This is a genomic window from Paraburkholderia sp. GAS334, from assembly GCF_050436625.1.
Taxonomy (GTDB): Bacteria; Pseudomonadota; Gammaproteobacteria; order Burkholderiales; family Burkholderiaceae; genus Paraburkholderia.
In genome coordinates this window covers 1-48,348 of sequence record NZ_JBNDMO010000033.1, presented here as the reverse complement: position 1 = coordinate 48,348, position 48,348 = coordinate 1, and the positions used below count along the sequence as shown (strand labels likewise).

Sequence of the window (48,348 nt, the reverse complement as noted above, 5' to 3'; positions counted from 1 at the left end):
GGAAAGCGACTCACCCCTATGCGAAGAATAGAACCGTCGCCAGAAAGCTTGCTTTAAGGTCTGCTTTCCAAGGTAGCGATGGTTGAAAGCATCTACTCGAATTATTGAACGCGGCATTGGGCTGTGAGGATGCTTCATTTAATACCCTTTTCGCCACCACACCGTTCGACGGGCCATGCAGCGCCTCAATCGCCTGACGGAACAATATATAGCTACCGATCACAACCAGAATGGAGGTCCGGTTCGCGGCGACGCAGCCAAATCTCTGTTGTAGAGACATATTTGCGCGCTTTGTCGAAACTGACTGTAATGCTTTGCGGCTTGCTCGTCCACGAGGCAACAGACATGCGCAGCAAATGTTTGTGGCGCACCTGATTGAGACTATGATCAGTTAATAACCTTCTAGAATCAAGGTAGCATGAAATCAAAATCGGACGGCGCAACCGCGCAAGGACCCATCAGCGACAGCGGCAGTTTAGCCTCGACAATCGCAATGCTAGTTGCGCAGGTCCAGTTGATGGTGGAGCAATCTGGCAATCCGGAAGGTTTCGACGCGCAGTCATGGGTGAACGACTGGCTCCACTCGCCGGTCCCCGCGCTCGGGTCACGACCGCCCATAGAATTGCTCGGCACACCGGACGGTGTCGCACTTGTTTCCTCAACAATTGCACGAATGCAAAGCGGCGCATTTATGTAAGGGATACGTCCGGCGAAGCAGAACAGCAGCATACACCGCAAGTCCAGCAGTTGCGGGCGAGCGGCTGAGATCGGTCCATATTAACTGACTATGCCATCCCGCTCTTGCCAGTCGCATCGACATTGGCGAAAGGCAGTAAGTTACGGCTGTCGATCGCGGGCGCCGATGCCGGGCATTTCGCTCCGATGCCGTAAGGCCATCGCCCGTCTTCACCATTAAGGCAGGCATAGAAGGTAGCTCCATAGATATCCCATTTCGAATCAGTGGAGACAAAGACTGACGGATATCGAAATCTGCAACGGTCCATTGGATCACGCCGTCCGTCTGCCGCGCACTGCCCGATGCGACAGCCTCGGCGTGGTCGCCTCCATGTTCCCCCGCGCAGTCCGGATGGCTTTGTCGAAGCTGTTATCCGTGGCCACATGCCTGTTGTCAACACTGACGAGCCAACGGTCACCGCTGCAGCACCAGCGAATCCTCCGCTCTTCGAGGAGCAGCGCGAACCACCGCCAAATGGAGGCATCCTCGGCGTTAGCGGCCAAGGCCGCCGCCGCTCTGGCATGCCTCATATCATTCAGATTGCTCACCTGTCACCTCGTCGAACCTTGACCGTTCCCCGCAGTACGCTCAAGACAGCATGGCCTCAAACTCCGGCACGACCGTGAACAGATCGCCCACGAGACCGTAATCGGCGACGCTGAAAATCAGCGCTTCCGGGTCCTTGTTGATCGCCACGATGACCTTCGAGTCCTTCATGCCGGCCAGATGCTGGATCGCACCCGAGATACCGACCGCCACATACAGTTGCGGCGCGACGATCTTGCCGGTCTGGCCGACCTGATAGTCGTTCGGCACGAAGCCCGCATCGACCGCGGCACGCGACGCGCCCAGCGCTGCGTTCAGCTTGTCGGCCAGCGGCTCCAGAACCTTGGTGTAGTTCTCGCCGTTGCCCAGACCGCGGCCACCCGAGACGATGATCTTCGCCGAGGTCAGCTTCGGACAGTCTAGCTTCGTCACTTCGCGGCTCACGAATTGCGAGAGGCCGGTGTCGGCTGCCGCTTCGATCTTCTCGACCGTTGCGCTGCCACCTTCTGCTGCGACCGCATCGAAGCCGGTCGTGCGAACCGTGATGACCTTGATCGGATCAGCCGATTGCACCGTCGCGATCGCGTTGCCTGCATAGATCGGGCGCTCGAACGTATCGGCCGAATCGACTGCGGTGATGTCGCTGATCTGCGCGACGTCGAGCTTCGCGGCAATACGCGGTGCGATGTTTTTACCGTAAGCCGTCGCTGGCGCGAGGATGTGCGTGTAATCCTTCGCGATGTTCAGCCCCGTCGCTTCAACGTTTTCAGCCAGGCCTGCTGCGAGTTGCGGCGCGTCGGCCAGCAGGACCTTAGAAACCCCTGCGATCTTCGCAGCGGCATCCGCTGCGGCTTGCGCGTTGTGACCTGCTACCAGCACGTGAATATCGCCGCCGATCTTCTGCGCGGCAGCAATCGTATTCAGCGTCGCGGCCTTGATCGACGCACTGCCCCCCAAGGGGGCTTCCTTCGGGGCGTCGTGTTCTGCTATTACAAGATTAACCAGATTCGTCATTTCGTCCGTCTCCTCACAGCACCTTGGCTTCGGTCTTCAGCTTCTCGACCAGCGTCTTCACGTCGGCGACCTTCACACCGGCGCTGCGCTTGGGCGGCTCGACCACTTTTAGCGTCTTCAGGCGCGGTGTGACGTCGACACCGAGGTCTTCGGGCTTGAGCGTCTCCAGCGGCTTCTTCTTCGCCTTCATGATGTTCGGCAGCGTCACGTAACGCGGCTCGTTCAGGCGCAGGTCGGTGGTCACAACAGCGGGCAGCGTCAGCGACAGCGTTTCCGCACCGCCATCCACTTCGCGCGACACCGTCGCCTTGCCGTCGGCCACCGTCACCTTCGACGCGAACGTGGCCTGCGGCAGACCCGCCAGCGCGGCGAGCATCTGGCCGGTCTGGTTCGAGTCGTCGTCGATCGCCTGCTTGCCGAGGATCACCAGCGAAGGCTGTTCCTTGTCGACCAGCGCCTTCAACAGCTTGGCCACCGCCAGCGGCTGCAGGTCTTCGTTCGACTCGATCAGCACAGCGCGGTCCGCGCCGATCGCCAGCGCCGTGCGCAGCGTTTCCTGCGACTGCGTCGCGCCGCACGACACCGCGATCACTTCGGTCGCCACGCCCGCCTCGCGCAGACGCACCGCTTCTTCCACCGCGATCTCGTCGAACGGATTCATCGACGTCTTGACGTTCGCGATGTCGACGCCCGTGCCGTCCGACTTCACACGGACCTTCACGTTGTAATCGACCACTCTCTTGACTGGCACAACAATCTTCATGGTTCCTTCTCCACTCGGTTTGCACGCTAGTGTGCTCACTCAAGCCAACGGTTGGAATTCGGCATTCTGGAACGCCGCATTTCAGGCGCTCGAATGCGGAAGCAAACCAGAACGGAGAAGATCAGCGCGTGAATCCACATCGACTGATTCCGTTAACCCCAGCCTAATCGCGCCTTCCGCAATCAGTAATTGAGCGACGACTTTTGCTGATGCACGCTATCACTCATCAAAGCAAGGTAATCGATTGGCCCTGCTAAGCGCGACGGCTATCCGTTTTCATCAACCTACCAAAACTCGTCATCATGTCAGTAAACTGGCCAGAAACAATCTTCGAGCACTTCAAAGCCGCTGACGTGCGGCAAGTGGCATACGTGCCTGATGCAGGGCACAAACGTCTTATCGAACTCTGCGAAGCAGACGCCGAAATCCATGCGGTTTCGCTGACCACCGAAGAAGAAGGCGTGGCCATGATGGGCGGCGCATGGGTCGGTGGCCAACGCGGTGTATTGCTGCTCCAGTCGAGCGGCGTGGGCAACTGCATCAATATGCTCTCGCTGCAACACGAATGCCGCATGCCCATTGTGATGCTGGTCACGATGCGCGGAGAATGGGGAGAATTCAATCCTTGGCAAGTCGCCATGGGCAAATCCACCCAGGAAGCCCTCGAATCGGCCGGCGTTTATGTCTACCGCGCGGATGATCCCGCCGAAGTCCCTGAAACCGTACGCGCCGCGTTGAATTTTGGCTACAACACCTCCCGGATGGTCGCCGTCCTGATCGGACAGCGCGTCATCGGCACCAAGAACTTTAACAAGTGAGCACGAACATGACTCAGCAGACGACGCCCCTGAACCGTCGACTGACGGTGAAGCGGATTCTCCGCGATCGGCAGCAGGACGTTCTGGTAGTGACCAGCCTTGGCAATCCGACCTTCGATGTGGCCGCCGCAGGCGATACGCCACAGAACTTCTACCTTTGGGGTGCGATGGGAGGCGCTGTCAGCTTCGGTCTTGGCATTGCGCTTGCACAACCTGAGAAGCGCGTGATCGTGTTCGTTGGCGACGGTGAAATGATGATGGGCCTCGGGTCGCTCGCGACCGTGGGCGTTGATCGGCCGGCCAATCTCTCGATCGTCGTTATCGACAACGAACACTACGCGGAAACAGGCATGCAACTGGCCCACGCGGGGCGAGGTGTCGACATCACGGCAATCGCGCGCGCGGCCGGGTTCGAAAAGGCGACGACGATCTACGCCGAGGGCGAGCTCGAAGAGTATGTCGACGTCATTCTGAAGGCATCGGGTCCTGTGCTCGCCACGGTGAAGGTCGGAACCGATCCCGAACCGACCGCCCTTCCCCCCCGGGACGGTCCGTACCTGCGAAGCCGTTTCCGTGAAGCATTGCTTGGCGCCAGGGCCCACGCGAGTCAATAAGCACCAAGGCGCGGATTCCTGCAGGAAAGCGGTGGAGCGGCTAGCTGCCGCGCCGCCGCTTTCCTCGCTCCCGCCCCGGATTACACCCCCCTGTACAATCGGGATCACTGTGACTTCGCGCTGATCCCCTTATGCCCGCCAAGGCCTATTCCGATATGTTGGTGGAGGTCTTTCGACAGCTGGACCGGCAGCCCGAGATGCTCGAGCGCGTCTTCGACTGCTTTCCGGACGTGCTGTACTACATCAAGGATGCCCAGGCGCGCTACCTTTCCGTTAATCAAACGCTCATCAACCGAAGTGGGATGGCGCGCGACGATGTGATTGGCCAGACGGCCGACCAGCTATTTCCCGTGACCGGTGCAAGCACCAACGCGCAAGATCTGAACGTTATCGAAACCCAGTCTCCGATTGTCGATCGCCTGCGCCTCTACTCGTCCGGATCGGGGCATCGATACTGGTGCCTGAGCTCCAAGTTCCCGGTACTCAACGAAGACGGGCAAGCGATCGGACTGATCGGCATCTCGCGCGATCTGCCTCGCCCCGACGAACGGCACCACGGCTACCGCCGCTTGCTGGAATATCTGGATTATCTGGAACAGAACCTCGGACAGAACATCCTGGTCACTGAAGCGGCGGAACGCGCATCCATCTCTGTCGACACGTTGGAACGTCTGACCCGTGAAGTGTTTCATCTGACGCCCAAGCAACTGCTGATGAAATTGCGGATCGACCACGCGTGCAAGCTGCTCGAAACGACTGACAATAGCATTACGGATATCGCGACGGACTGCGGCTACGCGGACCACAGCGCCTTTACGCGTCAATTCAAGTCCGCCACGCACCTCACGCCCCGACAGTATCGAAACGCGCGAGGGCGTGGTCTGCATCCTCACTGATAGACCGCCTGCCGGGCGCTAGTAAACACCCTCCTCGATCACGAGTTGACCCGAAGTGAGCCGTGCCGGCGACAGCGGCGAGAGGTCCAACGTTCTGAACTCGCCGAAGCCCAGCAGTTCGGCCATTGCACGACCGACGCCCGGACTGTGCATCATGCCGTGGCCGCTGAAACCGGCCGCCACAAACGAGTTTTCCGGGCCCGACTGACCGACGATGCCGTTCTGGTCGAGGATGTTGTATTCATAGTAACCGGCCCAGGCGTGCTCCACGCGCAATGCTTCAAACGCGGGGATCCGTTCTGCCAGCGTCGGCCAGATGATCTCGTCAAATTCGGAAAACTGCACGTCGAGTGGCAAGTTATCAAGATCCATCTCGGCCGAGGGCGAAACGATGCACAGGAAATGATTCTGCTCCCTACGCAGGTACACGCCAGACGTGTCGATCAGGATCGGCATATCGGGGATCGACGTCGGACATGACACGACGAACGCCGAACGCCGTCTTGGCCGAACCGGCAGATCGACACCCACGCTTTTTGCAAGAGACGCGCACCACGCTCCGCTTGCATTCACGAACGTGTCCCCTGAGATTTCCCGCCCATCGGTCAGTTCGACATGGGTAATCCGGTCTCCGCGTGTACGGTAGCCCGCCGCTTCACCCGTGGCGAAATGAACGCCCGCCTCGCGCGCACGATTTCTGAACCACTGCATGACGCTGTAACCATCGAACCAGCCTTCGCCTGCAAGGCCCTCAACAGCATATGTCAGATCGCTGACGTTCATCCACGGGTAGCGCTGCTGCAACGCTTCAACGGAATGTTCCTGCAGCTCGACGCCTAACGATCTGGCGAGCGAGCTCCGCCGACGTAGCACGCTCTCCTGCTGCGCATTGCCCACGAACAGATAGCCGCAATCCACCAGATCGACACCGGCCCCGTACTGCGCCTTCTCCCGCTCGCACGAGGAGAAGAAGTTGTAACCGAACTGCGACAACTGAATGCAAATAGGCGTGGAAAACTGCTGCCGGATCGAACTGGCCGAGAGCGATGATGACGCGATCTGATAGGTCGGATCTTTTTCGATCACCCAGATCTCGCGTCCGGGCGTCTTCTGGAGGCTGAGGAAATACGCGATTGAACAACCAATTGCACCACCACCCGTGATGACAATCCTTTCGCTCATGATTTACCTTCGAAGGCTCGTTGGGCTCCTGAGAGCCGAGCAGTGTGTGGATTGTGGACGATCAGATCGCCACTGTTTCGAGGCTTTGACACGCGGCGCGAATCCGGGCGAGCGCTTCGTTCAGGTCGTCGAGTGATGCGGCATAAGAGAGTCTGAAGTACGGCGAGAGCAGAAAACCGGAACCTGAAACCACCGCCACGTTCGCCTCTTCCAACAGGTACATGACGAAGTCCTGGTCGTTCTCCAGAAGCCTGCCGCTCGGCGTACGGCTTCCAATGACGCCGTGGCAGCCGACAAATGCATAAAAGGCGCCTTCGGGCTCGTTACTGTGGAGTCCCGGAATGTCGCTCAGCGTTTTGACCACAAGCTTCCGGCGTTCGTCGAAAGCCGATCGCGATCTCTCTACGAATGACTGATCACCATTGAGTGCTTCAATCGCAGCGTATTGCGACACCGACGACGCACTGGTGACAATCTGCCCTTGCACGAGATTCATGGCCCGGATGAGCGCAGCCGGTCCGGCGGAATAGCCAATCCGCCAGCCTGTCATTGAGTACACCTTGGAGACGCCGTTGATGATGAGCGTCCGCTCCTGCAACTCTGGCGCCACGTTAAAAATATTGACGAACGGACTTCCGGTGTAGATGAGCTTTTCGTAGATGTCGTCCGACAGCACCCAGACATGGGGATGTCGACGCAGTACTTCCGCGATGGTGCGGAGTTCCTCAACCGAGTAAACTGCCCCGGTCGGGTTCGACGGCGAATTCAGCATCAGCCACTTGGTACGCGGCGTGATCGACGCCTCCAGCTGAGCAGCCGTCAGTTTGAACCCCGCCGCTTCATCGCACGCCACGACGATAGGCGTGCCGGTCGCCATTTTGACGATCTCCGGATAGGAGACCCAGCACGGCGCGGGCACGATCACTTCATCGCCCGGATTAAGGGTCGCGAAAAAGGCCGCGAAAATCGCCTGTTTCGCACCAACCGACACGCTGACGCCATCCACCGGGTAGTCGACGCCGTTGTCGCGCTTCAGTTTCGCGACGATCGCCTCGCGCAACTCCCGAATACCCGCTGCCTCCGTGTAGCGCGTCTTGCCTTCGCGCATTGCACGAATCGCTGCTGCCTGGATGTTCTCGGGCGTGTGAAAGTCTGGTTCGCCTTGCGACAGGGAAATAACGTTCTTCCCGGCACGGCGCAGTTCTGCCGCTTTTGCTGCCATTGTCATCGTTTGCGCAGGGGCGATCTGGCCAATGCGGTCTGCAATGAAGCCCATTGTGTTCATTCCGTTCGTTTTAAAAGCCTACCGTGTGAACCGGGGCTGTCCGTCTGTGGCGCCCCGGAACACGCACGCTTACAGGCGTTCAGCCACTGCCTTCATTTGCAGGAACTGCAACAGGTAGTCAGGACCGCCCGTCTTGGTATCGGTACCCGTCAGGTTGAAGCCGCCAAACGGCTGCACGCCAACCAGCGCGCCCGTACACTTGCGGTTGAAGTACAGATTGCCGACGTGGAAATCACGGCGTGCCCGTTCGATGCGGCTGCGGTCGTTCGAGAAGAGCGCGCCGGTCAGCCCGTAGACCGTGTCATTGACCACAGCCAGACCTTCGTCGAAATCCTTGACGCGGATCGCGGCGACGAACGGTCCGAATACTTCCTCTTGTGCAATGCGCGCGCGAGGCGACACGTCGCCAAAGATGGTCGGCTCAATCAGATAGCCCGCTGCATTTTCCACGGCCTTGCCACCCGTCAGAAGCTTGCCCTCGGTGTGACCGATGTCGATATACGACAGCACCTTCTTGTATTGAAGTTCATTGCATACCGGACCGAAACTCGGATTGTCCTTCGCTTCACTGACAACCAGTTCCTTCGTCTTCGCAACGACCTTCTCGAGCAATGCGTCGTAGACCGAATCCACCACGATCAGACGCGAGCAGGCCGAACACTTTTGGCCGGAATAGCCGAACGCTGCCTGGATCACTGCAGTCGCTGCGTCATCGAGATTGGCCGTTTCATCGACAAGGATCGCGTCCTTGCCACCCAACTCGAGGAAAACCCGCTTGAACCACTTCTGGCCTTCGGCAAGCTTTGCAGCGGACTCGTTGATCTGGGCACCGGTTGCGAGCGAGCCCGTGAAGTTGATGAAACGCGTCTTCGGATGGGCGACCAGATACGAACCGATTTCGCGTCCGGTACCCGGCAGATAATTCACCACGCCGGGCGGCAGACCTGCTTCGGCGAAGATGTCGAAGATCTTGGCCAGTGACACCACCGTATCTTCCGCAGGCTTGCAAACAACCGTATTACCCACCACGATCGCGCCGACCGTCATGCCGGTCATCAACGCCATCGGGAAATTCCACGGCGAAATCGTCACACCCACGCCCAGCGGGATGTAGAAGCTCTCGTTCTCCTCACCCGAATAATCAATCAGCGAACCGAGGCCGCCGACGTGCTTGATCGCCTGACGTGCGTAGTACTCGGTGAAGTCGATCATTTCCGCGACTTCGGCACTTGCTTCGACATAGTTCTTGCCAATTTCATAAACCAGCCACGCCTCGAGCTCGCGCTTACGCCTGCGCATGATTGCCGCGGCCTTCAACATGACGCGCGATCGATCTTCCTGGCTCCAACGCTTCCACGATTCGAAGGCCGCCCAGGCTGCTTCCAGCGCAGCGTCCGCGTGCCGCGTCGTCGCCTTGGCGGTATAGCCCACGACCTCGTCCGGATTCGACGGATTCGTCGAGACGAGTGTCGCTTCGGTCTGCACGCGCTCGCCATTGATCACCAGCGGATAGGTCTGGCCAAACTCGGCACGCACCTTTTTCAGCGCCTGCTGCATGTCTGCTTTGGCACTTTCGGTGTCGAACAAATCGAACGGCTCGTTCTCGAACGGCGCAATCAACATCGCTTTCTCCAGATTGAATGGTTTGGGCTGCTCTGCCGCTCTGACGAACGCGGCACGCTACCGTGAACCGATTGTCCAGCGCGAAATTGTTCCGGTCTTGATCTAGTCGCCTTTAATTTTGCGGAGTTTTGCACAATTATAAAAATACGGACCATGCGAATCATCTCCAATAGCGCTCCACTATAGATATTTGAGAAAAATATGATCGAAAACATCGTAAATACTGATTTGCGGATTTCTGCTCTTTGCTACACTTGATCCACGGGGCATCTCTTCGTTCGGAGCACGTATCATGGCCATGCATTTCGATCTGGTTGATCTTCGTCTCATCACATGTATTGCTGAGACGGATAGCTTGACGCGGGGTGCCGAGCGATTTCATATGTCTGTGCCCGCAGCAAGCACCCGGATCAAAAATCTGGAAGAAAGCATGGGAGCCAAACTGCTGTATCGGACCAGCCAGGGGGTTACCCTCACGCCACCGGGTCAGGCGTTCCTTCACCACGCCCGGCTCGTCCTGTCGCAGCTCGAGCAGTTGCGTGGCGACATGCAGGAGTACGCGCGCGGCATCAAAGGTCATGTGCGGATCTTTGCGAACACCACCGCTACGACTGAATTCCTACCTAACGACCTGCGTGACTTTCTCGCCGACCATCCCGACGTGAACGTCGAGCTTCGCGAAAGGTTGAGCCATGACGTGGTGCGTGCGGTCAGTGAAGGCACTGCGGACGTCGGAATAGTGGCCGGCAATGTCAGGCCCGAATCCCTGCAAGTCCTGCCGTACCGCTCAGACCGGCTCATATTGGCGGTCTCGAATTCGCACCCCCTCGCCGGAAAGACGTCCATTCCATTTGAAGAGGCAAGCGGGTTTGACTTCGTCGGAATGCCCGAAGCTAGCGCGATTCATACCTTTCTGAACCGCGTAGCAAGCGACATGCACAAGAAGCTTCAGGTGCGAATTGAAGTGGGTAACTTCGAAGCGCTGTGCCGAATGATCGAGGCTAACGTCGGGATCGGCGTGTTGCCTTGCTCGTCAGCGGTACGCTACGTGAAAACCATGAACATCCGGCTCGTTGAAATCGAGGACGACTGGGCGACGCGAAATCTGCTGATCTGCGTGCGCAACCTCGATCTGTTGCCGTCTTTCGCGCGGGAACTGGTCGACCTCCTCACGCAGAAGTGCAAAACCGATCATGAGCGCCAGCCGGCCTGAACGTCAGCAGTTAGTCTGCGTTTAAAGCCCTCTTCTCCACACACAAATTGTAGTCAGCAGGCCGGTGCGTCAATCTAGCGTGAACGACGCTACCCGACGACCCAATGACTGCTGAACTTAACTACCTGCGCTCCTGGATCGGCCGTACACAGGCCGAACGCGAATTCGTCTCCCCACGTCTCGCGCAACAACTCGCTGCGACGCTGGACTATGAGGACGTCCCGCGTGCCGGCTCTCCGTTGCCTCCGCTGTGGCACTGGGCGCTGTTTCCTCACATTGTTTCGCAGTCACAGGTCGGCGCGGACGGACATCCGACACGCGGTGGTTTCCTGCCGCCGGTGCCACTGCCCAGACGCATGTGGGCGGGCAGCCGCGTCCAGTTCGAGCGTCCACTCGTGGTTGACAGCGAAGTCACAAGGACGTCGCAAATTCTTGACGTAGCCGCCAAAGAAGGACGCACCGGAAAGCTCGTTTTTGTACGTCTGCGTCACGAACTGGAAGACCTCGAAGGTCCGCTGATTTCTGAGGAACAGGACGTTGTGTACCGCGAGTCCGCGACGACGGCGTACATCGCGGCAACCGGCCCGACCGCGCCGGCAGAGTTCACCTGGAAACGGGAGATCGTGCCCGACCCGGTGCTGCTCTTTCGCTACTCCGCAGATACCTTCAACGGCCACCGCATTCACTATGACCGCACCTACGCCCATGAGCAGGAAGGCTATCCGGCGCTGGTCGTTCACGGGCCACTGACTGCGACGTTGCTGATCGATCTCGTCCGGCGCAGCCTTCCCGGCGAATCGATCGCTTCTTTCTCATTCAAAGCGGTCAACCCGCTATTTGACTGCGCCCCCTTTTTTATCTACGCAGCCCGTGCCCCCGGATCGACCAAAGTGAAGCTCTGGGCAGCCAATTCCGATGGCATGTTGTGCGTCGATGCCGAGGCGACGCTAACGGCACCCGCGTATGTTTTTCAAAAATAAACTCTGAGGAGTAGAGACAAGTGCTGGCTAACGTTGACCCCTATCAGGACATTCGCGAAGCGGTTCGCGATTTGTGTTCCAACTTTCCCGCCGAGTATTTCCGCAAAATCGACGAGGAACGAGCCTACCCCGAGGCGTTTGTGCAAGCCCTAACCGACGCCGGTTGGCTGGCAGCCCTTATTCCGCAGGAATATGGCGGCTCGGGGCTCGGACTGACCGAAGCTTCGGTGATCATGGAAGAGATCAACCGCAGCGGTGGAAATTCCGGCGCGTGTCACGGACAGATGTACAACATGGGGACACTCCTTAGGCACGGCTCGGCAGAGCAAAAGGCCCGGTACCTTCCGGAAATCGCCAGCGGAAAGTTGCGGCTTCAGTCGATGGGCGTGACCGAGCCGACGACCGGCAGCGACACCACGAAGCTCAAGACAACCGCGGTTCGCAAAGGCGACAGATACGTCGTCAACGGTCAGAAGGTGTGGATCTCCCGGATCCAGCATTCCGATCTCATGATCCTGCTCGCGCGGACCACTCCGATCGATCAGGTCGCCAAGAAATCCGAAGGCATGTCGATATTTCTGGTCGACCTGCATCAGGCAATCGGCAAAGGCATGACCGTTCGCCCCATCCCGAACATGGTGAATCACGAGACTAACGAACTTTTTTTCGACAACCTCGAGATCCCCGTCGAAAACCTGATCGGTGAGGAAGGCAAAGGCTTCAAATACATCCTTGATGGCCTGAATGCCGAGCGGACACTGATTGCCGCTGAATGTATCGGCGACGGGTACTGGTTCCTCGACAAGGTTTGTAAGTACGTCAAGGAACGCGTCGTCTTCGGCCGCCCGATAGGACAGAACCAGGGCGTGCAGTTTCCGATCGCTCGCGCGCACGTCAACGTCGAAGCGGCGAGCTTGATGCGCTATAAGGCCTGCGAGCTCTTCGACGCCAAACTACCGGCCGGCGCGCAAGCCAACATGGCCAAGCTGCTTGCCGCGGACGCTTCGTGGGAAGCCGCGAACGCTTGCCTGCAGTTCCACGGTGGCTTCGGGTTTGCGAACGAATACGACGTCGAACGCAAATTCCGCGAGACACGGCTCTATCAGGTCGCGCCGATCTCGACCAATCTCATTCTTTCGTATGTAGCCGAGCATCTGCTCGGACTGCCGCGCTCTTTCTGAGGAGACGGACATGAAACCGCTGGACGGCGTGAAGGTCGTCACCCTCGAACACGCGATTGCAGCACCATTTTGCACCCGTCAACTTGCGGATCTTGGCGCACGCGTGATCAAGATCGAACGCCCAGGCGTCGGCGACTTCGCGCGCGCCTACGATGAGCGCGTGCACGGCATGGCCTCGCACTTTGTATGGTGCAACCGCTCGAAGGAGAGCCTCACGCTGGACGTCAAGGCCCCGCAGGCGCAGGATATTCTCGAGCGCCTGCTTGAGGACACCGACGTGCTGGTGCAGAACCTGGCACCCGGCGCCGCGGCGCGACTGGGGTTGTCGTATGAGGCGTTGCGTGACAGGTATCCCCGCCTGATTGTCTGCAACATCTCCGGTTACGGATCCGATGGTCCCTATCGGGACAAGAAGGCATACGACCTGCTGATCCAGAGCGAGTCCGGGTTCCTGTCGATTACCGGCGGTCCGGACTCACCGGCCAAAGCCGGCTGTTCCATTGCTGACATCGCTGCAGGGATGTACGCCTACACGAACATTCTCTCCGCGCTTCTGCAACAATCAAGGACCGGCTTGGGACGGGAAATCGACGTCTCGATGCTTGAGAGCATGGTGGAGTGGATGACGTATCCCCTTTACTACGCGTTCGATGGCGCATCGCCGCCACCTCGCGCAGGAGCCGCTCACGCGACCATCTACCCCTACGGCCCCTTCCCCGCCGGCGATGCAAAGACAGTCATGCTGGGATTGCAGAACGAACGTGAATGGGGTGTCTTCTGCTCACAGGTTCTGCTGGAACCCGAGCTCGCCATCGATCCTCGTTTCAGTTCCAACTCGAAGCGGGTAGCAGCACGCGAGGAACTGCGCGAAATCATTGTCGCCGCATTCAGCAAACTGACTTCGGAAGAAGTCATCAGTCGGCTGGATAGCGCGCAGATCGCCAACGCGCGAATGAATGATATGCCCGACGTGTGGTCGCATCCGCAGCTTAAGGAACGCAATCGTTGGGTGAACATCGACTCACCTGCCGGTTCCATTCCCGCCCTGCTGCCGCCAGGCATCAGTACAGCATCCGATGTTCGACTGGACGCCGTGCCCGCGCTAGGCCAGCACACCGAAGCCCTTTTGAATGAACTGGGCTTTTCGACCCATGCCATCCGCGAGCTTCGTGAAGCGGCCGTGATCTAACTCCCCCAGTTAAGGTAAGCCTGTTATGAGCAACACCCAGATTCTTGCTTCGTTTGCGGCCAATCTCAAGTTTGAACAGATCCCCAAGGACGTGGTGGCACGCACGGAAGACCTCTTCCTTGACTGGTTCGGATCAGCACTGGCTGGCCGCGAAGCGCGCCCCGTCGAGACGATCCAGAAGCACGCATTCGATTTCGGGCCGCAGTCCGGTCCCTGCGAAGTACTGATCTCCCGCCGAACGACCAGCCCGCTCTTCGCGGCGATGATCAACGCCGCAGCATCACACTTCGCTGAACAGGACGACCTTCACAACAGTTCGGTCCTGCATCCGGCAACCGTCGTCTTCCCCGCAGCGTGGGCCGCCGCGCAAGCGCTTGGCAAAAGCGGCAAAGAGTTCGTCGCAGCGTCTGTCGCAGGCTATGAAGTGGGCATCCGTGTTGGTGAATTCCTCGGCCGGTCGCACTACAAGATTTTTCATACCACCGGTACGGTCGGGACGATCGCAGCCGCCGCAGCGGTCGGTAATCTTCTGCGATTGAGCGACGAACAGATGGTGAGCGCGTTTGGCTCCGCCGGCACCCAGGCAGCCGGACTCTGGGAATTTTTGAAAGACGCTGCAGACTCCAAGCAGTTGCATACGGCCAAGGCTGCGGCGAACGGTCTTCTCGCCGCCTACCTGGCGGCCGACGGCTTCACCGGCGCGAAGGACATCTTCGAGGGTGCGAAAGGCATGGGGGCCGGCATGTCCACGCAAACGCATCCGGACAAACTCGCCGAAGCGCTCGGCAAGCGATGGGCGCTAATCGAAACGTCTTTCAAGTATCACGCTTCCTGCCGGCACACTCATCCCGCGGCCGATGCTCTGCTGCAGGTCATCGAGCGAGAGCAAATCGCATCGGACGACATCGAGACAGTGGTGACTCATGTTCACCAGGCCGCCATTGATGTCCTCGGACCGGTAACCGACCCTAAGACTGTTCATCAGGCGAAGTTCTCCATGGGCACCGTGCTCGCTCTGGTCGCGGAATTCGGCCATGCGGGCGTACGTGAGTTCGACGGCCATTACAAGGAAAGCAGGATCGCGCACTTCTGCAAGAAAGTCTCGATGGTGCTCGACCCTGAAGTCGATACGGCCTATCCGTCACGTTGGATTGGGAAGGTCATCGTTCAGACGAAGGATAGCCGCACCTTCGAGGGCCGCGTGGATGATCCCAAGGGCGATCCGGGCAACACGCTCACGCGCGCTGAACTCGAGCACAAAACGATGACGCTGGGTTTGTATGGCAATGCGGCCACCGAAGACGAACTCAAGCGCTCAATCACATCGGTATGGACGATTACCGATGCAACCGTCGTACCCAAACTGCTCCCCGAATCGAAACTGGAGGCCCAACATGGCTGACCTTGCACCCCGCTCCTATCTCTTCGTTCCCGGCAACCGACCGGACAGGTTCGCCAAGGCGGCTGCGTCGGGTGTCGATGTGGTCGTTATCGATCTGGAAGATGCAGTGCCTCCTACTGAGAAGAAGATCGCGCGGGCGGCCCTCGCCGAGTGGCTTTCGACGAACAGTACGCCGGTGGCAGTGCGGGTAAATGATGTGAACAGCGAGTGGTTTCGCGACGACATCGCCGTATGTCGTGCGCCATCCGTCGCCGCCGTCATGCTGCCCAAGACGGAACGCATCGACGATATCTTCCTGTGCGAGTTCGCGGGCAAGCCGACCGACATCCTGCCGATGATCGAGACCGCTCAGGGTTTTCGGAATGTGGTCGCTATCGCCCAACACCGGCTGACCACCCGACTCGTATTCGGCAATGTGGATTTCCAGCTCGACCTCGGTATTGACGGCGACGATGAGCAGCTTCTGTACTTCCGCTCACAGATCGTCTTCGCCTCTCGCATCGGCAACCTGCTGCCGCCGGTGGACGGAGTCAGCACCACACTCGACGATCCCGAGCAGATCACGCGCGACACGATCCGTGCAAAGCGGCTCGGCTTCGGCGCCAAGCTCTGTATTCATCCGAGGCAAGTCGCTGCGGTCAATGCTGCATTCGTCCCTAGCGAGAAAGATGTCGAATGGGCGCACCGGGTTGTCGAAGGCGCAGCTGCATCCCACGGCGCGGCCGTCGCTGTGGACGGTCGCATGGTAGACAGGCCGGTCATTCTGAAGGCGCAGGAAATCCTGGCTGAGTCCCAGCGACGTCTGCCCGTTGGCGCCTGATTCAATATCAATTGGAGACGAGAGTCATGCAACGATTTGAGATGTATATCAACGGCGAATCTTGCCAGCCCACTTCGGGCGAATGGTTCGATACGGAAAATCCGTTCACGGGAGAAAGCTGGGCGCAGATTGCAAAAGGCAACGGGACCGACGTCGATCGAGCTGTGCAGGCGGCGCATGCCGCATTCAGCACAGGGCCATGGTCACAGATGTCTCCGAGCCAGCGAGGCCTGCTGCTTCATCGGGTCGGCGACCTGATCGCACGAGACGCAAAGCGGCTTGCCGAACTCGAAGTTCGGGACAACGGCAAGCTCATGGCGGAAATGCTCGGCCAGTGCCAGTATTTGCCCCAGTGGTATTACTATTTTGGCGGTCTGGCGGACAAGATTCAGGGCGCCGTCATTCCGCTCGACAAGAAGGGATACTTCAACTTCACGCGCAATGAACCGTTGGGCGTCGTCGCCGCGATCACGCCGTGGAATTCGCCCCTGCTACTGGCAACATGGAAGATCGCGCCCGCGTTGGCCGCAGGTTGCACGGTTGTGATCAAACCGTCCGAATTCACTTCGGTGTCCACGATCGAGTTTGCGAAACTCTTCACCGAAGCCGGCTTTCCGCCGGGCGTAGTGAACGTCGTGACCGGATTCGGTGCGGACGTCGGCTCGCCATTGGTGGAACACCCCCTGGTCAAGAAGATCACGTTCACCGGCGCAGATTCCACAGGCCGGGCGATCAACGAGGCGGCAGCACGTCAATTCAAACACGTTAGTCTCGAACTCGGCGGCAAGTCACCCAACATCGTGTTCGAGGATGCCGATCTGGAAGACGCAGTGAATGGCGCGGTTTCCGGCATCTTCGCCGCGACCGGACAGACCTGTATTGCCGGCTCGCGGCTGTTGTTGCAAGAAAGCATCTACGACACGTTCGTCGACAAACTCCTGACGCTGGCACGCACCGCAAAAATGGGGGATCCATCGAGCATGGATACACAGGTCGGGCCGGTAACGACGCGTCCTCAATACCAGAAAGTCCTGTCTTACATTGAAACCGCGAAGCAGGAAGGCGCGACGTTGCTGCTCGGTGGAAAGCCCGGTAGTGCCCCCGAATGCGGTAAAGGCTGGTTCGTCGAGCCGACCATTTTCGGCGACGTGAACAACAGGATGCGGATCGCCCAGGAAGAGGTCTTTGGTCCCATCCTGTCGATCATCAAGTTCAAAGACGAAGACGAGGCGGTTGCACTGGCCAATGATGTGCGCTTCGGTCTGGGCTCAGGTGTCTGGACGAAGGATATTGGCCGGTCCATTCGTGTCGCTGAAAAGCTACAGGCCGGCATGGTCTGGGTGAACAGCTATCGCGCGGTGAGCTACATGTCGCCGTTCGGCGGCTACAAGGATTCGGGACTCGGCCGCGAGAACGGTATCGACGCGATCCGCGAGTATCTGCAAACGAAAAGCGTCTGGATCAATACTGGGGTCAAGACTGCAAACCCGTTCGTCATGAGATAAAAATGACGATGCCCCGCAGCGTACCGCGGGGCAGTTCTGAGTTCGGTCAGGGTTAGGGCGACTGGGATAACGAAAGGATCACGCGCTGCCTTGCGCAACGCTTCAGGTTCACGGCCTTGCCTCGGCCGCCGACTTGCTTCCGGGGGATCACCTCGATGGTGAATCTCAGGAACTGCCCGCCGGGCAATGATCGCCCGGCGCTGTTAGAACTGTCTTGTCGGGTGCGAAGAAGAATTCTGGGAAGTTCTTTGCAAGTGTGTATCAGGACTTGATGCCTTGAGCTGCCTTGGTACTCGGTGCCCGAACCTCCAACGTGACTCCAGCACCTTCGTCGACCGTCTTGAAGTACGTGAAGCCGCTTCGATCATCGAGACGCCCGCGTGCCAAGACATCCAGTCCGGCGCTCGCTGCCTGTTCCTCCGCCTTGTCACAGCTCTCGACAGAGAAACCGAGATGAAAAACACCCTCGCCGCGTGACTCCAGGAAACGTCGTTGCGGCGTGTCTCCGTCTCCTGGCTGGCAAAGCTGCAGTTGGGCGTTGTCGATGTTCGCGAACTTATAACGCATCTTCAGAAAGGCTGGACGATCATAGCCGTCCAGTTCGTACGCACCCATCGCCGGAAAATCTGTCCACGGACCGACTCCGATCGACTCGTAATACTTCACGGCCTTCTCAATGTCACGAACCACGATGCAGACGTGGTGCAGCTTCTGAAACATGGGCAGCTTTTCCATCGTGTGTTTCACTCCTGGTCAGTTTCGACGCTGGGCCACAGAAGCTTTCGAAATCAGCTGCGGCCCGACGCCACACCGGATCATCCCGCGTTCGCAATCTTCTTCGGCGTGTACGTTTCTGCCGCATCATCATGCAACTGGCCGACGGCCGGGTTCCATTGGAAGCCGGAACGGGCCACCACACCTGGCTTCAGACGTTGGTCAGGACCAAAGTCCGCAAAGGGATGGAAGAACAAGGGCTCCGTGCTCTCGAGCGTGCGCAACCGCGCTGCGTAGGAGTCGAGGTACGCTTGCCGCTCCGCGGGGCTCACGCGGCCAGGCATCCACGACACATGCGGCGGCAGCACATCGAAGCCAAGGTAATTGAAGATCCCGTTGTGGATCGGCCATAGAATGTGATTGATATCACCGTCGACACCGTCCGGTTCGTAAAGGCTCGCGGCCGTTCCCGTCGTGGTCGAGACCATCGCCTTGCGGCCCCTGAACATACCGGTCTCGTATTTTCGCCCGGTCGCATAGGCGAATCCGCGGGTCATCACGCGATCCACCCAGCCCTTCAGAATCGCCGGCATCCCGAACCACCACATCGGATACTGGAAGATGATCAGATCGGACCAGAGCACCTTCTGCTGCTCGGCGTAGACGTCAGGCGTCGGTTTCGTGGACGTCCCGAACATATGTTCCTGTTCCGCCGAGAGGTCAAGGAAGTCAGGGTTGAGACGCTCACCCACGAAGTCTTCGCCGCCGAGCTCGGGCCGCCACTTCAGTTGATACAGGTCGGTTACCTGAACCTCGTGCCCCTGCGCTTTCAGAGTCGAGACAGCCGTATCTTTCAGCGCACCATTGAACGACTTGGGTTCGGGGTGAGCGAAAACGATGAGCACTTTCATGCGAAAACTCCACAAAAAACCAGTTCATTGAGCGTGCGGGCCGGTGCCCTGCACTTGAATTCGTTCCGTATATGCCGCCATCGTCCCGTGCAGTCCCAGTAGGCAGGCTCATGGATCGGCCCTCATTCTGGAACGCAATCCCATAGCGACGATCGATTCGGTTTACAGCATTCTGGATCTTTGCGAAATTCCGGTCTTGAGAGGGCTCGGCTAATTTTCGCGGAATTCTGCACATTTCTTAAGGATAGACGCCCCTACGTAGGCCGGAGAACCCCTTTCCGCAATGGCGCTCAACTCACTACAGGGCACCATCACTCTGCGGAGAACTGCCGCAATTCGCCTGCCTCGAACCTCGAAAGGGGGGCGAGCACCCCGCGCCCTTCAGATCACCGCTCAGGCGGCATCCAGTTGGGCGGTGTCGCCCTCCAGATACGCCGCCCGCACAGCAGGGTTGGCCAGCAACTCAGCGCCGCTCCCGCCGAGGGCGATCTGTCCGTGCTGGAGCACGTACCCTCGATGCGCGACGCGCAAAGCATGATGAGCGTTCTGTTCGACAAGCAGAATCGTCATCCCGAGCTGCTCGTTCAACTCCTTGATGACCGAAAAAATCTTCTTGATGAAGATCGGCGCGAGACCGAGCGACGGCTCATCGAGCAGGAGCAATCTCGGCCGCGACATCAATGCGCGTCCTATCGCGAGCATCTGTTGCTCCCCTCCTGACAGCGTGCCGGCACGCTGCGAGGCTCTGCTCCTCAGGATCGGGAACATCTCATACATCCGCTCGAGAGCATCCGCGGTCCGGCGGTTACCCGACGTATCACCCATCAGAAGATTTTCGAGCACGGTCATCCGCTGAAAGATACGGCGCCCTTCGGGCACAACCGCAATATCGAGTTTGCCGATCGCATGCGATGGCAGTTTCGAAATATTCTGTCCGTCGAATTCGACCGTGCCGCCACTGGCCCGTGGATAGCCGAAAATGGTATTCATCAGTGTCGACTTGCCTGCGCCGTTCGCGCCGATCAACGTGACGATCTCACCGGTCTTCACACTCAGACTGACCCCGCGTAGTGCCTGGACGCTGCCATAGTGGGCACTGAGTTCGGCAATCTTAAGCATGAGCTGATTTCTCCTGCGATGCTTCATCGTGTGACGACGTCTCGTCGTCCTCGCCGAGGTATGCGCTGATCACCTCAGGATTCACCTTGATGTCAGCAGGCAAGCCTTCTGCAATTTTCTTCCCGTGATTGAGCACGACAATATGGTCTGAAACCTTCATGACGACGCTCATATCGTGCTCAATCAACAATATGCCGATGCCCTGCTCCCTCGCAAGCGAGGTCAACAACGCGGTGAGTTCCGCCGACTCGCGCGGATTAAGGCCGGCAGCCGGCTCATCCAGACACAGCAGAATGGGGTCCGCGCACATCGCGCGCGCGATCTCGACGCGACGCTGCACCCCATATGGCATGTCGCCGGCAGGTTTGTTGGCTATATCTCGAACGCCTAATCGCTCAAGCCACGTTAAGGCGTTTTCTATCGCCTTGTCGTTCGCGCGTCGAAACGACCTCGCATTAAGTGCGCCAGCAATCGAGAACCTGGACGCGTCCTGCAACACATTGTGCTGGGCAATCATCAGGTTCTCGAGCACGGTCATCCGCGGGAACAACCGTATGTTCTGGAACGTTCTGACGACCTGGCCAATCCGTGCGACGTCGACATTCTTCATCGCATCCAGCCGAAGCTTCCGATGACGGGGATGCCCCAACGTGATGGCGCCTTTGGTCGGCTTGTAGAAGCCCGTCAGGCAGTTAAAAAATGTCGTCTTTCCGGCCCCGTTCGGCCCGATCACCGACGTCACCTCTCCTGCGCGCGCCGTCATGGACAGGTCTTCGATCGCGCGAAGCCCGCCAAACTGCATTGTGAGATTCTCAACGCTGAGCAGCGAAGTGGATGCGTTCATGGCTTTGCCTCCACGCCGGGCGCGCTGACAGTCGCACGGCGATGGCTGATCAGCCCGCCGGGTCGCACGACCATGATAAACACCATTGCAATACCGAAAAGCAGCATTCTGTACTCGGAGAAATCACGCCCTAACTCGGGCAAAATCACCAGCAAGGCTGCCGCAAGGACGACGCCGAGCTGGCTTCCCATACCGCCGAGCACCACGATCGCGAGAATCGTGGCCGACTCCGAAAATGTGAAGCTCTCTGGCGAAATGAACCCCTGCCGTGCGGCGAAGAACACGCCGGCGAATCCTGCCAGCATTGCACCAGTCGCAAAGGCGGACAGTTTCACATTGGTTACGTTGATGCCCATTGCTTTGCAGGCGATCTCGTCTTCGCGCACCGCTTCCCACGCGCGCCCAACGGGCAGCCGTCTGAGCCGCGAGACGAGCAGGTTCGTCAGCAGCGCAAGTGCGAGGATCAGGTAGTACAGAAAGACGACTCGCTGGCCGGGAGAGTAATCAAGGCCGAACACAGTCGCGAAGGTCGGACCGTCGCCAGATGCCTGCATGGGGAGCCCGAAGAAGGTCGGCTTCGGAATGGACGAGACGCCGTTGGGTCCGCCTGTCACGTCGCCCCAATTCACGAGTATCAACCGTATGATTTCCCCGAATCCGAGCGTGACGATGGCCAGATAATCGCCTCTGAGCCGGAGAGTCGGGTAACCAAGCAACATGCCGAATGCCGCAGCGAGGCCGCCGGCGATCGGCAAACACTGCCAGAAACCAAAGCCGAAATGCGTCGATAACAGGCCGTATGTGTACGCGCCCACCGCATAGAACGCAACATAACCGAGGTCCAGCAGCCCCGCCAGACCGACGACGACATTCAGGCCCCAGCCAAGCATGACGTAAATCAGTACGGTCGTCGCTGTATCGACGACGTAGCGGTTTCCGGCGAACAACGCAGGCAACAACACGGCGAACGCCACGCATCCGGCGCCGGCCCAGACAAGCGAGCCATTACCCGCAACTTGAGGAGCGGGTCTGGCGCGCGACCGACGCTTTGAAAAAAGACTAAAACGCTGCAGCAAAAGCTGCATGACGAGGCGCCCGGCAAATGCGATCGCGATGAAAGCCGCCAGCAGCGCCCATCGCGTCTGAACCTCGAGACCATTGCTGCCATCTCGCGTTGTCAAACCCAGCATAGGCAAGCCGACGAGGCCGGCGACCAGCGCCGCGCCAAGTGCATCCTTGACGCGAAAATGTAGATTCGTTTCTTGCATGACTGTCGAACTCATCACACCTTCTCCACTTCGGGTCGGCCGAGAAGCCCGGATGGACGAAACATCAAGACCACAATCAGGATGACGAACGTGGCCACATCCTTGTATTCGGGCGAGAGGTAGGCAGCCCAGAATGCTTCGATCAAACCGATGATCACACCGCCCAGCATTGCCCCGGGAATCGAGCCGATGCCGCCGAGCACGGCTGCGGTAAACGCCTTGATACCCGCCTCGAATCCGATCGAGAAGTCGATCACACCGTAGTAGAGCGTCACCATGACGCCTGCGACGGCCGCCAGTGCGGCGCCAATCATGAACGTCAGGGCGATGATCCGATCGACGTTGTAGCCGAGGAACTGCATCATCCGCTGATCCTGCTCGCAGGCTCGCTGCTGTCTGCCGAAAGGTGTTTTATTGATGAACAACGTGAAGGCGCACATCAACAGGATCGTTACTGCAACGATGAGAATTTGCACGTACGAAACGTATGGCCCGTGAAATTGCTCACCGGAGAAAAGGTTCACGCCTCCCGTCACGAGCGGCTGAATAGACTTGACTCGCGCGCCTTGAGTAAGCTGAACCATGTTCTGAAGGAAGATGGAAATCCCGATTGACGAGATCAGTGGCGCGAGTCGATTGGATCCGCGAAGCGGCCGATATCCGACACGTTCGACGGTCCAGCCGAATACGGACGTCAGTGCGATCGATACGATCAGCGTAGTTGCGATGCTCGCCACCACAGACGAGACCCCGCTGCCAGCAACCAGCGTGAAGCAGGTCACGGCGATGAACGCGCTCACCATGTAAATATCGCCATGAGCGAAATTGATCATGCCGATAATGCCGTAGACCATCGTGTAGCCGATCGCGATCAGGCCGTAGACGGCGCCCAAGGTCAGCCCATTAATTAGTTGTTGCAGTGCCTGGCTCATGTCCTCTCCGGTGAATCTGCTGCAGAGGCGGCGCAGTAGAACGACGCACCGCCTCTTTCCTTGCTACATAGACTGGACAGGACGCGTCACTTCACATAGTCGTAGTTGTTGCCCTTCCACCGGTAGACCACATAGCCCGGGCTCTTCAGATCGCCTTTCGCGTCGAAGTCCACCTGGCCGACTACCGTGCTGAACGATGCGTTGTGAAGCTGCTTCACGATCGCCGCATAGTCCGTGGAGTTGGCTTTCTTCGCAGCCTCTGCAAAAACCTGCATGGCGGCGTACGAGTACAGCATGTAGCCCTCCGGCTCGATCTTCTGCGCGCGAAACGCCGCCACCACCTTTGCAGCTGCCGCCCTCTTACGCGGGTCGGGCGGGAAGGTAAACAGAACCTTGTTGATCTCCGGTCCAGCCGCGGTAACCAGTTCATTGTTCGTCAGCGTGTCGCCGCCGAGGACCGTCAGATCCAGCCCGGCCTGCGCCGCCTGGCGAAGGATCAGCGCCACTTCCTGGTAGTAGCCGCCGTATGCAAGGATCTGAATGCCGTTCGCCTTCAGCTTGCTGATCAGGCCGGAGTAGTCTTTCTCACCGGCCGTGATCGACTGGCGCAGCGCCACGGGTGTCTGCTTCGTCGCCAGATCTTTTGCAATCTCGTCCGCCAGACCGCCGCCATACGCCGTCTTGTCGTCAATGACGGCGATTTTCTTGCCCTTAAAGTTCGCGGCGATATAGTCCGCCGCGACCTGTCCCTGCTGGTCGTCCCTGCCCGTGATACGGAAAATTCCCTTAATGCCGCGCTCCGTAATTTTGGGGTTGGTCGACACAGTCACCTGCGGAATCTGCGCGTCGTTGTAGACATCTGACGCGGGCAACGTGGAACTGGAGCACCAATGGCCATCGACGAATACCACCTTCTTGTTGACGAAACTGTTGGCGACGGAAACCGCCTGCTTGGGATCGCAAACGTCATCACCGACGACCAGGTCGAGTTGCTGTCCGAGCAAACCGCCTGACGCGTTGATGTCCTTCACTGCCTGTTCTGCGCCCTTGCGAAACTGATCGCCCCCCGACGCGTACTCCCCCGTCATCGGACCCGCCACTCCCACCACAACGCTTGCGTCCGCTGTGGCCGAGCATGCCAGAGCCATCCCGCCCATGCTGAGCGCTGCACCCAATTTAACCAATCGTTTCCGGCCGTTCATAACCATCTCCAAGAGCAGGCTTCGATGCAGGAACGAACAGGTCTCAGCTATCGTTCCTGGGTATTGCCTCGTGTTCAATCGCGAGGTAGATCGAAGGTTGCCGACACCAAAAACAGGCTGGAATTTGATTCTGCGAAAGCAGGGATTAGGTGCAGCTTAATGATGCGTAACGCCGAGATTAGCTTGCGGAGAATCGCACAATTTAGCCACCCGGTCCTCCATGCAACCGCGTAAACGACTATGCTCCCCGCCTTATGGCCTCGTTGAACGCTTGCGGGATTTGACGCACGTCACATTCGGAAAGATGCGGCGGCTCCCGCCGCCGACATGCACGAGTTGGTAATACCATCGCCGGTGCCGATTTCAGTGTCTATCTCTGGCATGTCGGCTCAACCACTGGTTTTCGCCACGAAGGAATCCTTGACGTCGGGCTTCAGCACTACATATGCGCGCCTCCACGGTTGATCGTCTATCAGGCGCCATTTGTGGCCGATGCCGATATTGTCCTCTGCGAGCAGGACATCGCCGGGCGCACCACGAATGTCTCGCCGTCAGGGGTAGTGAATTCAAGCGTTCCCGACAGCGTAATCACGTATTGCGACTCCGGGGCAGCGTGCCAATCGTACGAGGAGTGCGCCGGCGTTTCCTTAAAATGGATGGCGACCACATCATCACGATCCTTTAGGTCTATCGTGCCTCCAAGCACATGCGACGCATTGTCGGGCCCAGTGTATAGCCTGAACGCTCGTACTCCAGCACCCATCGAGGTGCTTGCTCCCGCGCTCGCAGCGACGGCCTCACGAGCCCCCGCAATGCTTGCACCCACAGTCACGGCGACAGCCCCAACGCCCAAGGCGCGAAGCAGATCGCGTCTGCCGTTAGGTAGGTTCGTTGAGCTCGTCTTCGTTATCCGTTTCACGATGTTCCTCTGCCCGTGATATTCGTGATGAAACACTACGGGGATGCCGCGGTTCGCGCGCCATTCCCTTCGTGTGCCTTGGTTTCAACATAGATCGCGACATACCTGTCCCGATCAGTTCATCTATCGCAATAGCCTGCTCCCTTACTGCAACAGGACCCTTGACAGCGCCCATCGCGCTTACGGCGCCATGTCAGCCGCAGCCTTGGCGGGCGTGGGCGTGCTCGTTGCCGAATTCGAACGCGGCGCGACCGAGAGATCGATCTGCGGCGGCGGCGTCAGTTGCAGCACGCCGCTGGTATAGGTCCATTCCTGATAGACCTTGGCCGGGCTGACGTTGAGTCTGGTCCCGTAGCTTGGAACGATCTGGCGGATCTTTTCCTGCCAGGCCGACGTAGCGACCTTGTCCTTGAACACCTTCTCGAGCAGGCTGGGCATGATCGGCGCAGCGGTCGAGGCGCCTGGCGACGCGCCCAGCAGGCCGGCAATACTCCCATCCTGCGAGCTCACGATTTCAGTTCCGAGCTTGAGGACGCCGCCCTTCGCACCGTCGCGCTTGATGATCTGGACACGCTGGCCGGCTTGCCGACGGCGCCAAACTCCATGAGGGGCGCCTCGATACCGGCCGCCCCAATAACCGCTGTTATAGATGCCGCCGAGATCGCCCTGCACTGACCGACACATCCTGCGGTGCAACAGGGAAAACCCCTAAGTGACGAGGTCCTACCCTCTTGAACAGTCCAGTCACGGTCTTAGCTATCAGATCAAAAGAACATTACCTTTGAGATAACGAACCCGCCTCGAACGTGATTGAATCGATACCCTTCGCTCCATAGACTCGCCTCATGTCCCGAGGGTGAGCAAACATGTCCAGCCAAAGTCCGTCTCCATCTCGCTGGGCCGCTCGTCGCGAGCAAAAGGATCACCGCCTCGCGCCCGACGATCGCGTAGGCTTGCTGACCGATGTGACTGTCCGCAAGCATGTAGTGGCCAAGCTGCGAGGCCATCAGAACCAGTTCGAACTGAAGGCCGACGAGCGCAAACACACCGAACTCGAACTGCTGGAGTCGAGCGAACAGCTGCGTCAGTTGTCCGCGCATATGGAGGCGGTGCGCGAGGAGGAAAGAAAGCACATCGCGATGGAAGTTCACGATGAACTCGGTCAAATGCTGACAGCATTGAAAATGAACGTATCCTTGCTCGAGATGCAGCTTGCCAATGATTCGGCTGCAATGCACAAGGTCGACGAGATGCGGGCGCTGGTTGAGAAGACGATCCAGATCGTACGTAATGTGACCAGCCATCTGCGACCGGTCGCCCTGAATTTTGGTCTCGCGTCAGCGCTCGAATGGCTCGTCGATGATTTCAGGCGTCACGCCCGGATTTCCTGTCACCTCCACATTCAGGGTGCAGAACCGCGCTTTTCGGACGCGCGTGCGACGGCAATTTTTCGTATCGCGCAGGAGTCGTTGACCAACGTCGCCCGCCATGCTGGCGCGTCGCGGGTGAAAATGACGATATCCAGAACTGGAAGTGGTGTGAAACTGAGGATCATTGATGACGGCCGGGGCTTCGATACGGGTGAGGCCGGTGCTGGATATTCGTATGGCCTGCAAGGCATGGTCGAACGTGCCAGGTTGATTGACGCAAAACTGCACATCGAAAGTGCTCAGTACACAGGCACTGTGATCTCGATCGACGTGGCTGAAGATTGACTGAACAGCGATCAGGATCTTGTCTGCGGACCGCGGCGATCGAATGTGAAGTCCTAAAGCTGCCGCATTCCTGACTGACCTGGTGGTAATTCCCATAACACACGCATTGGTCGACAACTCTTTCGACACGATTGTCGATCCGGACACGAGCTTTGACGCACGTGCCTACCGCCGTCGAGTTCGACCTTCGCGGCCGGATAACTGCGTCAGTGATCAGTGAAAGTCCTGCGCGGCGCTCAGCGGCAGGCGGCAAGCCTGTGTTTAAAGAACCGCTTCGCTGTAGCCTTGTCGCAGCGTTTCTGAAGCGGAACGTCGAACCGCACGCCACAGCAGACAAGGTTCGCGGCATAGCGTGACGAACGCTTCATCGAGACGCCGCGTGGCGTCGGGCATTCGACGCCCAGCCCAAATACGCTGAAACGATGCGCTCTCACGTTGAACGGGAAAACCCCTAAGTGACGAGGTCAAGCCCTCGCACCCGGTCCTTTAGCGGTTTTAGCGCTCCGCCCGAAGGATCATTACCCTTGGGATAACGGACTCGCCCCGAACGTGATTGAACCGATACCCCTCGCTCCATAGACTCATCTCATGTCCAGAGCGAGAGCACACATGTCCAGTCAGAGTCCGTCCCATTGGGCCACGCGGCGTGCGGAAAAACATCGCCGCCTCGCGCGCGTCGCATCGATCGCGGATGGCGTGGTATTGCCCACCGGGCGCATCGTCGACGTCCTTCAAAACCTGATCGCGCCGGGCGACCGGGTTGTCGTCGAGGGCAACAACCAGAAACAGGCCGATTTTCTGTCGCGCGCGCTCGCCAGGGTCGATCCGGGCATCGTCAACGACCTGCACCTGATCATCCCGAGCGTGAGCCGCGCCGAACATCTGGATCTTTTCGAGCGCGGCATTGCCAGAAAGCTCGACTTCGCCTACGCCGGTACGCAAAGCCTGCGCATCTCGCAGTTCCTTCAGGACGGCATTCTCGAAATCGGCGCGATCCATACCTACATCGAACTGTACGCGCGGCTCTACGTTGATCTGACACCCAACGTCGTACTCGTGGCCGGCTACAAGGCCGATCGACAGGGCAATCTCTACACCGGCCCGAGCACCGAAGATACGCCCGCGCTCGTCGAAGCCGCCGCGTTTCGTGACGGCATCGTGATCGCGCAGGTCAATGAAATCGTCGACGACCCGAAGGACCTGCCGCGTGTGGATATCCCCGGTTCGTGGATCGACTACGTCGTCCAATCCGACAAGCCGTTTTTCATCGAGCCACTTTTCACGCGCGATCCGCGTCTCATCACGCCTATCCACGTGCTGATGGCAATGATGGCGATTCGCGGTATCTACGAGCGGCATCAGGTGCAGTCACTCAATCACGGCATCGGTTTCAACACAGCGGCAATCGAACTGATCCTTCCGACCTACGGCGAAAAGCTCGGCCTGAAGGGCAAGATCTGCAAACACTGGACCTTGAACCCACATCCGACCTTGATTCCGGCAATCGAAACGGGCTGGGTTGAGAGTGTGCACTGCTTTGGCGGCGAACTGGGCATGGAAGCTTATGTCGCGGAACGCCCGGACATCTTCTTCACGGGCCGGGACGGGTCGATGCGTTCCAATCGTGCCCTGTGCCAGCTCGCGGGGCAATACGCAGTCGACATGTTCATCGGCTCAACCCTGCAGATGGATGGTCTCGGCAACTCTTCGACGGTGACGCACGGTCGGCTAACCGGCTTCGGCGGCGCACCAAACATGGGACACGATCCGCACGGCCGCCGCCACGCGTCCCCCGCCTGGCTCGATCTGCTGCAAACCGACAGCCCGCTCGAACGTGGCCGCAAGCTGGTGGTCCAGATGGTCGAGACGTTCCAGGCGGGTGGGCAGCCGACCATCGTCGAATCAATCGACGCGGTCGAAGTAGGCCGCGAGGCGGGCATGCCACTCGCGCCGGTCATGATCTATGGCGACGACGTCACCCATGTGCTGACGGAAGAAGGCATCGCCTACCTCTATAAGGCCCGCTCCATTGAACACCGCAAGGAGATGATCGCCGCCGTCGCCGGTGTCACGCCGGTTGGCCTGACGAGCAGCGCAGACAGGCTCGCTGCGCTGCGTCGCGATGGCTTTGTCGCGCTGCCAGAGGATCTCGGCATTCACCGCAACGAAGCCAATCGCTCGCTGCTGGCCGCAAAGAGCATGGCGGATCTCGTCGACTGGTCCGATGGGCTGTACGCCCCACCCGCTCGCTTCAGGAGCTGGTGATGCGCGACAGTTTTGCAAAGGCTCCCGCGACGGTCCCGCAGTTGCAAACCGCCGAGTGGGGCCGGCTCGCCGAACGTCTAGGTGGGCACGTGGCCGCGGCACTCATCGAGGAAGTCACGCTCGCGCCGAAGCCCGGTCTCGTCGATATTCGCAGCCGCGGCGCGCACGACGACCTCGACTGGCACCTGATGTGCGCGTCGGCCCATGCGTTGGAGCCGACCTTTGTGGAACTGGCACACGCGGCCATCGAAACCCGGCCGATGCTGGCGCTTCGCGAGCGCATCGGCGCTATCGGACGCAACGGCGAAGTCCGGATGCTGCACGCGACGGGCGGCGTCAACACCCATCGCGGCGCGATCTGGGCGCTCGGGCTGCTCGTGACCGCTGCAGCGCGCGAGCCGACGGATCTCACGCCGCATGGCGTTACCTCGCTTGCCGGATCGATCGCGCGTCTGCCCGACCGCCACGCGCCCACACTGACCGGTCACAAGGGCGAGCAGGCGTGTCTCGACTACGACGTCGGCGGCGCACGTGGTCAGGCACAGGCAGGCTTTCCGCACGTGGTTGAGGTTGCCTTGCCGGAACTCGCGAGTTCGCGCCTTCGAGGCGACAGTGAAACGGCGGCCCGGCTGAACGCGTTGCTCGCCGTTATGGCGAGTCTCGACGACACCTGTGTGCTCGCACGAGGCGGACGCAGCGCCCTCGCCGAGACGCAAGGCGGAGCACGACGCGTACTGGAGCACGGCGGAGCCGCCATGCTTGCGGGCCGGCGTCACTTGAAGGCACTGGACCGGCGGCTCGTCGACCTTCATGTGTCACCCGGCGGTGCGGCCGATCTGCTCGCCGCCGCACTCTTTCTCGACAGGCTCCAAAACGAAGGCCCTCACACGACGAAGGCATAGGAAAGCAAATGGAAACCATCGTCCTTGATTTCCCGGCGGGCGCCCCCGCCCGAGGCCGCGCACTTGCAGGCGTCGTCGCGTCCGGGGACCTCGAAGTACTGCTCGAAACGAACGACGGGAACCGCACTGTCGTGAACATCACCACTTCGGTGGATGGCATGAGCCGCGTCTGGGAAGCCGTACTCGAACGCATCTTCAGTGACGGCTCGTTGCCGGCCGCAAAGCTCGAAATCAACGATTTCGGCGCGACGCCAGGCGTTGTGCGCATGCGCGTCGGGCAGGTGTTCGAAGCACTGACTCAAACCGGTGGAGCGTGAAGAACATGGATGCACAGGAACTGCTCTCGCGTGAAAGCTTCATTGAACTCAATGCGCGCAGCCGCGCGAAGAAGCTGCTCGACGAAGGTACCTTCAGCGAATTGCTTGATCCATTCGAGCGCGTGAGCTCGCCGTGGCTTGCGCGTCAGGGCATCGTGACCCAGGCCGACGACGGCACCGTAGTCGCCAGGGGAGCCATCGACGGACTGCCCGCCGTCGTGCTAGGCATCGATGGCGGCTTCCAGGGTGGCAGCATGGGCGAAGTGTCGGCGGCGAAGATCGCCGGCAGCCTGGAACTCGCTGCGGAGGATAACCGCAACGGCATCCCGACGCGCGCCGTCATTCTCTTCGAAACCGGCGGTGTCCGGTTGCAGGAGGCGAACCTCGGGCTCGCGGCGATCGCGGAGATCCACGCGGCCATCGTCGATTTGCGGCGCTACCAGCCCGTAATAGGGATCACGGCGGGCCCGATCGGCTGCTATGGCGGCATGTCGATCGCAGCCGGCCTGTGCAGCTATCTGATCGCGACCCGCGAGGCGCGCCTCGGTCTTAACGGACCGGCCGTCATCGAGCAGGAAGCGGGGATCGCGGAATTCGACTCACGCGACCGTCCGATGATCTGGAGCTTCACGGGTGGCGAACAACGGTATCGCACGGGTCTGATCGATGTGTACGTCGACGACGACGCCGATGCGATCCGGACCGCTGTGATCGAACGCTTCCGCGCGGGGCGTCCCGAAGCGTGCCGCAGCGAACGTGTCGCGGGCTTTCTGCAACGGCTTTCCGAAATCGATCCGAGCGAGCAGAGCAGCCCGGAAAATGTGATCGCCATCTACGGCAAGGGGTTCCAGTCATGAACACAGCCGAGTTTTCGAAGCGCGGCGCCGTCTGGCTGGATGCGCTTACTTGCAGCACGCCGTTGCAGCCGGACTACCGGCCTTCGGTGCGTGTCGCCGACGCACGGCTGGGTGACCATCCGGCGCGCTTTATTGCCGTGGTGCCGGACCCCGACAATCCCTTTCCGCGGGCGCGCAGCGGCGAGATCGGTCTCGTCGAGGCGTGGGAGGTCGCCCGGGCGGTGCGCGACGTTGTCGATGCCGATGCTCAACAGGACGACAAGCGCCGCGAGAAGCGCGCAATTGTCGCGGTCATTGACGTCGCAAGCCAGGCGTATGGCCGACGAGAGGAAGCCTATGGCATCCATCAGGCCCTGGCCGGCGCCGCCGATGCCTACGCGAGCGCGCGCCTCGCCGGCCATCCGGTGATCGGTCTGATCGTGGGGCGTGCGATGTCGGGTGCATTTCTCGCGCACGGCTATCAGGCGAACCGCCTGGTAGCGCTTGCGGATTCGCAGGTCATGGTTCACGCGATGGGCAAGGAATCCGCCGCGCGGGTCACGCTGCGCTCGGTTGCCGATCTCGAAGCATTCACGGCCCGCGTGCCGCCGATGGCCTATGACATCGACAGCTACGCGTCGCTCGGGTTGCTGTGGAAACTGCTCAGTGTGAGCAACGCCGATGCACCGACGGGCGCCGATCAATCCATCGTAGAACAGACGCTGCAAGCCGCGCTCGACGACATCCGCGCCGACCCGTCGCGTGGCCTGGGCGGTCGGCTCGGCAGCGTACACCGCGCGGCCTCGGTGAAAGTGCGTCAGAAGCTGCGCGAACAATGGCGCTGAACGCGCAGCGATACCAGTGTTGATGCCCCCCGCGGCGCAAACAAATCCGGCCGACTTCGAGCCGATAAAGCTACTACAGGAGACGCAACATGATCATCTATGGAACTGCACTGCTTGCGTTCTGCCATCTGGCGGGACTCTTTCTCGGCGACCTGCTCGGGGTCGCGATCGGCGTGAAGACGAATGTCGGCGGGGTCGGCATCGCCATGCTGCTGCTGATTTTCCTGCGTCTCTATCTGCACAAGAAGGGGCTGCTGCCGAAGGAAACTGAAGCGGGCGTGGGCTTCTGGGGTGCGATGTATATCCCCGTGGTGGTCGCCATGGCCGCCAACCAGAACGTCGTTGCCGCGCTCAAGGGCGGTCCAGTCGCGCTCCTTTCGGCATTGGGAGCCGCAGCCCTCTGCGCATGCTGCATCGCCGTTCTTTCCCGCACCGGTCACGACAGCACGTCGTTCGTGAACGCTCCGCAACTCGAAGAAATCTGAAGCAGGAGTGCGTCATGTTGCATATGCTCGATAAAGTATTGATCCAGAACGGCCTCGTTACCTCGTTTGCGCTGGTCGGCCTGATCATGTGGGTGTCGTCGCTGATTTCGCGCAAGCTGACGTTCGGGCGCGTGCACGGCTCGGCCGTCGCTATCGTGATCGGCCTCGCGCTGGCCTATGTTGGCGGTGTATTCACCGGAGGACAAAAAGGTCTCGCCGACCTACCGCTCTTCACCGGCGTCGGCCTGATGGGCGGTGCGATGCTGCGGGATTTCGCCATCGTCGCGACAGCGTTCGAGGTGCAGGCCACCGAGGCGCGCAAGGCCGGGCTCATCGGCGTAGTGTCGCTGCTGCTCGGAACCGTGTTGCCGTTCATCGTCGGCGCGAGCATCGCTCACGCATTCGGCTATACCGACGCGGTCAGTATGACCACCATCGGTGCGGGAGCGGTCACCTACATCGTGGGGCCGGTGACGGGAGCAGCGATCGGTGCCAGTTCCGACGTGATGGCGCTCAGCATCGCCGCAGGGCTGATCAAGGCGATCATCGTGATGATCGGTACGCCGCTCGCAGCCGGCTTCATGGGACTGAAGACGCCGCGCTCCGCGATGATTTTTGGCGGACTGGCGGGCACTGTCAGCGGCGTGAGCGCAGGGCTCGCCGCGACCGACCGGCGCCTCGTCCCCTACGGCGCGCTGGTTGCAACGTTTCACACGGGCGTCGGCTGCCTGCTCGGACCGTCAGTACTGTTCTTCGCGACGAAAGCGCTGATGGGCACCTGAAATGCGAAGCCCTGCATGTGCGGCGTGAAGGAGAATCGCTTGTCCATCCCCGAAACCATCGACGGTCTGCTCCAGCCGCACTATCCCCTGCTGGTAGCGGACCCGCGGGCCGCCGGCGCATCGTGAGCGTGCTATTCACTTTCCCTGGCCAGGGCGCGCAGCGCAGCGGCATGCTGCACGCGTTGCCGGATCACGCCGAGGTCGCTCGCGCACTGGAAGAAGCCAGTGACGCGCTGGGCTACGACGCCCTGTCGCTTGACGACACGAACTCGCTGCGCTCCACCGTCGCGGTCCAACTTTGTCTGCTGATCGCGGGCGTCGCCCAGGCGCGGGCCATCAGCGCCTTCGGCCATAAACCCGACATGGTCACGGGCCTTTCGATTGGCGCCTATCCAGCCGCAGTGATCGCCGGCGCTCTGCGCTACGCCGACGCCGTCAGGCTCGTCGCGTTGCGCGGCCAGTTGATGGAACGAGCCTTCCCGCACGGCTACGGCATGACCGCGATCGTCGGCATGACGCAGCGCGCGCTCGAACGATTGATCGCGGAAGTGAACAGCCCGGCCATGCCGGTCTTTCTGGCAAACATCAACGCCCAGACGCAGATGGTGGTCGCGGGCAGCGATGCCGCCATGCAACGCCTTGCAACACTTGCGGGGGAGCACGGGGCGCAACGCTATGAGCGTCTCGACGTGGCGGTCCCTTCGCATTGCGCCTTGCTCGACGCGTCCGCGACTGCGCTCGCCGATGCCTTCGGCCAGGTCTCCGTGCGCGCGCCTCCCCTTGTGTATCTGAGCAGCAGCATTGCACGCCCACTTTTCGACGGCCCGCGCATCGCGGCCGATCTTGCCGGCAATATGGCGCGGCAGGTGCGCTGGGACGATACAGTGAGGCTCGCATGGGAACGAGGCGCGCGCCTCGCGATCGAGATGCCGCCATCCAGCGTGCTGACCCGGCTGAGCAGCGCGATTTTCACGGAGGGGATCGCGGTATGCAGCGCGACCTCACTTCCGGACCTTGGCACGCTCATTGAGCGGGAACAGGCGCGCCAGTAATGGCCGCCTGAGGAGTGGCGGTCAGTCGACGCTTCTCGTGCGAAGACGGCAGACGGCCATGAGCGCGAGCAGGTTCGGATCCCGTTCGCGTGCACGCAGGAAGCTCACGCCAATGGTCTGGCGCATCAGGTATCGCGGCTGTAGCGGAATGAATTGCACCTTGTCGCCGAATACACCGCGTACACGCCCTGGCAAAAGCGTATAACCGACCCCGCCGCTCACAAGGTTCATCAGCGAAAATATATCGCCGACTCTCATAGTGACGTTCGGAGTGAAGTCCGCGACGCGAAACGCCTCCAGAAAGCCATGATACGTCGCGAAGCCCTCGCCTAGCGAAACGAATGTCTCGTCGCGACAGTCCCTCAAATCGACGGCTTGCTGATTAGCGTAGGGCGATCCGGCGGGTGCTGCGAAAAAGATGTCATCTTCGAACAGCGGAATGGATTCAACTTCAGGCTCGGCGTCGGGTACCGCCATCAGGGCGGCATCGATGACGCCCAGCTTCAACTTCTCCATCAGTTCGGCATTCGGCCCGAGCACGAGCTCGACCTGAAGCGTCGGCCGCCGCAGCTTGATATCGATGACGATGCCGGGCACGGTCTTGATGGTCAGCGAATACAGGGAGCCAATCTTCAGACGATGCGACGAGTAACCCGCGGCCTCACGCGTCGCGCGAATGCCATCGGACATCAGCGTGATCACCTCCTGTGCTACATCGGCAAGCATCTGCGCGGCTTCCGTCGACTTCAGGTTGCGGCCCTCGTGCCGGAACAGCGCACACCGCACACCTTGTTCGAGCGAATGCAGCGCCCGGTGCACGCTGACCGTGCTCACATTCAGAGCCTCCGCTGCCTTCGACAGATTGCCGGTGTCCATAAATGCGAGCAGCACTTCCAGCTTGCGAAAGGTGATTTCGTCGTCGATTCGGTCGCGCATCTTGAACTGTTAAATGATCTGATTCGACGATTATCGGCTCGCCTCCGCTTCTGACATATAGCGTTAATCCCGCATTCTTCAGGCTGCGGAACGCCGTGAACATTCTCCTCGCCAACCCACGCTAGAACGCCTCGCCCAGTTGGTCCAGAATGGACGGATTCTCGAGGGTCGAGACATCCTGCGTGATCGTTTCGCCTTTTGCCAGGGAACGCAGTAATCGTCTCATGATCTTTCCCGAGCGCGTCTTCGGCAAGTTGTCGCCGAACCGAATGTCCTTCGGTTTGGCAATAGGGCCGATCTCCGTGCCAACCCACTTACGCAATTCCGCGGCGAGCTGCCGGGCTTGCGCGCCGGACGGGCACTCAAGCTTGAGTACCACGAAGGCGCAGATGGCTTCCCCGGTCACTTCGTCAGAGCGCCCCACCACGGCCGCCTCCGCAACCATAGGGTGAGCAACCAGTGCGGATTCAATTTCCATCGTACCCATCCGGTGGCCGGAGACGTTGAGCACGTCGTCGATGCGTCCTGTGATGGTGAAATACCCGCTGTCCTTGTCGCGGATCGCCCCATCCCCGGCGAGATACACGTCCCCTCCGAGTTCCGCCGGGAAATAACTCTGCCTGAACCGTTCGGTATCAGCCCAGATCGTACGGATCATCGATGGCCATGGGCGCTTGATGGCGAGGAGGCCCCCGCTGCCGTTGGGCAACACCTGCCCGGTTTCATCGACGACCGACGCCATGATGCCCGGCAACGGAAGCGTGCACGAACCTGGGACGAGCGGGGTGGCGCCCGGCAAAGGCGCAATCATGTGCCCCCCCGTTTCGGTCTGCCAGAATGTATCGACAATTGGGCAGCGGTCTCCACCGACGTGATGGTAGTACCACATCCACGTATCAGGGCTGATCGGTTCGCCGACGGTGCCCAGTAGTCTCAAGCTCGAGAGGTTATAGCCCGCAGGATGAATTTCAGTATCCGCTTCCGCCGCCTTGATCAGTGACCGGATAGCTGTGGGCGCGGTATAGAAAACGCTTACCTTGTGGCGCGCGATCATTTCCCAGAAGCGACCCGCGTCCGGGTAAGTTGGTACGCCTTCGAACATCACTTGCGTCGCGCCCGCTGCGAGCGGCCCGTACACGATATAGGTATGCCCTGTGATCCAGCCGATATCGGCGGTACACCAGAACACGTCGTCGGCCTTGATGTCGAACGTCCATTTCATCGTGAGCATAGCCCACAGAAGGTAGCCGGCCGTGCTGTGCTGCACACCCTTGGGCCGCCCTGTGGATCCGGACGTGTACAGAACAAAGAGAGGGTGTTCGGCGTCTACCGGTTCGGCGTCGCAGATATCGGACTGGTCTGCCGAAATTTCGTGCATCCAGCGGTCACGATTTTCTGTCCATCTGATCCTGCCGCCCGTTCGCCGGTAAACGACCATGTGACGCACGGATTCGCAACCTCCCAGTTCGATCGCCTCATCCGCAATCGCTTTAAGCGGGAGCGCTTTCCCCGCCCGCATCTGTTCATCTGCCGTGACAAGCGCTACCGCACCGAGATCCGAGACGCGTTCCTGCAACGCTTTCGCGGAAAAGCCACCGAATACCACCGAATGCGTCGCTCCGATACGCGCGCAAGCCTGCATCGCCACTACACCTTCGATCGACATCGGCAGATAGATGACGACACGATCGCCCCTGGCGACGCCAAGGCCCTTGAGCGCGTTCGCGAAGCGGCAGACTCTGGCATGCAACTCACGGTACGTGACGCTCGTCAGAGTCCCGTCATCGGCCTCGAACAGGATGGCCAACTTGTCGCCGTTCCCGTCGTGGAGGTTGCGATCCAGACAGTTGTATGACGCATTGAGCTGGCCGTCCCCAAACCATCGATATAACGGTGCGTTGCTTTCATCAAGGACTTCGGTGAACGGCTTCGACCACAAGAGATTGGTACGGGCAAGGCGGGCCCAGAATCCTTCATAATCCTCTTCGGCTTCAGCGCAGAGAGCGTCGTAATGTTCCATACCCGAGATTGTCGCCCCTTTTGAAAACGCATCAGGTACGCTGAAAACGCGGCTCTCTCGCGTCATTGATTCGATGTCGGGCAAGTTCTCTCCTCCGAATGGCTTCATGCGGGTGTTTCCTCGGACAATCTTCGCCGTATGTCATGCCACGCCGTTCGATACGGCTCGCGTCCTTGTTCTTCGCTTTCGCACCGTAACCTGCGCGCCTCCGCAGATCAATTAACCTGGGGAGCAGATATTTAGCTCAATTGAAAAGCCCACGCCGTCCGCTTCATGTATTCCGACTTTCGAAAATATAGTTGTCGTTGAACTTTGGACGACCTGCCTTGGCGCGCCATCCCGATTAGTTGGATAAATCCGCCTCACGAAAAGCTGGTTAACCGTGAGGCACAGTGGTCCATTCCGGCCGCGCGTCGTCGACGCTCATGCAGAACCACGGCCCGCATTTTCGAGCGACGCCACTCTCAAAGTGCCCCGACTCCGGCCGCTGCAGCCTGGCTTGAGCCGCCGACGCACACTGCGTTCCGGGCGACCTCAGGTGGCCGGGATCTGGACGCTTGATAGCGCTCCAGCCCCGGCTATATCGATCGCCCGCTCGCCGTGCTGCTATCGGGCGGCAAACACAGATACCCCTCCGTTGACAAACCCGTTCGATGCGCAGTCCGGACAACCAGCCGGCGCGGTGGCAGAAGAGTAGGGAACAAAGACGAGCCCAGTTGCGGGATCAATCGCGACCGAATGCGCATTGTTGCCGGTGTTCAGCCGCGCCGCAACGCTGCGCGAGCCAGCGTCGACGATCGTGAGCATCGGTTTGCACGGCGAGGCCGCGGTGCACGTTCCGTTCGTCGAAGCGTTGCCCGATGCAGTCCACCGGCTTGTCGCGTTGTAGTATCGGTTCGTCGCGGCGTCGTATTCGAGTTGATCGCCGCCGCCCGCGTTAAGTGAAGCGACGAGCGCGCCGCTTGCCCGGTTGAAGATTTGCATCAACAGTGGCGAGCCTGTAGTCGCCTCGCGGCACCCAACGGCGATGTCGGTGCCCGGCCCCAGCGCAAGACCGGTCGGATCGCAATTGCCTTCCGGGTACATCGCTACACCCGAAAGAGCTGTGTAATTCTGCGTCGTCCCAGACGGTATCGCGCGAATCGCTGTGCCGGGCAGCTTGACCAGTTCGCCATGCGGATTTGCAGTGCTTCCATCGACATTGACATAGAAGTTGTCGCTCGCCGCGTCGTACACGCACGCCTCCAGCCCCGCAGTGGGTTGACCGGCCGCGTCCGTGAAGGTGACTTTCGCGATCACACTTTGAGTAGTTATGCTGATGAACGTCGCGAATGGCGTCGGCTCTTCTGGACTCGAGATCATGAAGATGCCGTGCGTCGAGTCGAGACAACCCTCGTCCGCCCGCACGCCCGTGGTGCTGACAGGGATGTTGGTGAGCACGGCGCCCGCAGAAGGGTCGACGATTTTCACGGAGTTGACGTCACCGGTATAGAAGAGGCTCCCGACCGGTGTTGCGCCATCGGGCCCGGACGTCGAATTCGAGCCCGACCCAAGACCTGCGAATGCGAGATTCCCGCTGCCCTGGATCGACTTGACAAAGGTCTTGGTCGGAATGTCTATCACGTCCAGAGCCGCGTTATTGCGATCGGTGAAATAGTAGCGGTTGCCGTTCGTGGTGCCGATATCGAACGAAAAATTGGTCCCTGCTTTCACGTTCGGCACCGCAATGTCGGCGACAAAGTGTGGTCCCGTTCCCACGTTATCATTGCCGCCACAACCGGCCAGCGCAAACACCGCGCATACGACCGAAGCCTTTACCCATGCTGACCTGTGCATCTTATATCTCCTATATTCTCGTTACTCACTGGATGACCGCACGCGCGGTGCGCGTCCGGAGCAAGCGCGGAACCTTGCCTGCGGATACGAGATATGCAACGTATCCATGTGCTCACTACTGTCGCTTTCCTGGGTCGGCGTTCGCGATAATGGCCGAAGCTGCCGACACGTGTCCGCTTTTCGGCGACAAATTTCAACTTCCATACGTCTGCTACGGGTGCCCCGAGGCAGACACTGGCGAGACGGCGTTAGAGAAGGCCGGGTAGGCTCATGTAGCAAGAATTCGCTGGCGTTTTGTGATCTGGCGAACTCCCATATCGCCCGGCGAAATCAGGTTTCGAACGACACCCACGATTCAGTCGATCGGCAATACCACGTCATCCGTGATCGAACCGATGGGCGGCAGTCGGGAATGCTTTCCGCGAGGCGGGTGGCCGAGCCGGAATAGGACGGACTTTGATCGGACATACCGCTCTCGCTGGAAACTTGAATCGAGTCTATGGTGCGAGCGGCATCGGTTCAATTACGCCCGGCAGGAATTCGTTATCTCCGAGCTAACGATCTTGTGAAGGTGAAGAAAGAAGCCGTGAGAGGGCGGGCAAGCCGGTCATCGGCGTGCGCCTTAGGGGTTATCCCGCGTTCGATCGCTGATTGAATCGGGGTGGACTCAGGATTCACCCCAACGTACGTTAGCCGCGTCGCGCACGAGCGCGAGGAGCCGCTGGTTGGAGATGGCGACGCGGTGGATATAGTGCGACAGGCCCCCGCCGGGGACAATGCCATGCAAGTGTGAATGATGCGTCAGTGCCGAGCCCCACGTGTGCAGCACGAGCGTGGCGCCGGTATGCGGCGCTGGCCCGCCACCTGGGGCAATGGCGGTTGCAGCACGAGTTGCAGCCGACCTCGACCTGTGTGCAGCCGGAACAGCGCAACACATGTCCACCCAGCGCGGCACTGCGGCACTGTTCAATCACCTCTGTGTATGTGGGGTCCACACTACGCGTACTTATCGCCGACCGCGCTGCGGATCGGATAAGTGTCGTACACAATTTTCATGCGCTCGACGAGCCCGTTTGCGTCGAACTCGAACACATCGACGCACTCGAAGCGCACGGCGGAACCGTCTTTCAGCACCCAATTGTAGATGAAGTAACCCGTCGCACGTCTAGCGCCCGTTGTGCTGACGCAGATGTCGATAGGTGTAATCTTGCTCTCTCCCGACGCCTCGCTGACTTTGGCAAAGAACGGCGCAGCTTGCATCCAGCCGAGAAACGGCGAGAAAATCTGCGCATCCGGTGCAAACAGTGCGCAGATCGCGGCGACGTCGCCGCGCTCCAGCGCTTTGAGGTAGGCGCGAACCTGATGCGTATAGAGTAATTCTGGCGACGACACCACAGTAACCTCCGATGATTCGTTAAAGACGCTGCCCGGTCAAACGAGCATGCACGCGGTTGAAACAAGATAGCGACGTACCGATGACCGAACAATCGAAAAATCCGCAAGCCGGGTATGCGACCGGAACATACCCCCTGGCCGATCTGACTCGCCCGCTACCATCGCTAACCCGGTTTCAGGCGTTCGTCGCTGCGGCATATCTCGGCAGTGTAAGCAAGGCCGCAGATCACCTGTGCCGCACGCAGGGAGCGGTCAGCCGGCAGATCCAGCAACTGGAAGCACATTATCAATGTGCTCTTTTCGTTCGCCACGCGTCGGGCCTCGCGTTGACAGCCGAAGGAGACACGCTGCTTACGGTGGCAGTCCACGTGCTGACGCAGCTCGTTCAACATGCTGCAATTCAGCATGTCGCGGCGTCGGTGATCACTGTGCGGTTACCGTCCACCTTTGCGATTCGCTGGTTGCTCCCGCGGCTGGCAGAAATCAACAATGCGCTGGGCGGCACTGAGCTGCGGATCTCGACATCCGCTGACGACATGCCGGATTTCACCGCGCCGGATGTCGACGCCATTGTTGTGCGTGGCACCGGACAGTGGGTGGGCGTAGAAGCGGTACCGCTGTTTGCCGAGACGCTCGCGCCAATGTGCACACCCGCATTGGCTGCGTCTCTCAGATCGGTCGCTGATCTTGCGGACGTGACGTTGCTACATCCTGGACCTGGTTATGCGGAATGGCGTGGTTGGCTTGATGGTGTCGGGGCGACGTACATCAATGCTCGACAGGGGCTTGTATTCGACACACTTGAATTGACGCTCACTGCCGCAGCAGAAGGTCATGGGGTTGCAATCGGCGACCCACGCATGGCGCAAGAAAAGCTTGATGTGGGTTCCCTGATGACGCCATTTCGCGAGGTAGTGCGAAACGGTGCGTCGTACTTTCTGGTATATCCATCTCAACGTGCGGCCCAGCCGAAGATTCATGCCCTTGCTGAAATCCTCGTGCGGCTGGCGCAAGAAGAGTGACTTACGCGAGTACGCCAAACAAAAAGCAATCGCCACGTGCGTCCGCAGATCCGTCAGTCGCGTCATTGGCATTGGAGCGGCTTGCGTCGCTCGATGATATGGAATTTACCAATACCATCCCCCTTATGACACATATACCCGACTCCCTCTTCGCTGAACGCATTCGCGCCAGCTTCATGCGCCAGAATGCGATGACGTTGATTCAGGCGACTTTGCCCGTGGTTGAACACGGCCACACCGAAATTCACCTACCAGTTTGGAGTGGTGTCGAGCAGCAGCATGGCTTCGTACATGGCGGCGTAGTGGGCATGATTGCTGACTCTGCTGGCGGATACGCCGCTATGACCTTGGTACCGGCCAGCGCTTCAGTCTTGACCGTCGAATACAAGTTGAATCTGGTTGCTGCGGCCGACGGCAACAGCCTGATTGCCCGTGGCCGGGTTGTCCGTCCCGGCCGTACGCTTATCGTCACTCAGGCAGAAGTATTCGCCGTCAAAGGAGGCAATGAAACGCTGTGTGCATTGATGCAACAAACCATCATGGTGATGCACGGCAAGGAAGAGAAGTAGATCGAGGTTGACGACGGCCGGCGCAGCATGGCGACCCCGCGTGCAGCTACCCCCCTTTTTAACGAAGAGTACTAAATATGGCTGGATATCTCCAAGAAGGCGAGAGCGCCGTAAGCCGCAAAGCGGTCACCGTGTCTTCGCTATTGAACATGAAAAATGCAGGCGAAAGGATTGCAATGCTGACCTGTTACGACGCCAGCTTCGCATCGTTGATGGACCGCTGTGGCGTTGATATGGTGCTGGTGGGCGACTCACTCGGCAACGTACTGCAGGGCCACAGCACGACATTGCCGGTCACTCTAGCGGATATCGCTTATCACACAGCGTCGGTCAGTCGAGGGAACCGATCTGCATTTGTGGCCGCTGACATGCCATTCGGTACCTATGCAACTCCGGAATCTGCATTCGACAATGCTGTGAAACTGATGCAAGCAGGTGCGCAGATGGTCAAACTTGAAGGGGGCGCCTGGCTGGCCGATACCGTAAGATTTCTCACTGAGCGTGGCGTACCGGTTTTCGCTCATCTGGGCCTCACGCCGCAGTCCGTGCATCGACTCGGTGGGTTTAAGGTACAGGGGAAAAAAGCAGAAGACGTAGAGCAATTGAAAGCTGATGCCATCGCACTGCAGGCAGCGGGCGCCTCTCTTCTCCTTCTTGAGGCCATTCCGACTTCCGTCGGGAGGGAAGTGACAAAGTTGCTGGATATCCCGACAATCGGTATCGGGGCTGGTCCGGACTGTTCGGGGCAAGTGCTTGTGATGCACGACATGTTGGGCGTCTTCCCCGGCAAGACCGCTCGCTTTGTACGCAACTTCATGGACGGGGAGTCGAGTATCGAGGGTGCTATCCGCGCCTATATCAAGGCAGTGAAGGAGAACCTCTTCCCCGCCTCGGAACACTGCTTCTAGGCGTGGCCATGGCAAACGGTTTTCGTCATTTCGATGGAAGACCGCGCACGGCTTACGCACCAACGACAGTCAAGCTGCGGTCCGCTGCCAGAGCGGAGTCGACGGTCGAACGCCTATGCGGAAGTGCGAGCGAACCGCCATAAGTGGGTGGGTGATGCATCAAGCGATGAGTATTGCGGCGCGTGCGCCAAGCTCTGCGAGAGACGGTACGCGACCATCATCGGCCGAATCATAAACCGAGACGAGTGCCAACTCTTACCCGACGAGAAGGCATCCCAATACGGCCAGCTTCAATCCCGCGCTTGGGGTCGTCTGCCTGCGTTACGCAATTGATTTCGGTAGTCGCAGGTTCCGTTGCAACGAAGGTGAGCGTTCGTTGATCTGTGGACTGGCGTCTGTTTCGGCAATATCGCCGGCCGCGAACTGTTTACGGTAAGCGGCGGGCGTGAGGTTCTTCAACGCCTTGAACTGTCGGTTGAAGTTAGCGACGTTCGGAAATCCAGACCGGGCTGCAACGACGGAAACAGGAGTGGACGTGTGCGCGAGCATCCGGCAGGCGTGTCCAATCCTGACTCGCGCGATATATCGCCCAACGCTCTCTCCAATGTGCTGCTCGAAATAACGAGCCAGAGAACGTTCCGACACATTAGCAGCGTCGCAAAGGTCGGATAAACGCAGCGGTTCCGCGAAGCGTAAATCGATCATTGAGAGCACGCGGTTTATACGCTCCGGTTCGTGCCCGGAAGGACCCTCTGCACGGTCGCTAAACGCGGTCGGCGAAGCAAGCGGATCACCTGGTGCTTCCGCGAGCATGCACAAGACATTGAGTGCCGCGGCAAGGCGTTCTCGCGCGGTGCTGGACAGCAGATCGTCGACCTGTCCGCGCATCGCTGCGCCGACCTGCGGACTGAATGCCAGTCCGCAAGCTGCCCGACGCAACAGGTCACGCAAAGGCGCATATTCCGGGCAGACGTCCGCAAGCCGCCGCGCCCATTCGCCGCCGAACCAGATCACGATTGCAACCTGAGGAGATGCTGCGTCAATCGAGCGGTTCGACGCCCACGTATGAGGAAGATTCGGCGGCACGAGAACCAGGTCTTCCTCTACATAGTCTGCAATCGAATCGCCGATATAACGCTTGCCCTGACTGTTCAGCGTCAGGGTCAGTTCGTACTCGGGATGATGGTGCCATTCAAACGGAATGCGCGGCAGACGCCGGTGGTAAACCCTGACCGAGCAGTCGTCGCCAAATTCGACATGTTCGTATGCTGGTTTCATGGCAGAAGACGCAAAGAAATTGTCTGGATGATATCACTTTTGTGGGTGCGGTCAGCCTATGCTGCGGTTATAGCAGAACCCACAAGGAGACGACCATGGCACTCATCATCGACGATTTGCCGACAGCCATCCGGCAGGCCAAGCAGGAGCTTCGCGCACGACTTCCGAACTATCGCGATGTTTTCGCCGAGGTGGATGAAACGATCCGCGCCGAAGCCAGCAGAATTGCCGCGCAACGCAGTCGCGGCGAAAGCGTGATCCCCGAAATCCAGTTCTCCGACATCGCGGAGCAGCGCGTGAGCGCCGAGCAGATTGAACTCGTCAAAACGCGTGGTGCATGCGTGATCCGCAATGTGTTCGACCGCGCGCTGGTGGAAGGGTGGGACCGCGACATCGCAGACTATGTCGAACGCAACGACCTGGATACGCGCTTGCAGAACCGCGCCGAGGACAAATACTTTGGCCAGCTCGCGTCGAGCAAGCCACAGATTTACGGCGTGTACTGGTCAAAGCCACAGGTCCTCGCGCGGCAGGCGCCGTCGCTGACTGCGGCCCGTGTCTTTCTGAACCGGTTGTGGCGCAATGAGAGTGAAGGCCGGGTCCATTTCGATCCAGAGCGCGTCCCGGTCTACGCGGACCGGATGCGTCGACGGCCGCCTGGTTCCGAGTCATTGGGCTTGTCCGCGCATTGCGATGGCGGCTCGGTCGAGCGGTGGATCGAGGGTAACTTCCGCAAGGTGTACCGGCTTGTGTTCGATGGCAACTGGCGTCAATACGATCCGTTCGACGCCGCGTTCCGGCCGGACGTAGAGGAGATTGCGTCGCCCGCCGTATGTTCGATGTTCCGCACGTTTCAGGGCTGGACCGCACTGACGCCGCAAGGCCCTGGCGACGGCACGCTGCAACTCGTGCCCATTGCAAATTCGATGGCTTATATCCTGCTGCGCGCCCTTCAGGACGACGTTGCCGAGGACGACCTGTGCGGCGCGATGCCTGGCCGCGCGCTCTCCATCAAGCCGGAATTTCATGCACCGCTTTTCGACGCGCTGTCATCGATTCCCCACATGCAGGCAGGCGACACCGTGTTCTGGCACAGCGATGTGATCCACGCAGTGGAAGACGCGCACCGTGGCGCCGGCTATAGCAACGTGATGTATATCCCGTCGGCGCCCGCGTGTGCCAAAAACGATGAATACCTCAGGCGCCAATTGCCCAGCTTCCTTGAAGGCAAGAGCCCGCCTGACTTCCCGACTGACCATTTCGAAGTCGACTTTGTCGGACGGGCTACCGCCGAAGATCTGACGCCCCTCGGTAAAGCTCAACTCGGTTTCGATCTGTAAGCGCTACCCTGACGCACGCCATCGTGGCGTGCGCCTGTCTGGTGATTCATAAAGAAAACTAACGGAGACAGCAATGAAAAGAACACTCATGTCAGCAGCAATTGTCGCAGCGGCGCTTGCCACAGGCGCACAGGTCGCAAGTGCTGCCGAGTCACTTTCTGTATTGCACTGGTGGACCTCGGGCGGCGAATCGAAGGCGATCAGAGTGCTTAAGGACGACATGAATAAGCAGGGTTACGAGTGGAAAGACTTCGCCGTAGCCGGAGGCGCAGGTGCGGCTGCCATGACGGCATTGAAGACACAGGTCATGTCCGGTAACGCACCGTCGGCCGCGCAGATCAAGGGACCGCTGATACAGGACTGGGCTGATCAAGGGGTGTTGGTCGATATAGACAAGTCCGCTACCGACTGGAAAGCCCAACTTCCAGCGCAGATCAACAAGACCATGATGTCAAAAGGCCACTATGTCGCCGCGCCATTCTCGGTGCACCGGATCAACTGGCTGTGGATCAACAAAGCCGACCTCGATAAAGTGGGCGGTAAGCCGCCGACGACATGGCCCGAGTTCTTCGCGCTAGCCGACAAGTTCCGGGCTGCGGGCATTACGCCCGTCGCGCGTGGTGGCCAGCCTTGGCAAGACATGACCATCTGGGAGACAGTCGTGCTTTCTCAGGGCGCGGATTTTTATCGCAAGGCCATGATTGATCTCGACCAGAAAACACTCACTTCGCCTCAGATGTTGCAGGTGTTCCAGATTGTCCGGAAGATTCAGGGTTACTTCGACAAAGGCTCGACTGGGCGCGACTGGAATCTCGCGACTGCCATGGTCATCAACGGATCGGGTGGGATGCAATTCATGGGCGATTGGGCGAAAGGCGAGTTCGCGAATGCGAACAAGAAAGCCGACGTTGACTATATCTGCGCGGCTGCGCCTGGTACGTCGAACGCCTTCACCTACACAGTAGACTCGTTCGTGTTTTTCCAGCAGAACGGCAAAAAAGAAGCGACGCCGGGACAGCTTGCGTTGGCCAAGACAATCATGTCCCCCGGCTTCCAGGAACAATTCAGTCTTTACAAGGGTTCGATTCCGGTGAGGCAGGATGTTTCAATGGACAAGTTCGACGCCTGCGCCAAGAAGTCATACGCAGATGAGCAAACCACAATCAAATCCAACACGTTCTTTCCGTCGTTCGCCTTTGGTGATGTTCAGTCGTCAGCCACTGAAGGCGCGATTACCGACGTCGTAACGAACTTCATGAACTCGAATGAAGACCCGCAAGAGGCGGTGCGCAAGATCGCCGCCGCAGCGAAGATCAAATAGGTACGAATTTCGGAGCCGCCTCGCGAAAATCAAACGGTCATGCAAGGTCATTCGAGGAATATGAGGTGACCTTTATGAACATCTCCTCCATGTCTCCAAGATGTGGATTTAGGCCGCCGTTCGCGCGGGCTTTCTTTTCGTTGGAGATCCCCTTCCAATTAAGCCCCTCCTGATCCGTCGGCCATGCGATTCGACGCAACGGAATCCGACGACGACCGATATTGACGGTCTGTAGGCCAGTCTGGTGGGCACTGCCGGAGGAAAAGACCAACAGTCAGCAGCCCTTGCGTGCTCTGCGACCAACTGCGCATCGACTTTGATCGCTATCTTTTCTTTCCGCCGAGTCCAACATCCTGCGAATTGACTTGCATCCTGGTCGAATGCTGTATAAATTTAAGGGCTATCCTGTTAGCACCACAATTTCGGATTGCGGGCGTATGGGCGCTTGGTCGGAGTGGGTTTTCGGGTCACCGCCTTGTAGGTGACCGGTTCAGTCATGACAGCCTGCTCGAGCAGGCGATAGAAAAGCAGACCGCGGGATCGCGCCGTGCGGCGATTGAAACGGAAAACGAACTCATCAAGATAGTAGTCGAGCTGGATCGGCTTGACCGCGCCCTGATGTGTCCCGAGGAGCCAGCGCTTCAGCAACGACGCTACGCGATGCACGCCTGGCAGTGGGACATGCGCCGGGATCGACCCCGGCATGACAGATCTGATAGCGAACCGCTCATGCTGATAGGTGTCGCCCAGAGAGCCATAGATAGAGCCGCCATCAGTGCGCACTAAGGAGCCGGGCTCCACTACCTCTTCGATGAACGGCAAGACATCCAGGGCAGTCTCTTCTTCGA

43 protein-coding genes and 3 pseudogenes are annotated in these 48,348 nt (G+C 59.5%); 25 read left to right on the top strand and 21 right to left on the bottom strand.

The window, feature by feature from the left end:
* The first annotated feature begins 418 nt into the window (after positions 1 to 418).
* A complete protein-coding gene (locus P3T21_RS33155; RefSeq protein ID WP_429260159.1) occupies positions 419 to 697 on the top strand; it encodes an antitoxin Xre/MbcA/ParS toxin-binding domain-containing protein in 279 nt (92 codons plus the stop codon).
* 627 nt (positions 698 to 1,324) lie between these two features.
* Here the strand turns inward: P3T21_RS33155 and P3T21_RS33150 are convergent.
* Positions 1,325 to 2,287: an electron transfer flavoprotein subunit alpha/FixB family protein gene (locus P3T21_RS33150; RefSeq protein WP_429260161.1), complete on the bottom strand. Its 963-nt coding sequence runs from the start codon at positions 2,285 to 2,287 to the stop codon at positions 1,325 to 1,327.
* A 22-nt stretch (positions 2,288 to 2,309) separates the two neighbouring features.
* Entirely contained in the window at positions 2,310 to 3,059 is a 750-nt protein-coding gene (locus P3T21_RS33145; protein ID WP_429260158.1) for an electron transfer flavoprotein subunit beta/FixA family protein, read from the bottom strand.
* A 302-nt stretch (positions 3,060 to 3,361) separates the two neighbouring features.
* Here P3T21_RS33145 and P3T21_RS33140 point away from each other — a divergent pair, with 302 nt between their 5' ends.
* The 3 genes from P3T21_RS33140 to P3T21_RS33130 all read left to right on the top strand — a co-directional run bounded on the left by P3T21_RS33140 (position 3,362) and on the right by P3T21_RS33130 (position 5,387).
* Complete coding sequence (locus tag P3T21_RS33140) at positions 3,362 to 3,877, top strand: thiamine pyrophosphate-binding protein (RefSeq protein WP_074283245.1); 516 nt, start codon at positions 3,362 to 3,364, stop codon at positions 3,875 to 3,877.
* 8 nt (positions 3,878 to 3,885) lie between these two features.
* On the top strand, positions 3,886 to 4,491 hold the full coding sequence (locus P3T21_RS33135; protein WP_429260157.1) for a thiamine pyrophosphate-dependent enzyme: 606 nt from the start codon (positions 3,886 to 3,888) through the stop codon (positions 4,489 to 4,491).
* Positions 4,492 to 4,622: 131 nt separating this feature from the next.
* Positions 4,623 to 5,387, top strand: a complete 765-nt coding sequence (locus tag P3T21_RS33130) for a helix-turn-helix domain-containing protein (protein ID WP_429260156.1) — start codon at positions 4,623 to 4,625, stop codon at positions 5,385 to 5,387.
* A gap of 18 nt (positions 5,388 to 5,405) precedes the next feature.
* Here the strand turns inward: P3T21_RS33130 and P3T21_RS33125 are convergent, their stop codons facing one another.
* The 3 genes from P3T21_RS33125 to pruA all read right to left on the bottom strand — a co-directional run bounded on the left by P3T21_RS33125 (position 5,406) and on the right by pruA (position 9,477).
* The gene (locus tag P3T21_RS33125) at positions 5,406 to 6,569 is read right to left on the bottom strand and encodes an NAD(P)/FAD-dependent oxidoreductase (protein WP_429260155.1); all 1,164 of its coding nucleotides are present in this window, start codon (positions 6,567 to 6,569) and stop codon (positions 5,406 to 5,408) included.
* A gap of 61 nt (positions 6,570 to 6,630) precedes the next feature.
* Positions 6,631 to 7,845 carry a pyridoxal phosphate-dependent aminotransferase gene (locus tag P3T21_RS33120; RefSeq protein WP_429260154.1) on the bottom strand — a complete coding sequence of 405 codons (1,215 nt, stop codon included), beginning with the start codon at positions 7,843 to 7,845 and terminating at the stop codon, positions 6,631 to 6,633.
* A gap of 78 nt (positions 7,846 to 7,923) precedes the next feature.
* The gene (gene pruA / locus P3T21_RS33115) at positions 7,924 to 9,477 is read right to left on the bottom strand and encodes an L-glutamate gamma-semialdehyde dehydrogenase (protein ID WP_429260153.1); all 1,554 of its coding nucleotides are present in this window, start codon (positions 9,475 to 9,477) and stop codon (positions 7,924 to 7,926) included.
* Positions 9,478 to 9,769: 292 nt separating this feature from the next.
* Here pruA and P3T21_RS33110 point away from each other — a divergent pair, with 292 nt between their 5' ends.
* The 7 genes from P3T21_RS33110 (at position 9,770) to P3T21_RS33080 (ending at position 17,767) form a co-directional block, all read left to right on the top strand.
* Positions 9,770 to 10,690: a LysR substrate-binding domain-containing protein gene (locus tag P3T21_RS33110; RefSeq protein WP_429260152.1), complete on the top strand. Its 921-nt coding sequence runs from the start codon at positions 9,770 to 9,772 to the stop codon at positions 10,688 to 10,690.
* A gap of 104 nt (positions 10,691 to 10,794) precedes the next feature.
* Positions 10,795 to 11,670 (top strand): FAS1-like dehydratase domain-containing protein, encoded by an 876-nt coding sequence (locus tag P3T21_RS33105; RefSeq protein ID WP_429260151.1) that lies wholly within the window; start codon positions 10,795 to 10,797, stop codon positions 11,668 to 11,670.
* Positions 11,671 to 11,690: 20 nt separating this feature from the next.
* Positions 11,691 to 12,851: an acyl-CoA dehydrogenase family protein gene (locus P3T21_RS33100; RefSeq protein ID WP_429260150.1), complete on the top strand. Its 1,161-nt coding sequence runs from the start codon at positions 11,691 to 11,693 to the stop codon at positions 12,849 to 12,851.
* Positions 12,852 to 12,861: 10 nt separating this feature from the next.
* Positions 12,862 to 14,040, top strand: coding sequence for a CaiB/BaiF CoA transferase family protein (locus tag P3T21_RS33095; protein ID WP_429260149.1), 1,179 nt, complete (start codon positions 12,862 to 12,864; stop codon positions 14,038 to 14,040).
* A gap of 25 nt (positions 14,041 to 14,065) precedes the next feature.
* Positions 14,066 to 15,442: an MmgE/PrpD family protein gene (locus P3T21_RS33090; protein WP_429260148.1), complete on the top strand. Its 1,377-nt coding sequence runs from the start codon at positions 14,066 to 14,068 to the stop codon at positions 15,440 to 15,442.
* Complete coding sequence (locus P3T21_RS33085) at positions 15,435 to 16,262, top strand: HpcH/HpaI aldolase/citrate lyase family protein (protein WP_266257677.1); 828 nt, start codon at positions 15,435 to 15,437, stop codon at positions 16,260 to 16,262. The genes P3T21_RS33090 and P3T21_RS33085 overlap by 8 nt, the downstream gene beginning before the upstream one ends.
* A 26-nt stretch (positions 16,263 to 16,288) precedes the next feature.
* Positions 16,289 to 17,767 carry an aldehyde dehydrogenase gene (locus P3T21_RS33080; protein WP_429260147.1) on the top strand — a complete coding sequence of 493 codons (1,479 nt, stop codon included), beginning with the start codon at positions 16,289 to 16,291 and terminating at the stop codon, positions 17,765 to 17,767.
* Between the two features lie 261 nt (positions 17,768 to 18,028).
* On the opposite strand, the gene P3T21_RS33075 is transcribed toward P3T21_RS33080, so the two are convergent.
* From P3T21_RS33075 to P3T21_RS33040, 8 genes and pseudogenes are all read right to left on the bottom strand, one after another.
* On the bottom strand, positions 18,029 to 18,502 hold the full coding sequence (locus tag P3T21_RS33075; protein WP_429260146.1) for a VOC family protein: 474 nt from the start codon (positions 18,500 to 18,502) through the stop codon (positions 18,029 to 18,031).
* Positions 18,503 to 18,582: 80 nt separating this feature from the next.
* Positions 18,583 to 19,392: an NAD(P)H-dependent oxidoreductase gene (locus tag P3T21_RS33070; RefSeq protein WP_429260145.1), complete on the bottom strand. Its 810-nt coding sequence runs from the start codon at positions 19,390 to 19,392 to the stop codon at positions 18,583 to 18,585.
* A 393-nt stretch (positions 19,393 to 19,785) separates the two neighbouring features.
* Positions 19,786 to 20,511, bottom strand: coding sequence for an ABC transporter ATP-binding protein (locus P3T21_RS33065; protein ID WP_429260144.1), 726 nt, complete (start codon positions 20,509 to 20,511; stop codon positions 19,786 to 19,788).
* Positions 20,504 to 21,355 carry an ABC transporter ATP-binding protein gene (locus P3T21_RS33060; protein WP_429260143.1) on the bottom strand — a complete coding sequence of 284 codons (852 nt, stop codon included), beginning with the start codon at positions 21,353 to 21,355 and terminating at the stop codon, positions 20,504 to 20,506. Before P3T21_RS33060 ends, P3T21_RS33065 begins: the two co-directional genes overlap by 8 nt.
* The gene (gene livM / locus P3T21_RS33055; RefSeq protein WP_429260142.1) at positions 21,352 to 22,638 is read right to left on the bottom strand and encodes a high-affinity branched-chain amino acid ABC transporter permease LivM; all 1,287 of its coding nucleotides are present in this window, start codon (positions 22,636 to 22,638) and stop codon (positions 21,352 to 21,354) included. The genes P3T21_RS33060 and livM overlap by 4 nt, the downstream gene beginning before the upstream one ends.
* Positions 22,638 to 23,555, bottom strand: coding sequence for a branched-chain amino acid ABC transporter permease (locus tag P3T21_RS33050; protein WP_429260141.1), 918 nt, complete (start codon positions 23,553 to 23,555; stop codon positions 22,638 to 22,640). The genes livM and P3T21_RS33050 overlap by 1 nt, the downstream gene beginning before the upstream one ends.
* Positions 23,556 to 23,641: 86 nt before the next feature.
* Entirely contained in the window at positions 23,642 to 24,835 is a 1,194-nt protein-coding gene (locus P3T21_RS33045) for a branched-chain amino acid ABC transporter substrate-binding protein (protein ID WP_429260140.1), read from the bottom strand.
* Positions 24,836 to 25,856: 1,021 nt separating this feature from the next.
* Positions 25,857 to 26,273: pseudogene (locus tag P3T21_RS33040) on the bottom strand (malate:quinone oxidoreductase); the annotation flags it as partial.
* A gap of 356 nt (positions 26,274 to 26,629) precedes the next feature.
* On the opposite strand from P3T21_RS33040, the gene P3T21_RS33035 reads away from it, so the two are divergent.
* The 9 genes from P3T21_RS33035 to mdcH all read left to right on the top strand — a co-directional run bounded on the left by P3T21_RS33035 (position 26,630) and on the right by mdcH (position 34,875).
* Entirely contained in the window at positions 26,630 to 27,391 is a 762-nt protein-coding gene (locus P3T21_RS33035; RefSeq protein ID WP_429260139.1) for a sensor histidine kinase, read from the top strand.
* Positions 27,392 to 28,000: 609 nt separating this feature from the next.
* Positions 28,001 to 29,656 carry a malonate decarboxylase subunit alpha gene (gene mdcA, locus P3T21_RS33030; protein ID WP_429260138.1) on the top strand — a complete coding sequence of 552 codons (1,656 nt, stop codon included), beginning with the start codon at positions 28,001 to 28,003 and terminating at the stop codon, positions 29,654 to 29,656.
* A complete protein-coding gene (locus tag P3T21_RS33025) occupies positions 29,656 to 30,558 on the top strand; it encodes a triphosphoribosyl-dephospho-CoA synthase (protein WP_429260137.1) in 903 nt (300 codons plus the stop codon). The genes mdcA and P3T21_RS33025 overlap by 1 nt, the downstream gene beginning before the upstream one ends.
* Before the next feature lie 8 nt (positions 30,559 to 30,566).
* The gene (locus P3T21_RS33020; protein WP_429260136.1) at positions 30,567 to 30,875 is read left to right on the top strand and encodes a malonate decarboxylase subunit delta; all 309 of its coding nucleotides are present in this window, start codon (positions 30,567 to 30,569) and stop codon (positions 30,873 to 30,875) included.
* A gap of 5 nt (positions 30,876 to 30,880) precedes the next feature.
* Positions 30,881 to 31,732 carry a biotin-independent malonate decarboxylase subunit beta gene (locus P3T21_RS33015; protein WP_429260135.1) on the top strand — a complete coding sequence of 284 codons (852 nt, stop codon included), beginning with the start codon at positions 30,881 to 30,883 and terminating at the stop codon, positions 31,730 to 31,732.
* Positions 31,729 to 32,556, top strand: coding sequence for a biotin-independent malonate decarboxylase subunit gamma (mdcE, locus tag P3T21_RS33010; protein WP_429260134.1), 828 nt, complete (start codon positions 31,729 to 31,731; stop codon positions 32,554 to 32,556). Before P3T21_RS33015 ends, mdcE begins: the two co-directional genes overlap by 4 nt.
* Positions 32,557 to 32,645: 89 nt before the next feature.
* Positions 32,646 to 33,041, top strand: coding sequence for a malonate transporter subunit MadL (gene madL / locus P3T21_RS33005; RefSeq protein ID WP_429260133.1), 396 nt, complete (start codon positions 32,646 to 32,648; stop codon positions 33,039 to 33,041).
* 14 nt (positions 33,042 to 33,055) lie between these two features.
* Positions 33,056 to 33,823 carry a malonate transporter subunit MadM gene (gene madM / locus P3T21_RS33000; RefSeq protein WP_429260132.1) on the top strand — a complete coding sequence of 256 codons (768 nt, stop codon included), beginning with the start codon at positions 33,056 to 33,058 and terminating at the stop codon, positions 33,821 to 33,823.
* A gap of 122 nt (positions 33,824 to 33,945) precedes the next feature.
* The gene (mdcH, locus tag P3T21_RS32995; RefSeq protein WP_429260131.1) at positions 33,946 to 34,875 is read left to right on the top strand and encodes a malonate decarboxylase subunit epsilon; all 930 of its coding nucleotides are present in this window, start codon (positions 33,946 to 33,948) and stop codon (positions 34,873 to 34,875) included.
* Positions 34,876 to 34,896: 21 nt separating this feature from the next.
* Here the strand turns inward: mdcH and P3T21_RS32990 are convergent, their stop codons facing one another.
* The 6 genes and pseudogenes from P3T21_RS32990 to P3T21_RS32965 all read right to left on the bottom strand — a co-directional run bounded on the left by P3T21_RS32990 (position 34,897) and on the right by P3T21_RS32965 (position 41,062).
* Entirely contained in the window at positions 34,897 to 35,811 is a 915-nt protein-coding gene (locus tag P3T21_RS32990) for a LysR family transcriptional regulator (protein WP_429260130.1), read from the bottom strand.
* Positions 35,812 to 35,932: 121 nt separating this feature from the next.
* Positions 35,933 to 37,939: an acetate--CoA ligase gene (gene acs / locus P3T21_RS32985; RefSeq protein WP_429260129.1), complete on the bottom strand. Its 2,007-nt coding sequence runs from the start codon at positions 37,937 to 37,939 to the stop codon at positions 35,933 to 35,935.
* 498 nt (positions 37,940 to 38,437) lie between these two features.
* Positions 38,438 to 39,667: a hypothetical protein gene (locus P3T21_RS32980; protein WP_429260128.1), complete on the bottom strand. Its 1,230-nt coding sequence runs from the start codon at positions 39,665 to 39,667 to the stop codon at positions 38,438 to 38,440.
* 754 nt (positions 39,668 to 40,421) lie between these two features.
* A pseudogene (locus P3T21_RS32975) lies at positions 40,422 to 40,517 on the bottom strand (transposase); the annotation flags it as partial.
* A 19-nt stretch (positions 40,518 to 40,536) separates the two neighbouring features.
* Positions 40,537 to 40,638: pseudogene (locus P3T21_RS32970) on the bottom strand (transposase zinc-binding domain-containing protein); the annotation flags it as partial.
* 25 nt (positions 40,639 to 40,663) lie between these two features.
* Positions 40,664 to 41,062, bottom strand: coding sequence for a nuclear transport factor 2 family protein (locus P3T21_RS32965; protein ID WP_429260127.1), 399 nt, complete (start codon positions 41,060 to 41,062; stop codon positions 40,664 to 40,666).
* Between the two features lie 80 nt (positions 41,063 to 41,142).
* On the opposite strand from P3T21_RS32965, the gene P3T21_RS32960 reads away from it, so the two are divergent.
* The 3 genes from P3T21_RS32960 (at position 41,143) to panB (ending at position 43,561) form a co-directional block, all read left to right on the top strand.
* Complete coding sequence (locus tag P3T21_RS32960; protein WP_429260126.1) at positions 41,143 to 42,084, top strand: LysR substrate-binding domain-containing protein; 942 nt, start codon at positions 41,143 to 41,145, stop codon at positions 42,082 to 42,084.
* A gap of 125 nt (positions 42,085 to 42,209) precedes the next feature.
* Positions 42,210 to 42,653: a PaaI family thioesterase gene (locus P3T21_RS32955; protein WP_429260160.1), complete on the top strand. Its 444-nt coding sequence runs from the start codon at positions 42,210 to 42,212 to the stop codon at positions 42,651 to 42,653.
* Between the two features lie 77 nt (positions 42,654 to 42,730).
* Positions 42,731 to 43,561 (top strand): 3-methyl-2-oxobutanoate hydroxymethyltransferase, encoded by an 831-nt coding sequence (gene panB, locus P3T21_RS32950; RefSeq protein ID WP_429260125.1) that lies wholly within the window; start codon positions 42,731 to 42,733, stop codon positions 43,559 to 43,561.
* 321 nt (positions 43,562 to 43,882) lie between these two features.
* On the opposite strand, the gene P3T21_RS32945 is transcribed toward panB, so the two are convergent.
* The gene (locus P3T21_RS32945; RefSeq protein ID WP_429260124.1) at positions 43,883 to 44,839 is read right to left on the bottom strand and encodes a helix-turn-helix domain-containing protein; all 957 of its coding nucleotides are present in this window, start codon (positions 44,837 to 44,839) and stop codon (positions 43,883 to 43,885) included.
* A 95-nt stretch (positions 44,840 to 44,934) separates the two neighbouring features.
* Between P3T21_RS32945 and P3T21_RS32940 the strand changes: the two genes are divergently transcribed.
* Together P3T21_RS32940 and P3T21_RS32935 are read left to right on the top strand one after the other, a co-directional pair.
* The gene (locus P3T21_RS32940) at positions 44,935 to 46,179 is read left to right on the top strand and encodes a DUF1479 domain-containing protein (RefSeq protein WP_429260123.1); all 1,245 of its coding nucleotides are present in this window, start codon (positions 44,935 to 44,937) and stop codon (positions 46,177 to 46,179) included.
* A 73-nt stretch (positions 46,180 to 46,252) separates the two neighbouring features.
* Positions 46,253 to 47,500, top strand: coding sequence for an ABC transporter substrate-binding protein (locus tag P3T21_RS32935; protein WP_429260122.1), 1,248 nt, complete (start codon positions 46,253 to 46,255; stop codon positions 47,498 to 47,500).
* A 408-nt stretch (positions 47,501 to 47,908) separates the two neighbouring features.
* Here P3T21_RS32935 and P3T21_RS32930 read toward each other — a convergent pair.
* The coding region (locus tag P3T21_RS32930; RefSeq protein WP_429260121.1) for a transposase at positions 47,909 to 48,348 on the bottom strand (440 nt) is incomplete at its 5' end.

What these genes read in the sequence shown, in the direction of transcription:
- P3T21_RS33020 (WP_429260136.1), top strand. Translation starts at nt 30,567, where the DNA reads ATGGAAACCATCGTCCTTGATTTCCCGGCGGGCGCCCCCGCCCGAGGC.
- livM (WP_429260142.1), bottom strand. Translation starts at nt 22,638, where the DNA reads ATGAGTTCGACAGTCATGCAAGAAACGAATCTACATTTTCGCGTCAAG.
- P3T21_RS33140 (WP_074283245.1), top strand. Translation starts at nt 3,362, where the DNA reads ATGTCAGTAAACTGGCCAGAAACAATCTTCGAGCACTTCAAAGCCGCT.
- P3T21_RS33080 (WP_429260147.1), top strand. Translation starts at nt 16,289, where the DNA reads ATGCAACGATTTGAGATGTATATCAACGGCGAATCTTGCCAGCCCACT.
- P3T21_RS32955 (WP_429260160.1), top strand. Translation starts at nt 42,210, where the DNA reads ATGACACATATACCCGACTCCCTCTTCGCTGAACGCATTCGCGCCAGC.
- P3T21_RS33075 (WP_429260146.1), bottom strand. Translation starts at nt 18,502, where the DNA reads ATGGAAAAGCTGCCCATGTTTCAGAAGCTGCACCACGTCTGCATCGTG.
- panB (WP_429260125.1), top strand. Translation starts at nt 42,731, where the DNA reads ATGGCTGGATATCTCCAAGAAGGCGAGAGCGCCGTAAGCCGCAAAGCG.
- P3T21_RS33025 (WP_429260137.1), top strand. Translation starts at nt 29,656, where the DNA reads ATGCGCGACAGTTTTGCAAAGGCTCCCGCGACGGTCCCGCAGTTGCAA.
- P3T21_RS33085 (WP_266257677.1), top strand. Translation starts at nt 15,435, where the DNA reads ATGGCTGACCTTGCACCCCGCTCCTATCTCTTCGTTCCCGGCAACCGA.
- P3T21_RS33120 (WP_429260154.1), bottom strand. Translation starts at nt 7,845, where the DNA reads ATGGGCTTCATTGCAGACCGCATTGGCCAGATCGCCCCTGCGCAAACG.
- P3T21_RS33090 (WP_429260148.1), top strand. Translation starts at nt 14,066, where the DNA reads ATGAGCAACACCCAGATTCTTGCTTCGTTTGCGGCCAATCTCAAGTTT.
- P3T21_RS33095 (WP_429260149.1), top strand. Translation starts at nt 12,862, where the DNA reads ATGAAACCGCTGGACGGCGTGAAGGTCGTCACCCTCGAACACGCGATT.
- P3T21_RS33050 (WP_429260141.1), bottom strand. Translation starts at nt 23,555, where the DNA reads ATGAGCCAGGCACTGCAACAACTAATTAATGGGCTGACCTTGGGCGCC.
- pruA (WP_429260153.1), bottom strand. Translation starts at nt 9,477, where the DNA reads ATGTTGATTGCGCCGTTCGAGAACGAGCCGTTCGATTTGTTCGACACC.
- P3T21_RS33105 (WP_429260151.1), top strand. Translation starts at nt 10,795, where the DNA reads ATGACTGCTGAACTTAACTACCTGCGCTCCTGGATCGGCCGTACACAG.
- P3T21_RS33015 (WP_429260135.1), top strand. Translation starts at nt 30,881, where the DNA reads ATGGATGCACAGGAACTGCTCTCGCGTGAAAGCTTCATTGAACTCAAT.
- P3T21_RS33135 (WP_429260157.1), top strand. Translation starts at nt 3,886, where the DNA reads ATGACTCAGCAGACGACGCCCCTGAACCGTCGACTGACGGTGAAGCGG.
- P3T21_RS32960 (WP_429260126.1), top strand. Translation starts at nt 41,143, where the DNA reads ATGACCGAACAATCGAAAAATCCGCAAGCCGGGTATGCGACCGGAACA.
- P3T21_RS33130 (WP_429260156.1), top strand. Translation starts at nt 4,623, where the DNA reads ATGCCCGCCAAGGCCTATTCCGATATGTTGGTGGAGGTCTTTCGACAG.
- P3T21_RS33155 (WP_429260159.1), top strand. Translation starts at nt 419, where the DNA reads ATGAAATCAAAATCGGACGGCGCAACCGCGCAAGGACCCATCAGCGAC.
- mdcA (WP_429260138.1), top strand. Translation starts at nt 28,001, where the DNA reads ATGTCCAGTCAGAGTCCGTCCCATTGGGCCACGCGGCGTGCGGAAAAA.
- P3T21_RS32935 (WP_429260122.1), top strand. Translation starts at nt 46,253, where the DNA reads ATGAAAAGAACACTCATGTCAGCAGCAATTGTCGCAGCGGCGCTTGCC.
- P3T21_RS33110 (WP_429260152.1), top strand. Translation starts at nt 9,770, where the DNA reads ATGGCCATGCATTTCGATCTGGTTGATCTTCGTCTCATCACATGTATT.
- madM (WP_429260132.1), top strand. Translation starts at nt 33,056, where the DNA reads ATGTTGCATATGCTCGATAAAGTATTGATCCAGAACGGCCTCGTTACC.
- mdcE (WP_429260134.1), top strand. Translation starts at nt 31,729, where the DNA reads ATGAACACAGCCGAGTTTTCGAAGCGCGGCGCCGTCTGGCTGGATGCG.
- P3T21_RS32980 (WP_429260128.1), bottom strand. Translation starts at nt 39,667, where the DNA reads ATGCACAGGTCAGCATGGGTAAAGGCTTCGGTCGTATGCGCGGTGTTT.
- P3T21_RS33125 (WP_429260155.1), bottom strand. Translation starts at nt 6,569, where the DNA reads ATGAGCGAAAGGATTGTCATCACGGGTGGTGGTGCAATTGGTTGTTCA.
- P3T21_RS33065 (WP_429260144.1), bottom strand. Translation starts at nt 20,511, where the DNA reads ATGCTTAAGATTGCCGAACTCAGTGCCCACTATGGCAGCGTCCAGGCA.
- P3T21_RS32940 (WP_429260123.1), top strand. Translation starts at nt 44,935, where the DNA reads ATGGCACTCATCATCGACGATTTGCCGACAGCCATCCGGCAGGCCAAG.
- P3T21_RS33145 (WP_429260158.1), bottom strand. Translation starts at nt 3,059, where the DNA reads ATGAAGATTGTTGTGCCAGTCAAGAGAGTGGTCGATTACAACGTGAAG.
- P3T21_RS32990 (WP_429260130.1), bottom strand. Translation starts at nt 35,811, where the DNA reads ATGCGCGACCGAATCGACGACGAAATCACCTTTCGCAAGCTGGAAGTG.
- acs (WP_429260129.1), bottom strand. Translation starts at nt 37,939, where the DNA reads ATGAAGCCATTCGGAGGAGAGAACTTGCCCGACATCGAATCAATGACG.
- P3T21_RS32945 (WP_429260124.1), bottom strand. Translation starts at nt 44,839, where the DNA reads ATGAAACCAGCATACGAACATGTCGAATTTGGCGACGACTGCTCGGTC.
- madL (WP_429260133.1), top strand. Translation starts at nt 32,646, where the DNA reads ATGATCATCTATGGAACTGCACTGCTTGCGTTCTGCCATCTGGCGGGA.
- P3T21_RS33060 (WP_429260143.1), bottom strand. Translation starts at nt 21,355, where the DNA reads ATGAACGCATCCACTTCGCTGCTCAGCGTTGAGAATCTCACAATGCAG.
- P3T21_RS33070 (WP_429260145.1), bottom strand. Translation starts at nt 19,392, where the DNA reads ATGAAAGTGCTCATCGTTTTCGCTCACCCCGAACCCAAGTCGTTCAAT.